General features: G+C 48.3%; 55 protein-coding genes, 1 tRNA gene and 1 other RNA gene. 26 read left to right on the top strand and 31 right to left on the bottom strand.

The window, feature by feature from the left end:
• Positions 1-84 precede the first annotated feature (84 nt).
• Entirely contained in the window at positions 85-1,575 is a 1,491-nt protein-coding gene (locus tag QM529_02775; protein MDI9313587.1) for a hypothetical protein, read from the top strand.
• 27 nt (positions 1,576-1,602) lie between these two features.
• Positions 1,603-2,673, top strand: coding sequence for an RluA family pseudouridine synthase (locus QM529_02770; protein ID MDI9313586.1), 1,071 nt, complete (start codon positions 1,603-1,605; stop codon positions 2,671-2,673).
• Between the two features lie 3 nt (positions 2,674-2,676).
• Here QM529_02770 and QM529_02765 read toward each other — a convergent pair whose 3' ends face one another.
• The 4 genes from QM529_02765 to QM529_02750 all read right to left on the bottom strand — a co-directional run bounded on the left by QM529_02765 (position 2,677) and on the right by QM529_02750 (position 7,366).
• Positions 2,677-3,090, bottom strand: coding sequence for an SRPBCC domain-containing protein (locus tag QM529_02765; GenBank protein MDI9313585.1), 414 nt, complete (start codon positions 3,088-3,090; stop codon positions 2,677-2,679).
• Positions 3,091-3,099: 9 nt separating this feature from the next.
• A complete protein-coding gene (gene coaD / locus QM529_02760; GenBank protein MDI9313584.1) occupies positions 3,100-3,594 on the bottom strand; it encodes a pantetheine-phosphate adenylyltransferase in 495 nt (164 codons plus the stop codon).
• Positions 3,595-3,611: 17 nt separating this feature from the next.
• Entirely contained in the window at positions 3,612-6,452 is a 2,841-nt protein-coding gene (gene gyrA, locus QM529_02755; protein ID MDI9313583.1) for a DNA gyrase subunit A, read from the bottom strand.
• 176 nt (positions 6,453-6,628) lie between these two features.
• The gene (locus QM529_02750; GenBank protein MDI9313582.1) at positions 6,629-7,366 is read right to left on the bottom strand and encodes an alpha/beta hydrolase; all 738 of its coding nucleotides are present in this window, start codon (positions 7,364-7,366) and stop codon (positions 6,629-6,631) included.
• Between the two features lie 219 nt (positions 7,367-7,585).
• Here QM529_02750 and cysE point away from each other — a divergent pair, with 219 nt between their 5' ends.
• The 3 genes from cysE to QM529_02735 all read left to right on the top strand — a co-directional run bounded on the left by cysE (position 7,586) and on the right by QM529_02735 (position 9,404).
• Positions 7,586-8,299, top strand: a complete 714-nt coding sequence (cysE, locus tag QM529_02745; GenBank protein ID MDI9313581.1) for a serine O-acetyltransferase — start codon at positions 7,586-7,588, stop codon at positions 8,297-8,299.
• Positions 8,300-8,457: 158 nt separating this feature from the next.
• The gene (locus tag QM529_02740; GenBank protein ID MDI9313580.1) at positions 8,458-8,991 is read left to right on the top strand and encodes a Panacea domain-containing protein; all 534 of its coding nucleotides are present in this window, start codon (positions 8,458-8,460) and stop codon (positions 8,989-8,991) included.
• Positions 8,991-9,404, top strand: a complete 414-nt coding sequence (locus QM529_02735; GenBank protein ID MDI9313579.1) for a hypothetical protein — start codon at positions 8,991-8,993, stop codon at positions 9,402-9,404. The genes QM529_02740 and QM529_02735 overlap by 1 nt, the downstream gene beginning before the upstream one ends.
• Positions 9,405-9,411: 7 nt before the next feature.
• On the opposite strand, the gene QM529_02730 is transcribed toward QM529_02735, so the two are convergent.
• Together QM529_02730 and ubiG are read right to left on the bottom strand one after the other, a co-directional pair.
• Entirely contained in the window at positions 9,412-11,772 is a 2,361-nt protein-coding gene (locus QM529_02730; protein MDI9313578.1) for a hypothetical protein, read from the bottom strand.
• A gap of 62 nt (positions 11,773-11,834) precedes the next feature.
• Positions 11,835-12,674 carry a bifunctional 2-polyprenyl-6-hydroxyphenol methylase/3-demethylubiquinol 3-O-methyltransferase UbiG gene (ubiG, locus tag QM529_02725; protein ID MDI9313577.1) on the bottom strand — a complete coding sequence of 280 codons (840 nt, stop codon included), beginning with the start codon at positions 12,672-12,674 and terminating at the stop codon, positions 11,835-11,837.
• A 211-nt stretch (positions 12,675-12,885) separates the two neighbouring features.
• Here ubiG and QM529_02720 point away from each other — a divergent pair, with 211 nt between their 5' ends.
• The 4 genes from QM529_02720 (at position 12,886) to rnpB (ending at position 15,961) form a co-directional block, all read left to right on the top strand.
• On the top strand, positions 12,886-14,190 hold the full coding sequence (locus QM529_02720) for an aspartate kinase (protein ID MDI9313576.1): 1,305 nt from the start codon (positions 12,886-12,888) through the stop codon (positions 14,188-14,190).
• A gap of 120 nt (positions 14,191-14,310) precedes the next feature.
• Complete coding sequence (locus QM529_02715) at positions 14,311-14,808, top strand: DUF2497 domain-containing protein (protein ID MDI9313575.1); 498 nt, start codon at positions 14,311-14,313, stop codon at positions 14,806-14,808.
• Positions 14,809-14,869: 61 nt separating this feature from the next.
• Positions 14,870-15,532: an N-acetylmuramoyl-L-alanine amidase gene (locus QM529_02710; protein MDI9313574.1), complete on the top strand. Its 663-nt coding sequence runs from the start codon at positions 14,870-14,872 to the stop codon at positions 15,530-15,532.
• Positions 15,533-15,582: 50 nt separating this feature from the next.
• Positions 15,583-15,961, top strand: an RNA gene (rnpB, locus tag QM529_02705) — RNase P RNA component class A.
• Positions 15,962-16,261: 300 nt separating this feature from the next.
• Here the strand turns inward: rnpB and QM529_02700 are convergent.
• Positions 16,262-17,152, bottom strand: a complete 891-nt coding sequence (locus tag QM529_02700; GenBank protein MDI9313573.1) for an NAD(P)-dependent oxidoreductase — start codon at positions 17,150-17,152, stop codon at positions 16,262-16,264.
• Positions 17,153-17,195: 43 nt separating this feature from the next.
• Here QM529_02700 and QM529_02695 point away from each other — a divergent pair, with 43 nt between their 5' ends.
• On the top strand, positions 17,196-19,865 hold the full coding sequence (locus QM529_02695; GenBank protein MDI9313572.1) for a valine--tRNA ligase: 2,670 nt from the start codon (positions 17,196-17,198) through the stop codon (positions 19,863-19,865).
• Between the two features lie 47 nt (positions 19,866-19,912).
• Entirely contained in the window at positions 19,913-20,890 is a 978-nt protein-coding gene (locus QM529_02690; GenBank protein MDI9313571.1) for a tyrosine recombinase, read from the top strand.
• A gap of 15 nt (positions 20,891-20,905) precedes the next feature.
• Here QM529_02690 and msrB read toward each other — a convergent pair whose 3' ends face one another.
• From msrB to QM529_02675, 3 genes are read right to left on the bottom strand one after another with little or no spacing between them, the layout of a single operon-like run.
• On the bottom strand, positions 20,906-22,372 hold the full coding sequence (gene msrB / locus QM529_02685; GenBank protein MDI9313570.1) for a peptide-methionine (R)-S-oxide reductase MsrB: 1,467 nt from the start codon (positions 22,370-22,372) through the stop codon (positions 20,906-20,908).
• Positions 22,365-23,690: a glycosyltransferase N-terminal domain-containing protein gene (locus QM529_02680; GenBank protein MDI9313569.1), complete on the bottom strand. Its 1,326-nt coding sequence runs from the start codon at positions 23,688-23,690 to the stop codon at positions 22,365-22,367. Before QM529_02680 ends, msrB begins: the two co-directional genes overlap by 8 nt.
• Before the next feature lie 25 nt (positions 23,691-23,715).
• The gene (locus tag QM529_02675) at positions 23,716-25,476 is read right to left on the bottom strand and encodes an ABC transporter ATP-binding protein (GenBank protein MDI9313568.1); all 1,761 of its coding nucleotides are present in this window, start codon (positions 25,474-25,476) and stop codon (positions 23,716-23,718) included.
• A gap of 114 nt (positions 25,477-25,590) precedes the next feature.
• Between QM529_02675 and QM529_02670 the strand changes: the two genes are divergently transcribed.
• Positions 25,591-26,160 carry a TIGR00645 family protein gene (locus tag QM529_02670; protein ID MDI9313567.1) on the top strand — a complete coding sequence of 190 codons (570 nt, stop codon included), beginning with the start codon at positions 25,591-25,593 and terminating at the stop codon, positions 26,158-26,160.
• Positions 26,161-26,173: 13 nt separating this feature from the next.
• Here QM529_02670 and pdxH read toward each other — a convergent pair whose 3' ends face one another.
• On the bottom strand, positions 26,174-26,827 hold the full coding sequence (pdxH, locus tag QM529_02665) for a pyridoxamine 5'-phosphate oxidase (GenBank protein ID MDI9313566.1): 654 nt from the start codon (positions 26,825-26,827) through the stop codon (positions 26,174-26,176).
• Between the two features lie 105 nt (positions 26,828-26,932).
• On the opposite strand from pdxH, the gene fabI reads away from it, so the two are divergent.
• On the top strand, positions 26,933-27,769 hold the full coding sequence (gene fabI / locus QM529_02660; GenBank protein MDI9313565.1) for an enoyl-ACP reductase FabI: 837 nt from the start codon (positions 26,933-26,935) through the stop codon (positions 27,767-27,769).
• 57 nt (positions 27,770-27,826) lie between these two features.
• Here the strand turns inward: fabI and QM529_02655 are convergent, their stop codons facing one another.
• On the bottom strand, positions 27,827-28,435 hold the full coding sequence (locus tag QM529_02655; protein MDI9313564.1) for a DNA polymerase III subunit chi: 609 nt from the start codon (positions 28,433-28,435) through the stop codon (positions 27,827-27,829).
• Entirely contained in the window at positions 28,410-29,735 is a 1,326-nt protein-coding gene (purD, locus tag QM529_02650) for a phosphoribosylamine--glycine ligase (GenBank protein MDI9313563.1), read from the bottom strand. Before purD ends, QM529_02655 begins: the two co-directional genes overlap by 26 nt.
• 245 nt (positions 29,736-29,980) lie before the next feature.
• On the opposite strand from purD, the gene QM529_02645 reads away from it, so the two are divergent.
• The gene (locus QM529_02645; GenBank protein MDI9313562.1) at positions 29,981-30,139 is read left to right on the top strand and encodes a hypothetical protein; all 159 of its coding nucleotides are present in this window, start codon (positions 29,981-29,983) and stop codon (positions 30,137-30,139) included.
• Between the two features lie 99 nt (positions 30,140-30,238).
• On the opposite strand, the gene recN is transcribed toward QM529_02645, so the two are convergent.
• The 7 genes from recN to QM529_02610 form a co-directional block, all read right to left on the bottom strand.
• Positions 30,239-31,897 carry a DNA repair protein RecN gene (gene recN, locus QM529_02640; protein MDI9313561.1) on the bottom strand — a complete coding sequence of 553 codons (1,659 nt, stop codon included), beginning with the start codon at positions 31,895-31,897 and terminating at the stop codon, positions 30,239-30,241.
• 138 nt (positions 31,898-32,035) lie between these two features.
• A complete protein-coding gene (locus QM529_02635; protein ID MDI9313560.1) occupies positions 32,036-32,923 on the bottom strand; it encodes an outer membrane protein assembly factor BamD in 888 nt (295 codons plus the stop codon).
• 3 nt (positions 32,924-32,926) lie between these two features.
• Positions 32,927-34,540, bottom strand: a complete 1,614-nt coding sequence (locus QM529_02630) for a Do family serine endopeptidase (GenBank protein MDI9313559.1) — start codon at positions 34,538-34,540, stop codon at positions 32,927-32,929.
• On the bottom strand, positions 34,537-35,553 hold the full coding sequence (locus QM529_02625; GenBank protein ID MDI9313558.1) for an ABC transporter ATP-binding protein: 1,017 nt from the start codon (positions 35,551-35,553) through the stop codon (positions 34,537-34,539). Before QM529_02625 ends, QM529_02630 begins: the two co-directional genes overlap by 4 nt.
• Before the next feature lie 59 nt (positions 35,554-35,612).
• Positions 35,613-35,699, bottom strand: a tRNA-Leu gene (locus QM529_02620).
• 124 nt (positions 35,700-35,823) lie between these two features.
• Entirely contained in the window at positions 35,824-36,528 is a 705-nt protein-coding gene (locus QM529_02615) for an ABC transporter ATP-binding protein (GenBank protein MDI9313557.1), read from the bottom strand.
• Positions 36,529-36,544: 16 nt separating this feature from the next.
• Positions 36,545-37,861, bottom strand: coding sequence for an ABC transporter permease (locus tag QM529_02610; protein ID MDI9313556.1), 1,317 nt, complete (start codon positions 37,859-37,861; stop codon positions 36,545-36,547).
• Positions 37,862-38,029: 168 nt separating this feature from the next.
• Between QM529_02610 and cbiB the strand changes: the two genes are divergently transcribed.
• Genes cbiB through rsmD form a run of 3 tightly spaced genes read left to right on the top strand, consistent with a single transcriptional unit; the run spans position 38,030 to position 40,417 of the window.
• Positions 38,030-39,067, top strand: a complete 1,038-nt coding sequence (cbiB, locus tag QM529_02605; protein MDI9313555.1) for an adenosylcobinamide-phosphate synthase CbiB — start codon at positions 38,030-38,032, stop codon at positions 39,065-39,067.
• Positions 39,064-39,822: a pseudouridine synthase gene (locus QM529_02600; GenBank protein MDI9313554.1), complete on the top strand. Its 759-nt coding sequence runs from the start codon at positions 39,064-39,066 to the stop codon at positions 39,820-39,822. The genes cbiB and QM529_02600 overlap by 4 nt, the downstream gene beginning before the upstream one ends.
• 16 nt (positions 39,823-39,838) lie before the next feature.
• Positions 39,839-40,417, top strand: coding sequence for a 16S rRNA (guanine(966)-N(2))-methyltransferase RsmD (gene rsmD, locus QM529_02595; GenBank protein MDI9313553.1), 579 nt, complete (start codon positions 39,839-39,841; stop codon positions 40,415-40,417).
• A 12-nt stretch (positions 40,418-40,429) separates the two neighbouring features.
• Here the strand turns inward: rsmD and QM529_02590 are convergent, their stop codons facing one another.
• The gene (locus tag QM529_02590) at positions 40,430-41,155 is read right to left on the bottom strand and encodes a hypothetical protein (protein ID MDI9313552.1); all 726 of its coding nucleotides are present in this window, start codon (positions 41,153-41,155) and stop codon (positions 40,430-40,432) included.
• 42 nt (positions 41,156-41,197) lie between these two features.
• Positions 41,198-42,673: a betaine-aldehyde dehydrogenase gene (gene betB, locus QM529_02585; protein ID MDI9313551.1), complete on the bottom strand. Its 1,476-nt coding sequence runs from the start codon at positions 42,671-42,673 to the stop codon at positions 41,198-41,200.
• Positions 42,674-42,820: 147 nt separating this feature from the next.
• Here betB and QM529_02580 point away from each other — a divergent pair, with 147 nt between their 5' ends.
• Together QM529_02580 and aroB are read left to right on the top strand one after the other, a co-directional pair.
• Entirely contained in the window at positions 42,821-43,423 is a 603-nt protein-coding gene (locus tag QM529_02580) for a shikimate kinase (GenBank protein ID MDI9313550.1), read from the top strand.
• Between the two features lie 54 nt (positions 43,424-43,477).
• Positions 43,478-44,632, top strand: a complete 1,155-nt coding sequence (aroB, locus tag QM529_02575; protein ID MDI9313549.1) for a 3-dehydroquinate synthase — start codon at positions 43,478-43,480, stop codon at positions 44,630-44,632.
• A gap of 42 nt (positions 44,633-44,674) precedes the next feature.
• On the opposite strand, the gene QM529_02570 is transcribed toward aroB, so the two are convergent.
• On the bottom strand, positions 44,675-45,403 hold the full coding sequence (locus QM529_02570; GenBank protein MDI9313548.1) for a recombination protein O N-terminal domain-containing protein: 729 nt from the start codon (positions 45,401-45,403) through the stop codon (positions 44,675-44,677).
• Between the two features lie 312 nt (positions 45,404-45,715).
• Here QM529_02570 and QM529_02565 point away from each other — a divergent pair, with 312 nt between their 5' ends.
• From QM529_02565 to QM529_02555, 3 genes are all read left to right on the top strand, one after another.
• A complete protein-coding gene (locus tag QM529_02565) occupies positions 45,716-47,020 on the top strand; it encodes a CNNM domain-containing protein (protein MDI9313547.1) in 1,305 nt (434 codons plus the stop codon).
• An 84-nt stretch (positions 47,021-47,104) separates the two neighbouring features.
• On the top strand, positions 47,105-47,713 hold the full coding sequence (locus QM529_02560; GenBank protein ID MDI9313546.1) for a DUF2889 domain-containing protein: 609 nt from the start codon (positions 47,105-47,107) through the stop codon (positions 47,711-47,713).
• The gene (locus tag QM529_02555; protein ID MDI9313545.1) at positions 47,665-48,306 is read left to right on the top strand and encodes a dihydrofolate reductase; all 642 of its coding nucleotides are present in this window, start codon (positions 47,665-47,667) and stop codon (positions 48,304-48,306) included. The genes QM529_02560 and QM529_02555 overlap by 49 nt, the downstream gene beginning before the upstream one ends.
• Before the next feature lie 32 nt (positions 48,307-48,338).
• Here QM529_02555 and QM529_02550 read toward each other — a convergent pair whose 3' ends face one another.
• From QM529_02550 to QM529_02530, 5 genes are read right to left on the bottom strand one after another with little or no spacing between them, the layout of a single operon-like run.
• The gene (locus tag QM529_02550) at positions 48,339-49,013 is read right to left on the bottom strand and encodes a VTT domain-containing protein (protein ID MDI9313544.1); all 675 of its coding nucleotides are present in this window, start codon (positions 49,011-49,013) and stop codon (positions 48,339-48,341) included.
• On the bottom strand, positions 49,013-49,720 hold the full coding sequence (locus tag QM529_02545) for an ATP-binding cassette domain-containing protein (GenBank protein MDI9313543.1): 708 nt from the start codon (positions 49,718-49,720) through the stop codon (positions 49,013-49,015). Before QM529_02545 ends, QM529_02550 begins: the two co-directional genes overlap by 1 nt.
• On the bottom strand, positions 49,704-50,360 hold the full coding sequence (locus QM529_02540) for an ABC transporter permease (protein ID MDI9313542.1): 657 nt from the start codon (positions 50,358-50,360) through the stop codon (positions 49,704-49,706). The genes QM529_02545 and QM529_02540 overlap by 17 nt, the downstream gene beginning before the upstream one ends.
• Before the next feature lie 54 nt (positions 50,361-50,414).
• The gene (locus QM529_02535) at positions 50,415-51,182 is read right to left on the bottom strand and encodes a YaaA family protein (protein MDI9313541.1); all 768 of its coding nucleotides are present in this window, start codon (positions 51,180-51,182) and stop codon (positions 50,415-50,417) included.
• Positions 51,183-51,184: 2 nt separating this feature from the next.
• Positions 51,185-52,261, bottom strand: coding sequence for a M23 family metallopeptidase (locus QM529_02530; GenBank protein ID MDI9313540.1), 1,077 nt, complete (start codon positions 52,259-52,261; stop codon positions 51,185-51,187).
• A gap of 156 nt (positions 52,262-52,417) precedes the next feature.
• Between QM529_02530 and QM529_02525 the strand changes: the two genes are divergently transcribed.
• Positions 52,418-52,648, top strand: coding sequence for a hypothetical protein (locus tag QM529_02525; GenBank protein MDI9313539.1), 231 nt, complete (start codon positions 52,418-52,420; stop codon positions 52,646-52,648).
• Between the two features lie 201 nt (positions 52,649-52,849).
• Positions 52,850-53,080 (top strand): hypothetical protein, encoded by a 231-nt coding sequence (locus QM529_02520; GenBank protein ID MDI9313538.1) that lies wholly within the window; start codon positions 52,850-52,852, stop codon positions 53,078-53,080.
• 31 nt (positions 53,081-53,111) lie between these two features.
• Here QM529_02520 and xseA read toward each other — a convergent pair whose 3' ends face one another.
• Positions 53,112-54,497 (bottom strand): exodeoxyribonuclease VII large subunit, encoded by a 1,386-nt coding sequence (gene xseA / locus QM529_02515; GenBank protein MDI9313537.1) that lies wholly within the window; start codon positions 54,495-54,497, stop codon positions 53,112-53,114.
• A gap of 123 nt (positions 54,498-54,620) precedes the next feature.
• Between xseA and QM529_02510 the strand changes: the two genes are divergently transcribed.
• The gene (locus tag QM529_02510; protein ID MDI9313536.1) at positions 54,621-55,430 is read left to right on the top strand and encodes a hypothetical protein; all 810 of its coding nucleotides are present in this window, start codon (positions 54,621-54,623) and stop codon (positions 55,428-55,430) included.
• A 5-nt stretch (positions 55,431-55,435) separates the two neighbouring features.
• Positions 55,436-56,272: a site-specific DNA-methyltransferase gene (locus QM529_02505; GenBank protein MDI9313535.1), complete on the top strand. Its 837-nt coding sequence runs from the start codon at positions 55,436-55,438 to the stop codon at positions 56,270-56,272.
• Positions 56,273-56,274: 2 nt separating this feature from the next.
• On the opposite strand, the gene QM529_02500 is transcribed toward QM529_02505, so the two are convergent.
• Together QM529_02500 and QM529_02495 are read right to left on the bottom strand one after the other, a co-directional pair.
• Positions 56,275-56,520: a hypothetical protein gene (locus QM529_02500; GenBank protein MDI9313534.1), complete on the bottom strand. Its 246-nt coding sequence runs from the start codon at positions 56,518-56,520 to the stop codon at positions 56,275-56,277.
• A gap of 192 nt (positions 56,521-56,712) precedes the next feature.
• On the bottom strand, positions 56,713-56,862 hold the full coding sequence (locus QM529_02495) for a hypothetical protein (protein MDI9313533.1): 150 nt from the start codon (positions 56,860-56,862) through the stop codon (positions 56,713-56,715).
• Positions 56,863-57,073: the final 211 nt, after the last annotated feature.

Here is a 57,073-nt window from a genome sequence, read left to right as displayed (position 1 = left end):
GATAAGCAAACTTGACCCGAAAATCAAGTGCCGTGGCCTGGAACCGGTATTGCTACTATTAGTGAATCTCTTTATATTATAAAAATGCAAAATTTTAACGCCTTAGAATCTTATGAGGGCAAGGGAGAGTTCTGGTTCCCCGACAAGGAAGATAAAAAGTTTTTTGGGTTGCTAAAATATAACCCTGAAAAAGGTATTAGATTTGAGTTAATACAACCAACGCATATAAAAGAATTGTATGATAAAATTCATAACAATCAAAAATCCAATCATTTTAGTAGAACATCTGCTTATGTCAGCCAAAATGAAAATACATTTCAATTTAATATTGATGTGATGTTCGGTACGCTTTTTACTTTTGGCAATACATCTTTTATGGACGGACTAAAGATTACGCTCGTATCTATTAAAAATATTGTTTATCTTTTTAATGAATATATTTTTTGTGATGCGATTTTATTTGGGGGACATATTGATAAAGAACAATCCTTTCAGAAATGCCAATTTAATCTTGCTTATTTAGATAAGGCGTTTTTAGACGCGCCCCATAAAACACACTATCTAGAGAAACAAATTTTTTCTATAAACTCAAATGGTTTTAAAATTGAGCTTTTAAGAGGTTTTGGCAAAGTCAAATCTTATTCTAAAATTAATTTAAAGCAAGAGTTTGTGGGAAAAGAAGAATTTAAGGATGAATTAGCAAATGCGATTATACCAATTTTAGACAAACATAATGAATTCCGCCTTGATATTATGCAAGAAGAACATTGCTATTTATTTCTAGAAAAGGAAACCGCGACATTCGATGAATACAAAGAATTAATATTTAACTTGCGGAGTTTTTTTACTTTTTTAATTTTAAAAATATCTAGGCCTATAGAAATTATTCTACATAATGACAAAGAAAAATACTCTGTTATTTTTAATATCACAAATTCTAAAAATATAATTAATGATATAAAAAAAGGAGAAATAAGACAGCATAATTACTTTTTAGATAATAAACATATGAAAGAAAACTTTCAGAAAATTTTTAGTCAATGGGTGGATTTTTATGAACAAGATTATAATCTTGTTATAAAGGTTTTATATAATCATATAAGCAATTATTATATTGAGGGTGGTAGCATTTACAAATGTTACCAAGAGATAGTTTTATTTTTTGCCGCAATTGAGCAGTGGGAAAAATCGAACTGGGAAAAATCGAAGGGTGATGATAAAAATATCCCGAATATATTTTTTAGCAAAATACTTAAAAGGGATGATGATTTAACAAAAGAATTTATTAATATTTTAAATAATTTACAGGATTTTAATAATATTTCTGAAGATAAAAAATTAGAAAACATTGGACGCTATATTAAAGAAGTTAGAAATTTATTTTCTCATTACAGCCCAAACAGTTCTAAAAGTCGAGCGCAATATAAAAAAAATAAGAATATAATTAGCGAGAAAGATATTAGCAATTTAGTCGAAATTATATTTATTGCCTTTATTAGGACAATGTATAAAAGTTGGGGCTTGCCTGAAGATGTTATAAAACATGTAGATCCCATAATAATCTATGGCAGATAAAAATAGCAACTATGCTATAAGGGTTTCATGCCCGATACCAAACCAGACAATGCCGCCAGCAAGGTTGCCGTTACCAAAAACTACGTGGTGGAAAAATTGCCGCCCAGCCAAAAACGGCTCGATAAGTTTTTGGTCGGCGTGGCCGTGACCGACCCCGACATGGCCGGCGTCAGCCGCAACCAGATTCAAGGGTGGATTAAAAACGGCGCGACATTGTTGAACGACGCGCCGGCGCGCGACCCCGACCAAAAAATTAAGGCCGGCGATAGAATCACCCTGGTGGTGCCGCCGCCGCGCCAATTGGATTTAACGCCCGAGGCAATGGATTTCGATATTATTTTTGAAGACAAAGATATTTTGGTGTTGAACAAACCGGCCGGCCTGACCGTGCACCCCAGCATCGGCAATTGGACCGGCACGCTGGTGCATGGCTTGCTCCACCATTGCGGCAAACACCTGTCTGGCATCAACGGCGTCATGCGCCCGGGCATTGTGCACCGGTTGGATAAGGACACATCTGGCCTGATGGTGATTGCCAAAAACGACATGGCGCACCAATCATTAACGCGCGATTTCACGGCGCGGAATATTCGGCGGCGTTACATCGCCCTGGCCTGGGGGCGGGTGGCATTGCCGGCGACGGCGGGCAACATCGGCATTGTCAACCAACCGCTGGGGCGCAATAAAAATAATCGATTGCAGATGACAATTGTGCCGGTGGAAAAGGGCGGCCGCGTTGCCGAAACCCACTACAGGATTTTAGCGCAGGACGACGATGTTTCATTATTGGAATGCCGGTTGATGACCGGACGCACCCACCAAATTCGCGCGCACATGGCTTACCTGAAACACCCGCTGGTCGGCGACGCGATATATGGCGGGCGGGCGCGGCAACCCAGCAAACAAACCACCGGCGCAACGGCGATGGGGTTGATGGGCTTTCCGCGCCAATGTTTACATGCCTTTGAATTGGGTTTCACCCACCCGCGCGGTGGCAAGGAATTGCATTTTTTAAAATCCCCACCGCCCGACATGATGGAGTTGTTCGACCTGTTGGGCTTTGCCGATACAATAACAACGATTATAAAAAATAATTGAGGATTACAAACCCTCGGCGACTGATTTTAATTTTAGCAAGGCCTCGCCCCACATTTTATTCATCATGTCGTAATAATCTTCCAAACAATCCAGCTCAAGCATGAATTCGGTTTGCTGGTCGGTAATTTTTTTGAAACTATAGTTTTCATACGCGCCCGCCCATTCGTCATGGCGGATAGAAATAAATTCATTGGGCTTGCATTCGGCGATGGTGCTTTTTAGCGCATAACTCGGTTCGTTGTTGTTATCTTGCTCAGAAAAAAATTTTATAGTCGCGCCTTTAACAAAATCCCCCTCAAAACTGCTCCCCTCTTTAAAAGCACTTGCCCATTTGTTATAATTTGATTTTACCACCACGGCTTGCCATACGTTGTTGCATGGCGCATTAATTATTATTTTTTGTATTATTTTTTTCATTTTTAAAAACTACTTCTGCAACTTTTTCTTAATCATGTCGGCGATGGTTTGGCCGACGAATGGCGCAATATTGCCGCCCAAGGATGCAACCTGTTTGACCAATTGCGATGAAATAAAATGGTGGCCCTCGCCCGCCATTAAAAAAATGGTTTCGATGTTTTTATCCAACCGCGCGTTCATTTCGGCCAATTGAAATTCATATTCAAAATCGCTGATGGCGCGCAGGCCGCGAATAATAACGCCGGCACCCTCGCGTTTCATGAAATCTATCAACAACCCATCGACCGGTTGCACGGTTATTTTTTTTACCACCGCTGGGTCTAATTTTTTTAACGATGCCTCGACCATTGCCACCCGTTCGGCCAATGAAAACATCGTGGCCTTACCGCTGTGGCCGGCGACGCCGACGATTAAATTGTCGCACAGGTTGGTGGCGCGCGACAAAACATTCAGATGCCCCAGGGTGATGGGGTCGAACGTCCCGGGGTAAACCGCTTTTTTCATCTTGCTGTTGGCTTGGTTTATTCGGTTGGCTTCGCGCTGGGTTGGTTGTCGCCCTTATCGTCGCTGTCGTTTTCAATTTCTTCTTCGCCAATATAACTAATATGGGCGACCGAGGCAATTTTTTGTTCGCTGTCCAGGCTAGCTAATTTCACGCCCTTGGCGTTGCGCGACACGCGGCGGATTGATTTGGTGTGGATACGGATGGTTTGCCCGCCGTCGGTAACAATCATCACCTCGTCATCTTTCGGGCTGATAAGGAAGGCGTCGATAATTTTACTGCCGCTATCCATGTTGCTGATACCCTTGCCGCCGCGGTTGGTGGTGCGGTAATCATATGACGAACATAATTGGCCAAACCCCGCCTCGTTGATGGTCAGGACAAATTGTTCCTCGGCCGCCATTTTGCTGAATAATGTTTTATCGAATTCTGCCACCTTGGCCTTGTCGCGGGTTGCATCCTCCGACCCAGACGCGGCGTAATCCTTGTCCTTTAATCGCGCCTTGGCATTGGCAACCGCCAAGTAACCATCGCGTTTTTCGGAATCTTCTTCGCCGCGATTCATAATATCCATCGCCACCACGCGGTCGCCGCTTGCTAATTTGATAGCCGTTACGCCGTTGGACGCACGGCCAGAAAAAACCCGCACGCCCTTTTCATCGCCGTCTTCGCTCTGCCGCGAAATCGGGAAGCGAATGGCCGATGATTGTTCGGTGGCGAGGAAAATATCTTGCTCGGCCGAGGCTATCAACACGCCAACCAAACTATCGCCGTCGTCCAATTTCATTGCGACCTTGCCGGCCTTGCGCTCGTCGGCAAAATCCGACAGCAGGTTGCGCCGCGCATAACCCGACGCCGTGGCAAACACCATGAATTTATCTTCCCAATCCTTGCTGTCGGTTGGCAGGGCGAGCACCGTGGTGATGCGTTCGCGCGCCGCCAACGGCAAGATATTGACCAAGGACTTGCCCTTGCTGGCCATCGAACTCTCGGGGATTTCGTAGACTTTTAATTTGTAGCACCGACCGCTCGACGAAAAAAACAGCATGTCGGTGTGGGTGTCGGCGACAAAAACCTTCCACACGAAATCATCTTCCTTAGTCGTCATGCCCATTTTGCCCTTGCCGCCGCGTTTTTGCGTGCGATAGGAATCGAGCGGCACGCGCTTGATGTAACCGCCGTAGGTAACGCTGACCATCATGTCTTCCTTCTCAATCAGGTCGGTTATTTCCACATCCTCTTGCTTGGCGACGATGGCGGTGCGGCGCGGCGTGGCGAAGGCCGCCAGCGATTCTTCAAACTCCTTGACCATTACGGCACGGCGCGCGGCTTCATCGGCCAATAGTTTTTCATAGGCGTTGATGTTATCCGACAATTCCTTCATCTCGTTGCCCAATTTGTCTTTTTCCAGCGCGGTGAGGCGTTGCAGGCGCAGGTCAAGAATAGCGCGCGCCTGCTCGTCGCTCAATTTGTATTTTGTGCCGGCGAGGTTCTTATCGGCCTTGTCTATCAATTTTAAAAATGGCACCACGGCGTCGGCCGACCATTGCTTGGTTGTCATTTTTACCCGCGCTTCCTCGGCGTCCTTCGATGATTTTATCATCGCAATCATTTCATCGATATTGTCGGTGGCGATGATAAGGCCGGCAACGATATGCGCCCGCGCCCGCGCCTTGCCCAGCAAAAACCGGCTACGCCGTTGGATAACCTCATCACGGAATTCGACAAACCGATGCAGGACGCGCGGCACTGGCAACATTTCGGGCAGGCCATTGTTCAGCGATAACATGTTGACGCCAAAACTGGTTTCGAGCGGCGAAAATTTATACAGCTGTTGCAATATGACCTGCGCCGTGGCGTCCTTTCTAATTTCCAATACGACGCGCACGCCAGTGCGGTCAGATTCATCGCGGATGTCGCTGACCCCTTCGATGACCTTATTCTGCACCAGCTCGGCCATTTTTTCTATCATCGTTGCCTTGTTGACTTGGTATGGCACCTCGGTGATGACAATCATCTCGCGGTCCTTGCCGAATGTTTCAATCGTGGCGCGGCCGCGCATTTTAATCGAACCGCGACCGGTGGCAAATGATTGGTCGATGCCCTCGCGCCCCATAATCAAACCGCCGGTTGGGAAATCGGGGCCCGGGACAATTTTTTTAATTTCATCGTCAGAAAGTTGCGGATTATTGACCAGCGCGATAAGGGCACGCAACAGCTCGCCCAAATTATGCGGCGGGATATTGGTCGCCATGCCCACCGCGATGCCCGACGCGCCATTGGCCAGCAGGTTCGGAATCCGCGCCGGCAAAACAAACGGTTCGGGCATTGAATCGTCGTAATTGGTGCCGAAATCGACCGTGTCGCTGTCGATATCGGTCAGCAATGTTTCGGCCGACTTGGCGAGCCGTGCCTCGGTATAGCGCATCGCCGCCGGTGGGTCACCATCGAGCGAGCCGAAGTTCCCCTGGCCGGCGATAAGCGGCAGGCGGAGTGAGAAATCCTGCGCCATGCGCACCATCGAATCATAAATCGATTGGTCGCCGTGCGGGTGGTATTTACCCATGACCTCCCCCACGATACGCGCCGATTTGCGAAATGGTTTTGACCAATCGTAACCATTTTCATTCATGGCGTAAAGAATACGGCGGTGCACCGGTTTTAAACCATCGCGCACATCGGGCAGGGCGCGGGCGACAATCACGCTCATAGCATATTCCATGTAGCTTTTTTTCATTTCATCGCCCAGGGCGATGGGCGAAATCCCCTGCACCATGCCGCCGCCCATGCCGACCGAGGGGATAATATCCTTGCCGTCGGCAGTTTTGCCTTTGTTGCTGTCGTTTTCTTTTTTGCTCATGTTATATTTTTTATCCATCGCGGTGTTTACGGCGATTCTTGCCAAAACACAACCGCGCGCTTTTTTTGCACTAGGTCAGTTGGTTATAATGTTTGGCTGGTTGGTAATGGCCGATGCGCATGGTTGTTAACATGCCAGGGGAGGGGGATAGCGACGCCGTAGAAAGCCTGACAATATTAATCGTCATCGTCATTATCGCTGGTTTCTTTATGGAGTTGTTCGTAATAATCGTCCTCGTTATCCATCACATCGGGCGGTGGGGCAAAAACCTCCTCGATGGCGTTTTCTTGGGCGATATATTGGTTGCTGAGGCGTTGCAAGGCCGCCATGTTGTTGCTGAAAAAATGGTCGGCGCGTTTCACCAATTCATATTGAATGTTGATACCCTTTTGGCTTTGTAATTTGCTGACCAGTTTTTCTTGGTCTTGGTAGGGGACGATGCTATCGGCCGAGCCCTGCAAAATTAAACCCGAGGTCGGGCAGGGGGCAAGGAACGAAAAATCATAAAGATTGACCGGTGGCGCGACCGCGATAAAACGAAAAATTTCGGGGCGGCGCATCAAAAGCTGGAGCGCGATCCACGCGCCAAACGAAAAACCGGCTATCCAAAAACGGCGACTTTGGGTGTGGTGCTGTTGCATCCAATCCAGCACCGCGGCGGCGTCGGTCAATTCGCCCTCGCCCTTGGCAAAGGTGCCCTCGGACTTGCCGACACCACGAAAATTAAAACGCAACACATGGAAGCCTTGCTTAACAAAACAATGGAAAAGGTTAAAAATAACCTTGTTGTTCATGGTGCCGCCCTGTTCGGGGTTGGGGTGAAACAACACGGCGCAGGGCGAGTCAAGTTTCAAACCCGGCATATAGCGACCTTCCAATCGGCCCTCCGGCCCATAAATCACAACTTCTAACATGGTGGGATAACCTTTCTTCCTTGCGTTACAGATTTTTGTTATAGAATAGCCATATTTTTTTGGCAAGGTTTTTTATAGCTTTTGGCATTTACGGCTTAATCAACCATAAGGCGTTGAGAATCGCAGGCGATTGTTACTATTGCTTTCAATCGGTAATAAAGCTACAGGATGAATCGAGGATTTGTAACGAAATCAATAATATAAAAGGATGGTGCGGCGATGAAAAAATCACGTAGCGCAGAAAAAAAACCGCGTAAAAAATTTCTTTGGTGGCTGTTCCAAGAGGTCGATAGTATTATCGCCCGCGACCCGGCGGCGCGCGGCCGGTTGGAGGTTATCTTGCTGTTCCACAATTACCATGCGGTGAAGATGCACCGCTTGAACCACCTGTTGTGGCGTTGCCATTTAAAATTTTTGCCAAAATTAATTGTGCTGTTTGTCCGTATTTGGAGTGGGATTGAAATCCACCCGGCGGCAAAAATTGGCAAAAGGTTTTTTATCGACCACGGCATGGGGGTGGTGATTGGTGAAACCGCGATAATTGGCGATGATGTAACCTTGTATCACGATGTTACACTCGGCGGGGTATCACCGTCGGTTAATGCCGAAACCCAACGCAACCAAAAACGCCACCCGACGCTGGGCGATAATGTTATCGTCGGTTCGGGGGCGCAGATTTTGGGGCCAATTACGGTGGGCCAGGGCGCGCGGGTTGGTGCCAACGCGGTGGTGGTGCGCGACGTGCCGCCATATACCACGGTGGTGGGCATTCCGGCCAAGGTGGTGGAAAAATTATCGGATAAAGGGGCGCAGAAAGATTCCTTCTCCGCCTATGGCACGCCGAGCACAACCGCGGCCGGCGCCGACCCATTGTTGCAAGAAATAAAACTATTGCAAAAACGCATCGCCGAGTTAGAAGGCAAAATAAAATAAATTATTTTACGAATGAAAAAATTGCTGGCTGTCATAATATAAAATATACAGCTATTAACAAAAATTGTGTTTTTTCGGATTTTTATTGTTTTTTTAGACGAATTTGTCTATAAAAAGATATAATATATCTATATTTAACTATTATATAGAACAAAAAAATGAACGAATATAAAAGATTTATCCTTAATAATATAATTTGTTATATTGCAAAAGAGTATAAGGCTCAACATAACGAGCATATTACTTCAATGAAATTATATAAATTATTAGCTCTTTATGATTTTCAACATCTTAGAGAGGTTGGCGTTCCTGCGCTTGATATTGGCGATTATTATGCCCTGCAAAATGGCCCCGTTCCATCGTCTTTATATGATGAAATAAAAGTTAATAATGGAACAAATCAATATAAAGTTATTAGCGGTTATAAAGATTCAAAATTGATAGAAAATATAGGCGAGCCTGACATGGATTATATTTCAAAAAGCCAGCAAAAAATTATTGATAACTGGCTGTTCTTGCTTCAAAAGAAAGCTACCGAAAGCTACATAGAAGTAGCTCACGAAGAAATTAAAGCATGGTCTAAAGCATGGAAAAATCGAGGTGCGGCGGTGAAGCGCGCTCAAATGAAATATATTGATGAGTTTGAAAAGGATGTTCCAGAGAATTATTACGCTTATTTAGAAACAAGATAATGCTCGTTGGTGAAATTATAAAGCCTAGCGAGCTGGATATGCGCTTGGTTTCGCCACCGTCCAGCGGATATGCTCGATGGTTTATTTTTGTTGGCATTTTAGAAAAATTTAACAAAGGGTTGTTGATAACCACTACAACCCAAGTCGATAAGCATCAACACTTTGAACCAGAATGTATATTATTTAATCAAGGCGATTTTGGTTTTGCGGAACGTTGTTGTGTAAATTCTAAACAAATTTTTGTTTCTGATATTGATAAAATCAAGCTATGGGAAAAAAAAGGTCAAATTAAAGATAATAATATTTTAATTAATATACATAAGAAAATACAAAATCCTGCACATCAAAACATAATACCTGCGCATAGAACAGCTATAAAATTAACTTACCAAAAACAAGGAATCATTTTCTAAAATTATTTTACGCCACCAATTCCAACACCCAATTGATGATGGTCTCGCCCGGCGTGGTTTGGCCGGACAGCATAATCACCTGGCAGGGTTCCTCCATAAAGTCATTTAAGAACACCCCCTTGGTCAGGGACAATGTTGCACCGCGCGATACCAACCGGCCACCCGGTTTGTCGGGCGATTGCAAAAAAACCTCCTGCAGGGATTCTATTTTATCTTTTAAATTATCATCGGGGTTGTCGTGGGGGATGAGCGGTTCGATAATGCCGCCGCCATGCGGCCGCAGGTCGTTTTTTTTCATCGGCCGTTGCCAATGTTGCTCCAATTCGTGGATGAGCGAATCGCTCCGCCCGAAAGCCTTAATCGATGGCGACAGCGGCAACAACAGCATAAAATCAATGCCGCCCGGGGCGATAATTTTTTCTTGTGCTTTTAAATAAATCTGCGGCTTTTTTTCGCCGCCATAGGATGAGTCAGCGTCGCGGTTATGGCGCGGCATAAAAAGTTGTCGCTCGATGCTGATGGTGCGGTTGCCGTGGCGGCGCGGCAGGTTGAGAATTTTTTTGCTATACAACATATCGCCGGCCGGTAATAAAAATTTCTGACAGCGGATGTAACGCCATGCCCCGGGATTTAACGGGTTTATTGGATTTGTAAGATTGCGCAAGGTCATGCGGCGCGGCAATAGATAGCTGGCCGACGCGGTGGTTCGTTGCAACGTTGGCCGAGCCGTTGGTTGGCCAGTTGCTTGCGACGTTGGTTGGGCAAGGGGACTGCCGCCCAATTGTAAGCTGTTGTCGATGTAATAATGAGACGGGCGGGGTTTTCGCAAAATGTTTTTTGCCAGATTGCTCGTCCAATTTTTTGCGCCAATTTTTGGCAGGAGGGCAAGCAGAGCTGATAATCTTTTTTTGTGTGGCTCGGGCGACAGCCAAACACCCGATTCGATGAAGGATTTTTTTTTGAAGATAACATCGAACGTCATCATCAAGTGATTGCTGATATTGCTGGCCAAGGCTTGCTTTCCCCCTATGATGGTCGGCAGGGCAAAGGCCGATTTCTGCCACGGCAAAATATAAGATGATGGCGATGGCGGGGTTGTAAAAAACCCGAGAAAATATGTTATCAGGTTGAGCGGGTTGTGGGTTATTTCTTTTTTATGCTTGATGGCGTTGGCGCCGGCCAGCGAAAGAATAAAGCGGTTATCCTTTAATGTCAGGGGGTGGATGGTTTTATCATTGTTCGTTTTATCGCGCGGTGGTGAATTGGGTGCACCGGCCTTTGATTTTTTTATTTTTATGGTTTTTATCGATTTTAATTGGCCGTCAATTTTTTCCAAAACCTCGCCATACACCGGGTAATGGTCATAAAGCCGCGTTTGATTTTTTTCATCGATAGCAGTTAATAATTCCTGCCGCCAATCGTCGATGGTGTCTTGGACAATTTGTTCGGGCACCTCGCCCGTGTCGTTGATTAACCAATGGGTCAGGCTGGCCAAATTGACCAGGGTTAAAAATGGCGACGGCAGGGGCAGGCATAATTGGCGCGGCAGGGTTTGCAATTCCAGCAGGTGATAATGGATGCGTTTTTTTTGCAACCAGAATGAGCCCGGCAAGCGATGCGGCAATAGGTTTTTTATTTTCTGCGGTGATAATTTCCGGCCATGCGATGCGGCGAGTGATTCCTCGATACGGTCGTAATTATCAAGGTTGGTGAGGGCGAGCTGTTGGTGGAGCGCGGTTAAGTGATAAATCTGATGGGCGCGGCCAAACAATAAATATTGGTGCGGCATGGCAATGCGTTGTTGGACGACGCGGCGCAATTGTTCAATCGCTTGGCGTCGCCATTGCGTTACCGCGGCGCGCGGTTTGGCATCGATAATCGATTTCGGGTCGATGGCGGTGAAGGCGCGAATGATAAGCCCGGCCATCATGATGATTAAGAATTTGTTGACAGCCGGGTGCGGCGTCAACCATCGCGTGATAAGCGATTCTTGAAAGGGCAGAAGGTGATATTTTTTTTTATTATTGCGGCTGGTTGCTTTGTCTTGGGTTATTGGCGGCAAGGGAAAACGTTGCGGCAGGGCGACCAATTGTTGCGGCGCAAGGTAGGGCAGGTGCGATAGGCTAAGGGTTAAAAAATCATAAAAAGACGGCAAGGGAAATTGCGCGCCGTTATCGGGCGCGGCGGTTTTTTTTATAAATTTATCCAGCACATCACCCGCGAACAGGTTATCCAGCGGCGCGTCGAACAAATTATCGGGCGTCAGAACCACCCGTTCCAGCTGTTCAAACAACGTATCACTGCCCAAAAACACCGCCGGCGCGATAGCCAACAAAATAGCTGTGTTGGGTTGGATGGTTTGTTTCATCGCGACCACCGGTTAATGTTATATGATTTGTTTGCTGGCAAGCCTGTTGCTATTTATTTTTTTTAGAGCGTGGCGGTTAAAAAATAATTAACCTTGAGGTTATGTTTGGCAAGCTTCGCGGTTTTCAGCAACGGATTGTAAACCAAGCCAGTGGCGTCGCGGGGCTTCAGGCCGGCAGAGCGGCAAAAACCACTCAGCTCCTCCGGCCGAACAAATTGTTCATATTGGTGCGTGCCGCGCGGCAACAGATTCAACACATATTCTGCGCCGATGATAGCCAATAAAAAAGATTGCGGGTTGCGGTTGATGGTCGAAAAAATAACCAGGCCGTTTGGCTTAACCAATTTTTTTAATGTCGCGACAAAATCGGCGGGGTGCGCCACATGTTCGATAACCTCCATCGCCAGCACCAGGTCAAAGGCGGCAATGTTTTTTTTATCCTGCAATAGATCCTCGGGGCTGGCCTGCGAAAATGTTAATCGGTCGTTTAATTTATGTTTTTCTTGGTGGGCGCGGGCAACGCCGATGGTGGTTTCCTCGGCGTCGATGGCGGTAATATCGCCGCCCAAGTTGTTTAATGCTACTGCCAATAATCCACCGCCGCAACCAACATCCAGAATTTTTTTGCCCGACAGCGAATGGTTGGCGGCGGGGTTGGGTTTGTCGCCGGCCTTATCGTTTTGTGCGCTTAATTGCTCCTGATGTTGCCGCCATTGCGCCAAGATGTAATCGACACGCACCGGGTTTAATTCGTGAAGCGGGCGAAAGGCACCATTGGGGTCCCACCATTGGTCGGCCATTTTTTGGAATTTATTCATCTCATCCTGCCGCCGGCTGTTGCCGTGATTGGCCGACTCGTTACCTTGTTCGGCGGTGGTGCGATTTTTTGCTTCTTTTGTCATCTGTTCGCTCATCTGTCTTCCTAAGTATTTTCTAATGGTTAGCCCCCCATTGTTGCAACAATTCGCTTGAATAATCAAGAGAGAGTGGCTAGAAATGCCACGCGCCTTGTGCTTGATTATTTTATCGTCCATTGCATTGCGCGATGGGATGAAAGCGTTGTAATTTTGTTATAATTCCGTCCTGATATCGCAACTATATTTATAAATAAAAATGGTAAAAGAACGCCCCCGCAAAAACAGCCTGGTGATGAAATTCGGTGGCACCTCGGTCGCCGGGGTCGACCGCATGAGGGCATCGGCCAAAATTATCAAGCATTTTTATCAAGCGGGCGCGGCGGAAGGTTACGGCATTTGCGTCGTCGTCTCGGCCATGGCGGGGGAGACAAACCGCTTGGTTGCGTTGGTCAATAGCGCGGATGAAGATAACAAGAACCTGCATATCACCGCCGAATATGATGCGGTGTTGGCCAGCGGTGAGAATGTTAGCGCGGGGTTGATGGCGATTATCCTGAACGCCATGGGGGTGCCGGCGCGTTCGTGGCAAGGATTTCAAATCGCCGTCAAAACAAACGACAACCATGGCATGGCGCGCATCACTGACATTGATGTGACAGCGATAAAAAAATCGATGGCAAAGGGCGAGGTGGCGGTGGTCACCGGTTTCCAGGGGGCGAATGACATTGGCCGCATCACCACGCTGGGCCGTGGCGGTTCCGACACATCGGCGGTGGCGATGGCGGTGGCGTTGCAAGCCATAAGGTGCGATATTTACACCGACGTCGATGGTGTTTACCGCGCCGACCCGCGGTTGGTGGCAAATGCAAAAAAATTGGACAATGTCGCCTACGAGGAAATGCTCGAAATGGCGTCGCTTGGGTCAAAGGTTTTGCATGCGCGTTCGGTGGAATTGGCGATGAAATTTAAAATGCCTTTACAAGTTTTGTCGAGTTTTGTAGAACCAGGCGATAAAAACAACGGCACGATGGTGCTGGATGAAAAAAATTTGGCACGCGATAACATGAATAAAAAAATCGAAGAAAAAATTATCACCGCGGTGGCGTTGGATGATAAGGAAGCCAAGATAACGCTTTATAAGCTTAAAAATAAGCCCGGCGTTTCAGCGGCGATTTTTGGTCGCTTGGCCGAGGCCAATATCAACGTCGATATGATTATTCAATCGGGGTCGCACCATGAAAAGGAAGATGATTTTGCCGATATTACCTTTACCCTGCCGCGCCAAGATTTAAAGCGTGGTTTGGATGTATTGCAAAAAAATAAGGCGATGATTGGTTACGACGATATTTTGTTCGATGATAAGGTGGCGAAGGTTTCGGTCATCGGCGTGGGCATGCGGTCATCGCCCGGCGTTGCCAAAACCATGTTTGATACCCTGGCGGATGAAAAAATCAACCTTGATGCTATCTCGACCAGCGAAATCAAAATCAGCGTCCTGGTGCGGGAGGAAGACGCCAAGCGCGCGGTGCAAAAACTCCACGCGGCTTTTAAGCTGGGGTAGGCCGTTATTTTTCCGCTTGCCAAAGGCTATATTTTTGCTTATAATGGACAAGTATTGCGAGAATAGAACGAAATAAAAACACCCATCACGTTAAAAAATGGCCAAAGGAGCCAAGCGAATATGACCGATATTAAAAACCAAGCCCCCCAGTATTTCCGGCGAGAAGAAAATTACATCGGCGACGACAAACCAATTATCTTGGTTGACGGGCCGGGCAACGAAATGGATTCGGTGATTGATATTTCTGACCGCATGCCACAACCGCGGGCGACCGATAACGACGCCGATAACTGCGTTAAGGAAATCATCACCGCCACACGTGCCTCAGGTCAAAATTATGACCAAGATTTAATCGGCGACGAATGGTTGAATGGTTCAAATATCGTCAGCGACAGGGCGCGCGCCGTGTCGGAGGATGCCATCAACCAAGTGCGCCAAGCCATTCAAGACCGCCGTTTGGGCAATGGGGTTGTTGGCGTGGCAATGGGTCGCGGCGGTGTTACCATTGAACAAATTGTGCGCGAATCGGTGCGGCCATATTTAAAAACGTGGGTTGACCATAATTTGGAAACCATCGTTAAGGAAGTCATGCGGCGCGAATTGGCGCGTTTGGGTTAATACCCCCATCGATGCTCGCCGATAATTATCGGTCATTATTTTTGCATTTTTATTTTGATAGATGATTAATTTTATCGACGCGCCATCACCAAATTGGCGCGCGCGCGCAGGCGAACATAACAAGGGCGAAGATAGCGCAGACGCAACGCCGCGCTTCATTGTTATTCATTACACCGATACAAAAAATTTGGCTGAAACCTTTGGCATTTTGCAAGACCCACAAAAAAAAGTAAGCAGTCACGTGGTGATAGATAGCGATGGGAAAATCTATCGCCTGGTTGCCGATGACAAAACCGCCTGGCACGCCGGCTTAAGTTACTGGCGCGGCACGCGCAACCTGAACCCCCATTCGCTGGGGGTGGAATTGCAACATGGCGGTGTGCGTTACCCTGACAAAAATGGCAAGCTTGCCGATTACCCGATTGCGCAAATCGAATCCCTGATGGCCTTGCTCCACCATTGGCGTGGCAAGTTTTCCGTGCCGCCGGAAAACATCGTCGGCCACAGCGACATTGCGCCCGACCGCAAAATTGACCCGGGGGCAACATTTCCGTGGCAACGGCTGGTGGTGGAAAATTTGGCGCAGGACATGGCACCACACCGCAATATTTTAACCATGGCGGATGATAAAGCGCGCGACCAATTATTGGCCATGGGGTATGACCCAATGGTCGACACCGCGACATTAAAAAAAGCCTTTGGCTTGCGGTTTACAAATCGCTAAAAAAAAATTGACCTTGTAAAAAAACGGCGGTTGGCATAATGTCGGGGCAGAATCGTGGTCCGGCGATTGCAGAAAAATTCGTTGGTAACAATATTTTTTTTTGAGGAAAGTCGGGGCTTTATTTTTGGAATCCATTCCGCCTAACCGGCGGCGGCGTTGTTGGCGACGACAATGTTAGTGAAAGTGTCACAGAAAATAACCGCCATGCAAATGGTAAGGGTGAAAAGGTGGGGTAAGAGCCCACCGCTTCGTTAGTAATAACGGGGGCAAAGACAAACCAAATGGCAAGCAAGATCAAATAGGGTCATCGTTATAACCCCCGTTCCGAAAGGGTTGATGGCCGGGTTGATCGCAAGATGATGGTGGCAACGCCATCACCAGATGAATAATCGCCTAATACAGAACCCCGCTTATGGGCCACGATTCTATCCCGTCGGCGCGCTGAAGCACGCCGACAGGCATTACGGCATCGCACTATCCCCCGTCGTTTTTTACTCCGCCGTTCGGACTCTCTCTACCCGTCATTCTCGAAGCCCGCGCCGCTCGCCCCTCTACCCGTCATTCTCGAAATCGTTGCGAGCGATATTGCGTTCAGCAATATCGCAAACCATTCGCAACGATTATCGGCCGCGCTCAAGTAGCGAAGCGGTAGGGCGAATTTAATGCCCTCAAGTAGCGAAGCGGTAGGGCAAATTTATTGGCGGAGTGATTTTTTTATCCAATAAATTGCTATTTGAGCCGCGTGATGAGCGCGCTGGTGTCGAATGTTTCGCCACCCGATGATTTTATTTCTTCGTAAAATTGTTCGACCTGTTTGGTTATGGGTAATTCGATGTTTAAATTTTTTGCCTCGGCCAAACATATCAACAAATCCTTGACCATCCATTTGACCTGGAAACCAAAATCAAATTTGCGTTCTAACATGGTGGCACCGCGGTTTTCCATTTGCCAACTTTGCGCCGCGCCACCGCTGATGACCTTTAACACCTTGGTCATGTCGATGCCGGATTGTTCGCCCAAAAAAATCGCTTCCGATAACCCCTGCAACAAACCGGCGATGGCGATTTGATTTACCATCTTGGCCAATTGCCCCGCGCCGCTGTCGCCGATGCGTTCGATAATTTTGCCGTAACAGGCCATGACCGGTTGGGCGCGGTTGAAAACATCTTCATCGCCGCCGACCATGATGCTCAATATCCCCTTTTCAGCGCCGGCTTGGCCGCCGGAAACTGGTGCGTCTAAAAAAAATAAATTTTTGGTTTTGGCGGTGGCATAGAGATCCTTCGCCAAACTGGCCGAGGCCGTGGTGTGGTCGACGAACAACGCGCCCGATTTCATGGCGGGGAAGGCGACCTGGGTTATTGCCCGCACCGACGAATCATTGCCGAGACAGGCGAGGACGATGTCGGCGTTTTTTACCGCCGATGCGACGTCCGTCGCGATGGTGATGGTGCAGTTGCTGACCTCGGCGGCGACGCTCTTAGCCAAATTATTAGCCTTGTCAGGGGTGCGGTTGTAAATGTTCAGGGCGGTGATGCCGGCGGCATTGCCCTTAACCGCGACATGGCGCGCCATGTTGCCACCCATAATGCCCAAACCCAAAAATGCAACCGTCGTCATAATGATTGCCTAGCAAAATAAAAGTTGCTAGACAATACCACATATGGACAAAAAAATTTTAGACAAGAATTTTGATTTCGCCAACGCCGAGCAAAAAATATACGCCGCGTGGGAGGGGGCGGGTGCGTTCCGCGCGCAAAACCCGTTGAAAAAATTGAGCGATGCCAAACCATATACGGTGATGATTCCGCCGCCGAATATTACCGGGTCGTTGCACATGGGTCATGCCTTGAACAACACATTGCAGGACATAATGGTGCGGTATCACCGGTTAAAGAATTTTGAAACCCATTGGCAACCCGGCACCGACCATGCGTCTATCGCGACGCAACAGGTCGTCGAAAAAAAATTGGCATTGGAACAAACCGACCGCCATAAATTGGGGCGCGAAAAATTTTTGCAACGGGTCTGGGCGTGGAAGGAAGAATCCGGCGGCATGATAACCCAACAATTGCGCCGCCTGGGCGCCAGCCCCGATTGGCAAAGCGAGCGTTTCACGATGGACGCCGGCTTGTCAAAGGCGGTGACCAAGGCCTTCGTGCAACTTTATAACGACGGGTTAATTTACAAGGCAAAGCGCATGGTCAATTGGGACCCAAAAATGGAAACCGCCATTTCAGATTTGGAGGTTGTGCCGACACCGGTGCGTGGCAAATTATATTACATTCGTTACCCGTTGGTTGGCGGCGGCGACGACATCACCATCGCCACCACGCGCCCCGAAACATTGTTGGGCGACACGGCGGTGGCGGTGCACCCCGACGACGAACGTTACCAAAAATTTATCGGCAAGCATATCAAGCAACCGATAACTGGGCGCGAATTAATTATCATCGCCGATGAAATGGTCGACCGCACAGCCGGGTCGGGCGCGTTGAAGGTTACGCCGTCATCTGACCCGAATGATTTTAAGCTATATCAAAAACACAAACTTGGCATCATTGAGATTTTTGATAAAACCGGTCATTTGCTGGCCAGCGATGATATTCCCGAAAAATATCGCGGCATGGAACGTTTTGCCGCGCGCAAAGAAATGGTGAAGGATTTGGGCGACGCGTTGGTAAAGGTCGAGGATATAACCCACACCGTGCCCTATGGCGACCGCGGTGGTGTGCCGGTGGAATATCTGTTGACCGAGCAATGGTTTTTGAGGGCCGATGTTTTGGCCGGGCCGGCACTCGATGTGGTGAAATCGGGTAAGGTAAAATTCATCCCCGAGACGTGGGAAAATGATTATTATCGGTGGTTGGAAAATATCGAGCCATGGTGCATTTCGCGGCAACTTTGGTGGGGGCACCGCATTCCGGCCTATTACGCCGATGACGGAAAAATTTTTGTCGCGGCGGATTTGGCAAGTGCTGAGGATTTGGCGGCGGCGCATTACGGAAAAAAAACTAAGCTGACGCAGGACAATGACGTGCTGGATACGTGGTTTTCAGCTGGCCTGTGGCCGTTTTCGACATTGGGTTGGCCCGACGAAACGCCGATGTTAAAAAAACATTACCCGACCAATTTGCTGGTTACTGGTTTTGATATTATTTTTTTCTGGGTGGCGCGCATGGTGATGATGGGTTTGTATTTCATGAAAGAGATTCCGTTCGACACGGTTTACGTGCATGCCCTGGTGCGCGACGAGAAAGGGCAAAAAATGTCGAAATCAAAAGGCAATGTCATCGACCCGTTGGATTTGATAAATGAATTTGGTGCCGACGCGGTGCGGTTTTCATTGACCGCCTTGTCATCGCCCGGGCGCGATATTAAATTATCGATGGAGCGTGTGCGTGGCTATCGCAACTTCGTTACCAAATTGTGGAATGGCGCGCGGTTTTGCGGCCTGCTGTTGGGTGATGAAATTGGCGCGGTAAAGGTTGGTGATGAAGCACCGACGACGAATAACCCCATCAATGGTTGGATGGTAGCGGAATTGGCGCGCGCGATAAAACAATGCGAGCAACATCTCGCCGATTATCGGTTTGATTATTACGCCAATGAATTGCATCATTTGGTGTGGCATGAATTTTGTGATTGGTATTTGGAAATGGTCAAGCCGATATTGCAAGACAAGCAACGTGCCGATTACCAAGAAACCGCCGACACATTATTATTTGTTCTGCGGCAGATTTTGATTGCGATGCATGCGACGATGCCATTTGTTAGCGAAGAAATCTATCAGCATTTTTTTGCCAGTGGCGATAAAGATTTTTTATGCAATCAAGTTTGGCCGGTGTGGCAGAATAAATATGACCATGGTTCGGCGCATGATTATGTTGGGCGGTTTAAAGAATTGGTTGAACGGGCGCGGTCGCTTCGCACCACGTTGCAGTTGGATGAAAAAATTATTTTGCCGGTGACGGTGGGCGGACAAGATAGTTGGGCCGATTCGATTATCGCCCTGGCGGGTTTGAGAAGGGTTAGTTTGGAAGAAATTAAAAAACCAGAAAATAAAAACATCATTGCTATACCGGTGCAGGGCGCAACCTTTAGCATGGGCTTGCCCAATGATTTGGACATGGCCAAGATGGAAAATTTGTTGGATAAAAAATTGGCGCAATTGGATAAGGATGTTGCGGTTACTAAACAAAAAACCGATAACGCCGAATTTATGAAACGCGCCAAGGAAGAAATAAAAAAAGAATTGCTCGACCGCTTGGTAATTTTACAGGGCGAGCAAAAATTGCTGAACGACGCAAAGCAAGTATTGTTGCGGCTTTAGCCATGACATCGCACCCCGCTGGAAAGGTTTTTGCATGATAGGAAACCATGGCGCAAACCCTTAATCAAAAAATTATTGCCAGCGACCTGCCGCCGCTGGATAAAGAATGGTTGGTGTATTTTTTGGAAACCTATTCGGCCGAACGGGGCTTGGCGGCCTTGAGCCTTGCCGCCTACCGCGATGACCTTCTGCAATTTTTATTTTACCTTCAGCGAAAAAAAATAACCCCGGGTAAGGTAGGGGTTCGCGACGCCAGCGATTATTTGCTCCATTTGGTGTCGGCGGAAAATATCGGCAAGAGCAGTCAGGCGCGAAAATTATCGGCACTGCGACAATTTTATAATTTTTTGTGGCGCGAAAAATATATCGCCGATAATCCATTTGCCGAAATTGAAAATCCAAAAATTCCACGCGCCCTGCCCAAAACCATGTCGGTCGATGATGCGGCAAAATTATTGGCGACGATAGATAATTTAGAAAAAAAAGAACAGGCGCGGTTAAAGGCGATGGTCGAATTGCTTTACGCCGCCGGCCTGCGCGTTTCGGAAATGTTGGCATTGCCGGTTGCCGCCATCGACCTGGAAAAAAAAATTATCCGCGTCATGGGCAAGGGGGCAAAGGAGCGATTCGTTATCATCAATTCATCGGCGGTGACGGCGGTTGATGATTACCTCGCGGTGCGCGAATTTTTTTTGCCGCGCGGCGATAAAAATAAAGAATCGGCATTTTTGTTTCCATCGTCCGGCGGGCGCGGCGCGGTCAGCGAATCGGGTCATGTAACGCGGCAACGATTTTCGCAACTGCTAAAAGACTTGGCGCGCGCCGCAAACCTCGACGAAAAAAATATCAGCCCCCATGTGTTGCGCCATGCCTTCGCCTGTCATCTGTTGGCGGGCGGCACCGACGTGCGGTCGTTGCAATTGTTATTGGGCCACAGCCACATCGCCACCACCGAAATTTACACCCATTTGGATTTGGCGCAAAAGAAAAAACTAGTGTTGGAAAAACACCCGCTCGCCAAATAAAAAAATCCGCAAGGATTATTTTTTCTTAAAATCAAGCGACGCCGAATTGATGCAGTAACGCAAACCGGTTGGTTCCGGCCCGTCGGGGAAGACATGGCCAAGGTGTGCGTCGCAGGCGTTGCACAAAACCTCGGTGCGTTTCATAAAAAATCCATTATCGGCTTCCTCGGCCACCATTTTGTCCTTCGCCGGTTTGGTAAAACTGGGCCAACCGGTGCCGGAATCGAATTTGTCGCTGGCCGAAAAAAGCTCGGCACCACAGCAACGGCAATGATAGACCCCCTTTTCATGGTGGTCATTATATTTGCCGGTGAAGGCACGCTCGGTCCCTTTTTCGCGGGTGATGTGATACACATCCGCTGGTAAGATTTTTTTCCAATCTTTTTCTATTTTTTTCATATTATTATTATACAACTTCCTTTTAATAAAATCAATTAAAGTTGGGTCGCCGTCGATGCTGAGCGGCATGGTCAATATATTTTTTGCAACATCGGGCGATAGGCGCACGAAATCTTTTTGCGTGGTAATCAATTGCGCGTGATGTTTTGTTGCTAAATTTTCTAAGTTTTTTATATCGCGGTCAGAAAATTGGTAGTGGTCGATAAATTTTTTGCTCGCCACCACCTTGCCGCCAAGTTTTTTGACGCCGTTGAAAAATGCCCCGGGCCGGGCGATGCCGGCGAAGGGGACAAGCCGCGTCCCTTTACTGAACGGCGCGCGGTAATTTTTTTTTAATAAAAAAATTGGTGCTGACATATTGGCAATAGAGGTTGGCAAATTGTTGGCGGCGGTAAATTTATCACGCAACCACAACCAAGCGTCTGGCCGGCGCGTGCGGCGATTGACAACCAAGGGCAATAGTTGGCGGAGCGGCCCGAGCGGCAGGGGCAGGCCGTTGCCCAAGCCAAAATCAGCCTGGCAGGTGAGGAGGGTGATGGTCGGGCGGAAGCTATAATCCTCGAACCCATCGTCGGCGATGATGAGTTCGTATTTTTTTTGTTGCCGCAGTTTTTCAATCAAGCGCAAACCGGCGCGACGATTTTTGCACAACACGACGTCGCTGGCGCCGGAGCTGGGCGTTGTAAACCTATTGCCAAGCGCGTGGAGTTGCGCCTCATCCATCGCGCCGGCAAGTTTTTTATTTTTTTCGATTAAGACGGCGGGTGACGGCCATCGCCAAGCGGCCTTATAATTTTTGACCAATGTGACCGACCGTGGAAAATAGCGATGGAGCATCGCCACCACCGGCGTTTTTCCACCACCACCGACCACGATATTGCCGACCAACAAAATCGGCAGGTCGGTTACCGGTTGACGAAAAACTATTGTCTGAAAAATTTTCCGCAACAGCCGCAAGATTTGCCATAAAACAGCGAGCGGCCAAAGCAAAAAACACCACAGTGGCAATACCGACCAGAATAAAATTTTTTGGCCGGCGGATAGGTTTTTCGGGTGATGCCACCATAGCAACATGTCAATCATCCCTCAGCGCGCGGCTTACCATGGGTGCAATAATATTGTTGATGGTGGCGATGTTGTCGCGCTGGTTGCCCTGCCATTTTTTGGTGCGGCTGACAAATTGCTGTTGTTCGGCCGATGATAATTTTTTGAACCAAATAATTTTTTTATAAATGGCGTCAAGCCCGTCGACCATGAAGGTAATGCGTCGCCCGTCGGTATCGGTGTAAATATCAACCGCGTTGCCGACATGCGGGCCGTGCAATAGGCAACAACCCTGGTCAAGGGCTTCCTTCGGGTTATGGCCGCCGCGCCGCGCCCACGAACCACCGAGCAACACCAAGGGGCAGAGGTGATAAAGACTGGCCAAATGACCAAAGGAGGAGACGAGCAGAAAATCGCGCGACGTCAACCCAACCGCCGCGGCACGCAAATGAAAAGATTTTTGCCAAACGGCGCGTGTCGGGTGGCGCGGCACGATGATGGCAAAAAAATATTTTTTTAATTCTGGAAATTTTTTATAAAGGTCGAGTAGCATTTTTTCCTCCCCAGGGTGCAGGCAGGAAAATAACAAAGGTTGTTTGTCGGCCGGAATCGCCTGTTTATAAAATGCCACCAAGTTTTTTTTCGGGGTGTCGGCGGTTTTAAATAATTTTAAATTGCCGTGATAAAAAATATTTTTGTCGGACAGACGCGACAAATAATTTTGCGCGGTCGATGATTGCGCCCAGATGGCGTCGAGGTTGCGAAAGATAACCCGCCCCCATGTCCAGCGCATGATGAAGTTGAAGAAAAAAAAACTTTTCTTACTCATCCGGCCATTTAACAAGACAGCTGGCACGCGGTTGACCGCCAACCACAGGGCGCGGCGCGGCAAGAAATCAGATTCGGCCAAGAAAAAAAACCTTGGTCGTAACCCACGCCATTTATTTTTTAATAACCACAAATTATCAAACGGGCTTAAGGTCAGATAAAAATTATTTTTTGGCAGGGCGTCGCGCAAGAAACTTGCCAGGGCGAGCCGCGCCGATGGCGATTGGCAGGTGATGATAAAAAAAATATCGCCGTGATTTTTTTCTAGGTTGCTGATGATGGGCAACACCGAGCGGGTTTCACCCAACGATGGGGCATGAAGCCAGATGATTTTACGCGTGCCAATGGCGCGCAACAATGTGCGATGGTGTGGCCAAAAACCGAAACGTTCTTTTATCATTGCCGTGCCCTCGGCGCGCAATAGCCAGCGCGTCAGGCCAACCACCAACCACACCAGCAATAAAAAAACATCGACCACCAAACATAGATTGTAGTAGAACAATAATAACGGCTGGTATTTTTTTTTCATTTACGCCTCACTCTTATTTTTTTATTTATTCGCCAACCAATTGTTCGCGCGCCAATTCGGCGTAAAGCCCGTTGCGCTTCATCAATTCATCGTGGGTGCCTTGCTCGTGGATTTGCCCCTTATCAAGCACCAAGATGATGTCGGCTTTTTTCACCGTGGCCAGGCGGTGCGCAATGATAAGGGCGGTGCGGTTGCGCAACAATTCTTCCCACGTTTTTTGTAACGATTTTTCGGTTTTGGCGTCGAGCGCGGAGGTGACCTCGTCCAACAAAATAATCGGCGCGTCGCGTAAAAAAGCGCGCGCCAGCGAGACCCGTTGTTTTTGCCCACCCGACAGGGCGTTGCCCAATTCACCGGCGCGGGTGCGAAACCCGTGGGGCAGGTGGTTGATAAAATTGACAGCCTCGGCCCGGGTGGCGGCTTTTTTTATTGCGGCTTCATCGGCTGATAAATCACCCACCCAGATATTATCGTGGATGCTGACATCGAACAGGCCTTGTTCTTGGCTGACCAGCGCGATTTTTTTGCGCAACGATTCGAGCGAACAATTTTTTATATCTTGGCCATCGATTAAAATCCTGCCACCGCTTAATTGGTAAAGCCGCGGGATAAGATTCATCAGGGTTGATTTACCCGCGCCCGACGCGCCAACCAGGGCAACGGTTTTGCCGCCCGGCACGGTCAAGGAAAAATTTTTAAAAATTTCGCGCCCATCGGGGTAGGCAAAACTTATTTTGTCGAAAACGATGGTGCCATTGTTGATGACCAATTCTTTGCCGGCGGTTACTTTGGGGCGTTTGGCCTCTTCCTGCACCAGTTCAAAAATCCGCTCCAACGCCGGTGCGGCGTCGTTGATATTGGCGGTAACGCCGGCCAGGGCGCGAATCGGCGCGAAGGCCAGCATGAGGGTGAAGAGGTAGCCGGTAAATTGCCCTTGGGTCATCAAGCCGCGAGAGATGCTGTAGCCCGCCATCGCCAGTGTCATAAAATAAATAATGCCCAAGATGATATTCATCGACGGATTCGACCAGGCCTTCATCAGGTTGGATTTTTTTGCGGTGCGGCTGTTGTCGGCGAAGGATTGATTGACGCGCGCCCTTTGCCATTCCTCCAACCCGTAGGCGCGCACGTGTTTTGCGCCCTTTAAACTATCGTCCAACACGGCGACCATTTCGCCCGATTGCAATTGTTGGCGGTGCGATAATTCGCGAATCCGCCGGCCGAGGATTCTGACCGGTAGGGCGAACAAGGGAAACAAAATGACAATCGCCAGGGTCATCAACCAATTGTAGGTGAAAAGCAAACCAATCAGAAAAACAAAGGTCGGGAAGTCTTTGCCCACATTGACCAACAGGTTGCCCAGGTTGCCGATGACGATATTAACATCGTTGGTGAAGCGCGATATTTCTTTCGATGTGCCCTCGCTGGTTAGGAGCTCGAGCGGGCGCGTTTGCAGGGCAGAAAAAATTTCGCGGCGGAGCGATTCGATGACATTGGTGCTGATACGTTGCAACAAGACCGTTTGCCCCAGCAGGGCGAAGCCACGCAATGTCGAGGTGAGAAAAAATCCGCCACCCAACCAGAAAAGATAAGTCAGGTCATGTTGTTCGGCCATCGTCAGCCCCTTATCAATCGCCGGTTCAACCAATTTGGCGATGGCGGCGGTCGACAGGGCGGTGATGACCATCAGCAAGATAATCAACGGGTAATGCCAGCGATAATGAAAAAGATAACCGCGCCAAAGTTTTTTTAAAAGGATGATATCTTTTTTAAGAGGGCTCTTCATATTTTTTTAAGGCACTAACTTGTTATTTTTTATAGGCGCGTTTTACTGGACGCGCAATGTTTTTTTTGATAAACTGCATCCTTTCACACCATCATATTATAAGGAGGTTTTAACATGAAAAAAGCAAGCAAACCAACAAAAACCCGGCGGCCACAGCCATGGCGCAATATCGAAAAAAAAATGGAATATTTGATATTTTTTAGTCGATGGTTTCAAATGCCAATTTATATGGGGTTGGTCGCCGCGTTGTTTTTCTATGCGCTTCATTTTTTGAAAGAGTTATGGCATTTGTTCCAAGTCGGGTTTAACAGTGACTCGAGCGAGCTTGGGATAATGTTGATTATTTTAAACATGGTCGATGCGGTGCTGATATCGAATTTGCTGGTTATTGTTATTATCGGCGGGTGGGATACATTTGTTTCGCGGTTGGATTTGGAAAATGAAAAAGACCAACCCGATTGGTTGTCGCATGTTAGCGCATGGGTGTTAAAAACCAAATTGGCAACGGCAATTGTCAGCATTACCGCGGTTCATTTATTGACCAGTTTTATCAACGTCGATGAAATCGATGACCGATTATTGATATGGCAAATTATCATTCACATCGTGTTGTTGGTATCGGCGATTGCTATCGCCTTGATTGCCCGTTCCGCCCTTGCTGGCGAAAAGGGAAAACATAATTAATTTTATGTTATTTTTACGGAAACAAAATCTCACTGCGGAAACCATCGCCCTGTTTTATAAAAACCAATCGGTCATGCAGGCGATTGGGCTGGTCTTGCCAAAATTCAAATCGTTCGGGGGTCAGGCTATAACCCAGCCAATAATCAGGGCGGGGGATTTTGCCGCCGCCCAGCAAATCGGCAAATTGTTTTTTGTATTTGGCAAGGTTGTTTTTTAAATCATCGGGCGTCGCCATCGGCCGTGATTGCGCCGACGCCCAGGCACCAATTTGGCTATCAACCGGTCGCGAATGAAAATAATCATCGGCTTCTTGGGTGCTGACCATGGTGATATGGCCTTCTATCCTTATCTGTTGGCGCAAGGATTTCCAATGGAACAGCAGGGCGGCGCGCGGGTTATCGCGCAGGGCATTGCCCTTATCGCTCTGGCTGTTGGTGTAAAAGACAAAACCTTCTTTTGAAAAATCTTTCAGCAACACCATGCGACTGCTGATGCGACCGGCGCGGTCAACGGTGCTTAGGGCCATGGCATTCGGGTCGTTGGGTTCGGTTGTTTTGGCGACGGCGAACCAGGCGGCAAAAATATCAAACGGGTTTTTGTCACCCAATGATATAATCGGCTGGGATGCAAGGGGTTGCGCGTTTATAGTTTGCGGGCCGTTATTCATATAATTACCATAGCCAATCGCGGCTTGAAAAACAATTTTTTTACCTCTATAACTACTTTATACTAAAAAAAACTATATTATAAATTTCTTTATTGGGAGTATCACATGACAGACAAAAACACCGCCGGATTAATGGCCGGTAAAAAAGGCTTAATCCTTGGCGTCGCCAACGATAAATCGATCGCTTGGGGCATTGCCAGCGCGTTGCACAATGCGGGGGCGACCTTGGGCTTCACCTACCAGGGGGAGGTGTTGGAAAAACGCGTTCGCCCGCTGGCCGAATCGATTGGTTCGACATTTTTGGAACCATGTGATGTCACCAACGACGCCGATATCGACAAGCTGTTTACCAAAGTGAAAGAAAAATTTGGCACGATAGATTTTTTGGTGCATGCCATTGCCTTTTCCGACAAAAACGAATTGACCGGCGAATACCTCGCCACCAGCCGCAAAAACTTCCTCAGCAGTTTGGATATTTCTTGCTATTCATTCACCGCCCTGGCGCAACGGGCTGATAAAATCATGCCGAACGGTGGGTCATTGGTTACCTTGACCTATTACGGGGCCGAACGCGTCATGCCGCATTACAATGTGATGGGTGTGGCCAAGGCCGCGCTGGAGGCGTCGGTTAAATATTTGGCGATGGATATGGGCAAGCGCAATATTCGCGTTAACGCCATTTCGGCCGGGCCGATAAAAACCCTGGCCGCGTCGGGGATTGGCGATTTTCGTTTTATGTTAAAATGGAACGAAATCAACAGCCCGCTGAAACGCAATGTAACTATCGACGATGTCGGCAACACCGGCCTTTATCTATTGTCCGATTTATCATCGGGCGTCAGTGGCGAGGTGGTTCACGTCGACGCCGGTTACCACATTACCGGCATGGCCCAGGACATGGAAAAAACCGCCGAATTGTTAAAGGAATTTAACAAGGGGTAGAGGGGTTAAGCAAGCGGTAGCCGCCTGCGATAGCCCATAAAAAATTATTACGCGAAATTATTGCCCGCTAGTCTGGGCTTGGTTTTGACTTTGAGCTTGCCAGCCGCCCTTTGCCGTTTGTTGCCATTGGGTCAGGGTAAAGTTTTTGGCATCATTGCTAACCATGGCAAAAATTTTTGCCATGATTGATTCGTGGTGATTGTCATGTTGCGAAAATAAAAACAGCCATTGTTCGATACCATGGTTGAGCTGGGGCTCGGTTTTTAAAATAGTGGTGATGTCGCCGGATTGGTTTGGCATAAAAAAAATCGCCGAGGCTTGGTTGTGATTTTTGAAGCCGACTTTTTCTTCGCCGTTGCTAGCGATGCTATCAAGCGGCATAATCAAAACCGGTTGCGTGCGGTCGGTTTCGTCATGATGAATAATATCATGCGGCAAGAATTCGTCCTGGCTATAGTCCCATAAAATATCATCGATTTTTTTTGCTGATGGCGCGTCGTCAACCATCACCATGGCGCGTTTGTCGCGCGCCAGGTGTTTTTGCAACATCGCCGCCAAACCATGGTCGCGCGCCGCCGGTTGAAAAAGATAAAAACTAAGGGGGATGGTCGCCATGGTGATAGGGTCAAATACGGGTGAATTATTTTTGTTTTTTTCTTGCGCCAATATCAGACCGATAAAAACTGCGGGGAAAGTTTATGGTTTTTATTGCGCCGTAAATTTTTGCCCGCGCCGCCGGTATATCATCGGCGGTCGCAACCAACGTCAAGACGCGGCCGCCGCTCGCGATTAATTTTCCATCGCTGTTAAGGGCGGTGCCGGCGTGGAGTAGGCGACAACCATCGGGTAATGACGTCGGCAAGGTAATTTCTTGGCCTTTCTGTGGTTGCTCGGGGTAACCCTCGGCCGCCATCACCACCGCCAGGGCGGTTTGCGGTTGGCCCTGTTGGTTGTGCCAATGTTTGATGGAAAAATCCTCCAGCGCGTGCTTCTGCGCCGACATCATTGCTATCAACAAATCGGTTTGCATGGTTTCTAACACCACGGCGGCCTCCGGGTCGCCCAATCGGATGTTTATTTCCAACAACGTGGCGTGGTTGTTCTCGACCATCAGGCCGAAAAACAACACCCCAACATATGGCGCGCCGATGGAATTCATGCCGGCGATGGTCGGGGCAACAATGTCGCGTTCGATTTGCGCTTGCAACGCGGCGTTCAATATTGGGCTGGGGGTGAAGGCGCCCATCCCGCCGGTGTTGGGCCCTTGGTCATTATCGAACGCCTGTTTGTGGTCTTCGGCCGTTCCCATGAAAACGCCGTTGGTGCCGTCGCTCAAGACGAAATAGGATAATTCTTGGCCGGTCAAAAATTCCTCGATGATAATTTCATCCCCCGCAGGCCCGAATTTTTTTTGCACCAATATGGCGTCGATGGTGGCGGCGGCGGCGGCGAGCGTTTCGGCAATCACCACCCCCTTGCCGGCGGCCAGGCCGTCGGTTTTTATCACGATGGGTTTGTGTGTTTCATCCCATAATTTTTTTGCAAATTGGTTGGCGGCGGTGGCATCGGTAAAATGTTCGTAACGCGCGGTGGGTATGTTGTTGCGTTGCGCCAGATCCTTCATCATGATTTTTGACCCCTCCAACGCCGCGGCGGCACGGCTGGGGCCCAGGCAGGCAATGCCCGCCGCCGTCATGGCATCGTATAGGCCCAGGGTCAGGGGATCCTCCGGTCCGCAAACAACGAATGATATTTTTGTCTCGACCGCGAAGGCCACCAAATCGGCAATGTCGTTGGCGGAAATGGCGATGATGTTGGTTGGTGCCGCACCCGAGTGGTCGCGGTTCAGGGTGGCGATGCCGGGGTTGCCGGGCGCGACCCATAATTCGTCGCATAGGGGGGATAGGGCGATGACGCGCGCCATGGCATGTTCGCGCGCGCCAGAACCAATAAGTAAAATTTTCATGGGGTTGGTCATTTGCTGGTTATAGACCTGTTTTTATCAAACTATTGCGGTAAATGACAGAAATTTTAATTTATAAAATAACTTGTTTACATTGAGCGAATCATGTTACAGCAATGCCGAACGTTGAGGGAGGGTTTTGATTTTTAACGCATGTTGTTTATGAAAAAAAATAATATGTTTGGCAAGAAAATTGCAGAAATCTAGTCTCAATAACAACTTTTTAGTAACATGAAAGGAAAATTATCATGGCTAAATCAATCATGTCCAGTCTTATGTCTATGACTGGCGCGAAGAAAAAACCGATGAAGAAAAAATCTTCAACCGGCGCGAAGAAGAAACCGATGAAAAAAACGGCTTCTAAGAAGAAAACAACTTCTAAGAAGAAGACTTCTAAACGTCGTTAGTTTTTTCTAAAAACGATATTAAAATCCCCCGCTTGATATTATCAACGGGGGATTTTTTTTGGCCAAAAAATTATCGGGCAAAAAATTATCGGCCGTGTGTTATCGGCCGAGCAATTGTTTGGCTTGGGCTTCGGCCTCCTTGGTGATGCTTTCGGCCGACAGCATGCGGGCAATTTCCATGACTCGTTCCTCGGGGTTTAGTTTTTTTACCGACGAGGTGGTTTTGCCTTTGTTTATTATTTTTTCAACACGGAAATGGTGCTTGCCGATGGCCGCCACCTGCGGCGAATGGGTGATGACAAAACATTGTTGTTGCGTGCTCAATTTTAATAATAATTTTCCAACCGCGTCGGCGGTTGCGCCGCCGACCCCGCTATCGACCTCGTCAAACACCAGGCAATCGACGCCGGCACCAATCGCCTGTTCGATAGCCAATAAAAACCGCGCCAATTCCCCGCCCGAGGCAATTTTGTGAAGTAAATCTTTATTCTGCCCCGGGTTGGTTTGGCAAAGAAATTGAATTTTCTCGACACCTTTGTTCGACGGGTTATCAAGCGGCAAGAAATCGATGTGAAAACTGGCGTGGGGCAATTTCAAATCGGGCAAGACCGCCATGACATGGTCGGTTAAATCGATAGCGGATTTTTTGCGCGACGCGGTCAGGGTTTCGGCGGTGGCATAATATTTTTTTTCAGCAATTTTTATATCGGCCATGATATTTTCTAATTTTTTTGCTTGCTGGTTACTGCCCTCCAATTGGCTATTAATTTCTTCCAAATAATTTCCCAAATCCTCGACCGGCCGGCGGTATTTTCGACCGATGTCTTTCAGCGCGAACAGCCTATCCTCAATCTCCGGCAACGACCAATCGGGGCTGGCGACATCGTTCAATTCTTTTTCCAATAAATCCTGCGCGGTTTGCAAATGGGTCAGGCCGCTGTCCATCGCATCCGCCGCCGCACTCAGGTTTTTTTTATCGCCCGCCATGCGCGACAATAATTTTGATACCTTCAACCCCTCGGCCATGATGCCGTTGCGGTCGTTAAAATAGCCGATGATTTCCTGCAAGGCGGCGATGGTTTTTTCGGCCGATTGCAGGGCGCGGCGTTTTTCTTCTAATTCTTTTACCTCATCGGGGTTGATGTTCAATGCCTCCAATTCTTTTTTTGCGTTGCGCAGGTATTCGCGGTCGGCGATTGATTTTTTTATTTCATTTTCCAAGGTGGTTTTTTCGCCCAGCAAATCTTGCCAATGTTTATAATCGCCGGCCAGCGCGTCGAGAATTTTTTTATGTTTGCCGTAATCATCCAGCAAATCGCGGTGGCTTTCGACCCGCGTCAGGCGGTGGCTTTGCCCCTGCGCCTCAATCTCGACCAATTCGGCGGCCAATTGTTGCAACACCGTGATGCCGACCAGCGTGTCATTTATCCAACATTTGCTTTTGCCATCTTTTTTCAGGGTTCGGCGGATGGTAAGGTTCTTGCTTTTTTCATCCAGCGGGAATTCATGGGTTTCGGCCAGGTTTTTCAGGTTGGGCGAAATGATGTTAAATGAAAATTCGGCGGTTACGTTGCATGAATCCTTGCCAGCCTGGATAATACGGCTTTCGATTTTTTCCCCCAGCACCATCATAATGGCCTGCAACAAAATGGATTTGCCGGCACCGGTTTCGCCGGTCAAAACATTCAGGCCAGATTGAAAATCGATATCAACCTGGTCGATGATGACTAAGTTTTGAATGGTAAGGGTTCTAAGCATTGTTTATCGGATGGTTATATTGCCGATAGTTATACTGATTCTTGCGGTGGCTTCAATCCCCAATTTTGCTTTTTTCTTATCGGTAATTGGTGGCAATTTTGGGGCAAGATTTGAATCGCCGCCCACCCGCGCCTTATTTTACTGCGCGCCTGGCGTTTGGCTGTTGGACGGCTTGGTGGGTAAGGTGCTGGGTGGGGTGATAATTTTTTTATTTGGTTTGGTTTTGTCCAATGGCTTGTCGGGGCGAGTCGCCGGTGGGGTGGCTTTTTTATTTTTCATCACCAGGTCGTAACTATAACGATACCAGGGCGAGGCCGGGTAATTTTTGCCCAACAGGGCGGCGTAACGTTGCGCCTCGTCCTTTACCCCCGCCATGGTGTAGATTTCGACCAGCCGCGCCAAGGCCTCGGGCACCGCGCTGGTTTGGCCATAACTATCGATAACGGTTTTAAATCGGTTGATGGCCGCGGTGCTTTCGCCGCGATTTAAATAAAACCGACCGACGTTCATTTCCTTGGCGGCCAATTGGTCAAGCAGAAGGCCGCGCTTGCTGGCGGCATCCTTGGCATAGATGGTGTTGGGGAAACTGGTAATTAGTTGGTTGAAGCTCTTTAGCGATTCCTCGGTTAGCGATTGGTCGCGGCGCGCGTCTTCTATCTGCTCAAAATAGGACATGCCGCGCAGGTAAAGGGCGTAGGACGATAAGTTGTCGCTGGGGTAAAGGCTTAAAAAAACATCGACCAAGGCACCAGCATTGACCTGGTCTTGCGCTTGGTAATAACTATAGGCCGCCATGATGTAAGAATTCTTTACCGCCTTGGAATAGGGGAAATTATAAGGGATGGTTTCAAAGGTTTTGGCGGCCTGGACAAAATTGCCGTCGCGATAAAGGCCGATGCCGAGGTTGTAGGTATCCTCCGCCGTGCCGCCGTTGAGTGGTGGCGTGTCGTTGGCGCAGGCCGGCAAAAACGCCAACAGCATCAATAACAATAGGGTGCGGGGTAGGGAGAATATTTTTTTAAGCATGATTTAATTTTGGGTTGGGTCAATTTTTACCAGGGCAAAACCACTGCCCGGGACAAAAATAAACATTGGGAAGGGTTTCTTGCTGAGGATAAGTTTTTTTAATTGCGCGGCGGCCAATTCGGCATTGCTGGCGGTTTGGCCATCGATTGATAAAATCAGCGTGCCAATCATGACATCGTTGGCGATGCTATCGCCCTTGTTTTTATTGGCATCGTTGGTGAAGGCCGAGATAAGCACGCCGGGTAAATCGCTGGAGAGGTATAAGATGGCACGATCTTGGTCGGTAATATTTCTGATGGCAAAGCCGAGGTTGTCGATGACTATACCGCCGCCCTGAATCTTTTTAAATACCGTCATGGCACTTTTGTTGATATCATCGTCGCTACGGTTGAGCAGTGATAGCACAATATTTTTGGTGACAATTTGCTTGTTTCGCCAAATGGTCAGGTTGACCGCCTTGCCGCTTTTTTCGCTGGCGACAATTCGTGGCAGGTTTTGCGATTTTTTTACCTCTTGGTTATCGATTTTTAAAATGATGTCGCCGATTTTAAGCCCAGCGGTGGCGGCCGGGCTTTTATCGACAACGCCGACAATCAACGCGCCGCGCGGGCTGTTGGTTAGGCCAAATTGCTGTGCCATGTCCTCGTCGACCTCTTGCAGGGCGACCCCCAGCCAACTGCGGCGTGGACTGCCGTAACGTTTTATTTGCTCGATAACATCGATAGCTTGGTTGGCGGGAATGGCAAAACCGATGCCGATGTTGCCGCCGGTTTCGGAATAGATAATGCTGTTGATGCCAACCACCTCGCCCTTGATATTAAACAGCGGGCCGCCCGAATTGCCACGGTTGATGGCGGCATCGGTTTGGATAAAATCGTCATATTGGCCGGCGCCGATATTGCGCCCCAGCGCCGACACAATGCCGACCGATACCGACCCGCCCAGGCCGATAGGGTTACCGATGGCGATAACCCAATTGCCAACCCGCAATTTGTCAGAATTACCAAATGTCACATGGGGCAGGTTGGTGCCGTTAATTTTTAGCAAGGCAACATCGGTGCGGTCATCTCGGCCGATAACCTTAGCAACATAGCTCCGGTCGTTCGACAGGGTAACACGAACCTCGCTGGCGTTTTGGATAACATGGTTATTGGTGACGACCAGACCATCCTTCGATATTAAAAACCCCGAGCCAATGCCGGCGATGGTGCGTTTTTGCGGTTTGCCACCTTTCTTGTCATAATTGTCGGGCGGGGTGTAGCCAAAATGTTTAAACAACTCTTGCAATTCGGGGGGGACGCCGGCATCGCCAGACTTGATGACCTCGGTTTGCAGGCTTCTGATATTAACCACCGCGGGTGATAATTTTGCCACCAAATCGGCGAAGCCCTCATCGTTGGGGATGCGATTGCTCCCCACATAGCCCGATGTTTTGGCCAGTTGGGTCTTGTTGCTGGGGGAGGTCGCGGGGGTTGCGGTTTGCCCTATCGCGGGTTGTGCAAAAAAATCAGCAGAAAAAAAAATCCCAGCTAGATAAAAAAAACCAACCAGCATCAGGCTTATCAGGCATCGCTGGCCAGCGTTGCGGCGCGGGGAAGTGGTTTTTTGTTGCGTCATGCTTGCGGTTGGTCGGGGGATGATGGCGGTGGAACCTTCCTGGTTAATTGCAGGAAGATATCCTCCAAATCTGATTCTTGGCTGGTGATGTCTTTTATCACAACCTGTTGTTGGTTCTTGATAATATCAACAATTTCGCCCGCCGAATGGTCGCTCGGTTTATAGGAAACCTTGAGCAGGAAACCATCATCGGTCGCGGTTTGTTGGCAAGAAAATTGTTGTAAAATAGCGGCCTCGGCCGGTAAGGGCGCGGACAAAACAAATTGCAGGCTTTTTGCATCGAGTTTTTTTAACAAGATGTCTTTTTTCTCATGCACCAATAATTTCCCCTTATCGATGATGGCAATGTCGTCGCATAATTCTTCGGCTTCCTCCAAATAATGAGTGGTGAGCAGAATCGTCACGCCGTTTTTATTCAGGGCGCGCACATTATCCCACAATTGGCGGCGCAGGTCGATATCGACGCCGGCGGTTGGTTCGTCCAACACCAAAATTGGTGGGTTGTGGACCATCGCCTTGGCCACCAGCAATCGGCGGCGCATGCCACCCGATAAATTCCGTGCGTAGGTTTTGGCCTTATCCTTGAGCCCCACCATGTCCAAAATTTCCATGGTGTGGCGGTCTTTTTTCTTAATGCCATAGAGGCCAGCTTGCAATTCCAACAATTCGTCGGGCACAAAAAATGGGTCGATGTTTAATTCTTGCGGCACAATGCCGATGGCGGCGCGGGCGTTGCGCGCGTCCTTATCAATATCGATGCCCCATATTTTAACCGACCCCGAGGTTTTCATTGTCAGCCCGCCCAAGATATTGATAAGGGTCGATTTCCCCGCGCCGTTCGGGCCGAGGAGCGCGGAAATACTGCCGCGTTTTATTTTCAGCGAAACATTATCCAGCGCAGTGACCTCGGGCGCGCCCTTGCGCTTTTTATAGGATTTGCAAAGCCCGCTGATGTCGATGGCATTTTCGGGCCCCTGTTGGCTGTCGATAACGGGAAAAAATACGTCGGTCATGTTAGTTTTTTTAGCTTAGGGTTTAAATGTTGTTGCTGGTTGGATGATATTGTCCATTATGGTGCCCAGAAGAAGACTCGAACTTCCACGATGTTGCCACCACAAGTACCTGAAACTTGCGCGTCTACCAATTCCGCCATCTGGGCTTGATAACTTATTTCCATATCATATTCAAGTGGCATAATAAAGCGACAATTGCGATGGAAATGAGGTTTTGCGGGGGCAACCTTGGCCTAAAGCGCAGCGGCTTTTTGGGCGATAATTTTTTGCTTAATTGCCGCCGAGCAATTTTTTATCCTTAATCAATAATTGTTTTTTAAGCTGTTTGGCGCGTTGCCAATCATGGGTCGCAATGATAGCGGCCATGTTGCGGCTGGCGATTTCCTTCAGCAGGATATTAAAAACCTTGTCGGCGTTTTCGGGGTCGAGGTTACCGGTTGGCTCGTCAGCCAACAACAATGTTGGTTCATGCACCAACGCCCGCGCCAGGGCGACGCGTTGCCGTTCACCGCCCGATAATTGCGCCGGGTAATGGCGCAATCGCGCGCCCAGCCCAACCCGTTGCAACAGGGCGGTGGCGCGGTCGGTGGCAAATCTTCTTTTTTTCTTCAGCACCAGCAACGGCATTGCGACATTTTCCAGCGCGGTCAATTCATCAATCAAATAATGATGTTGAAACACAAAACCGATGGTGTGGCCGCGCCAATTGTTTTTGGCCGCTTCGTTAAAATTGCTGGTGTTTTTACCATGCAACAAAATCGCACCGCTTTGCACATTGGCCATCAGCCCCAGCAGGTTAAGCAGGGTCGTTTTCCCCGCGCCCGACGCGCCGAGCAACGCCACCGCGTCGCCGGCCTTTAATTTTAGGTTGAGGTTTTTGAACAGCGAAATTTTTTCACCGCCGAGCGAGAACTCGTGGTTTAAATTTTTTACCTCTAGGATGGTTGGGGCTGACATTTTTTTATTCTGGCTCATTTATTATTTTTTTCCATTATTCGTGACGCAAAATATCGGCGGGTGGTAATCGGCTGGCGTTGATGGCCGGCCACAGGGCGGCGAGGATAGAAATCATCAGGGCCAAACAATTGATAAGAATCACATCCGAGACAATAATTTTTGACGGCAATTGGGTGAGGTAGTAAACCTCCGGGCTGAAAATTGGCGTGCCGCTTAATTTTTGTATAAATTGGCGGATGGCCTCGGCGTGGCTGGCGATTAACACACCGAATAACGTGCCAAGGCACGTGCCGATAATGCCGAGCGATGAGCCGGCGATGAGGAATATCGTCATCACCAGCCAACGACTGCCACCGGTCGCGCGGACGATGGCGATGGTCGATTTTTTTTCCTTCACCAACATCGATTGGCCGGAGACGACGTTAAAGGCCGCAACCATAATTATCATCGTCAAGATTAAAAACATCACGTTGCTTTCGACCTTCAGGCTCGACACCAATTGCGCGTTGTTGCTTTGCCAATCGAGCGCGACCTCGTTATCGGCAAGTTTTGGTTTTAGCATTTTTAAAAATTCTTTGCTTTCGCCGGGTTTTTGAATCATGATTTCCAGCTTTTGCACCTGGCCATCGCCCTGGCGCATGAAACCGCTGGCAATTTTCGGCGGCATGAAAACAATGTTGCGGTCGTAATCATTCATGCCGATATGGAAAATGCCGATGACTTTATATTCTTTGGGATTTGGCAGGAGACCAACCTTCGATTCGGTTAGGTAAGGCGGCACCAGCGTTATTTTATCGCCGATTTCGATATTGTAGGCATTGGCCAGGCCGGCACCGATGACAACGCCGTCCCCTCGGTCAAAACTTCTCCACGGCAGGCTGTCCGGCGTGAGCGAATCACGGAACACCGAGCGTTTGACAATATCTTGACCGCTTAAACTGCGAATCAGTAATGCCGAGGCCGTTTGGTCGCGAATCAACACCGCCTGGGATTCATTAACCGCGCTGACCGATATTATACCGGGCAGGGCGGTGAAGGCGTTGCCCGCGGTGTTATCAAGCAAGTCGCCATGTTTTTCATAAATCTGCACATGCGATGAAATACCCAATATCCGGTCGATGAGTTCGATGCGAAAACCATTCATAATCGACATGACGACAATTAATGCGCCAACCCCCAGCATGATGCCGAGCATCGAAAACCACGAGGTCAAAGAAATAATACCGCGCTTGCTGTGCCCGCCGCGCAACAGGCGAAAGGCCATGTAAAATGCAAACCCCATGAATGACGCGGCAGTGCCAAGCCGTAAGGCGCGGGGTATTTTTTTAAAAAAAGCGATGATTTTTTGCATGCAGGATTGTTGGCGTTATTGGCTTTTACATTGGCTTTTCTATGGGCTTTTCCATGGCGCGGTTTGTCAAAATAATCTATAGCAATAAATCACTGGGTTTTCTATCAAAACCGCTCAAAAATCTTGATGGAAAACCGCTGGAATCCGCGCTTAAAAAATACTTGTCTTATGTTGTCTTCCTTGCCTTTTTTTCATTTGCCGCCGCTATTTTTGGTGGGTGGTATGGCGGGGTTGGTGGTGGTCATTGGTAGTGGTTTGGAATTGCTATTGGCCATGGTTTATTGGTGGGCGGGCACGCACCGTATGTTGGCCAAGTTTTTTTTACACCCGGTGATGGTGATTGGTTGGTGGTTGCTGTTGTTGGAAAAAATACTTTATCGCGCCGCGCCAGCCAAAATAAAAAACAACCATGGTAATCCTAGGCGCGCTAACCTGCGGCAATTTATGGCGGGGGTTGTTTATATTATCCTGGCCATTGCGCCGGCGGTTGGTTTATGTTTTATCACCCTGCCGGCGGTGGTGGAGGTTATCATGGTTGCATTCATGCTGGCGGGGGGCAGTTTATTCATCCATGTTGCGGCGGTGGCGCGGGGTTTAGAAAAAAACCTTACCGCTGGCCAAGCTCAAGTGCAAAAAATTGTCAGCCGCGATGCAAAAAAGTTAGACCGCGCCGGCGTCGCCCGTGCCGCGTTGGAATCGCTGTCCGAAAATTTTTCTGACGGCGTGGTCGCGCCGATGTTTTTTTATTTTTTATTCGGCCTGCCCGGCATGATGCTATATAAAATTGTCAACACCGCCGACAGCATGGTTGGTTACGCCAACCAGCAATATTTTTATTTTGGTAAGGCGTCTGCGCGGTTGGACGATGTGTTAAATTTTTTGCCGGCGCGCTTGGCGGCGTTTTTTTATTTGTGCGCCGGTTTATTATTTGCGCCGTGGCGGTTTTTTAAAACCATCGGCATCATCATCGGCCACGCCCCCAACCATTCATCACCCAACAGCGGCTGGCCGGAGGCCGCCTTGGCCGGCCTGATGGCGATAACCCTGGGTGGGCGGCGCGTTTACCCGGGCGGCATTGTGAAAACCACCACCATCGGGCTGGGCCGCGCCAATTTGGGCGCGCGCGATATTTGGCGTGGGTTAATTTTAACCGCCATTGCCTTTTTGCTGTTGTTATCGGCCTTGGTGCTTTATGGTGTGGCATGAGCGAAGAATCAATTATTAAAAAAGAGCGCATCGCCAAAAAATTATCGCGGCATGGTGTGGCGTCGCGCCGCATGGCCGAGGAAATGATATTGCAGGGGCGCATTGCCGTTAACGGCGCGGTGCTGACCACGCCGGCATTTTTGGTGGGCGATGGCGATGAGATAATGGTCGATGGCACGCCGTTGGTGGCGAAACAGCCGGTGCAATTTTACCTGCTTCATAAACCGCGCGGCATGATAACCAGCATGAGCGACGACCGCGGACGCGCCTGCATCGCCGATATTTTGCCGGCCGATAAAAAAAACCTGAAGGCCATCGGCCGGTTGGATTACAATAGCGAGGGGTTGTTGTTGCTGACCAACGATGGCGAGGTTAAACGCCAATGGGAGCACCCGTCGAGCGAAATTATGCGCGGTTACCGCGTGCGGGTGTTTGGCCAACCCGACCCGGCCGAATTGGAAAAACTGGCTGGTGGCATAACGATAGATGATTTTCATTATCGTGGCATCAAGGCAAAAATTGAGGATAAGGAAAAAATAAATTGTTGGCTTTACATGGAATTGCTGGAGGGGAAAAACCGCGAGATAAGACGCATCATGGAATATCTAGGTCACCCGGTGTCGCGGTTGATTCGCGTGCGTTACGGCAGTTTCATACTCGGCAACATGCCGCCCGGCGTCCTGCGCCCCGCGACGGATGAAGAAACCAGCGCGGCGATAAAAACAATGCCGCTACCGACGACGATGACAACTTGACGCGAGGAAAAAAAACATGGCGGTGAAGATTCTTTCCGGCAATTTTAAGGGACGGACGTTGCAGACGCCCGAGGGGCTGGGCACGCGGCCGACCGGCGTGTTGGCGCGAAAAATGATGTTCGACATGTTGCTGACCGATAAAAAATGGGGTCGCGATTTATCGGGTGCGCGGGTGATTGATATTTGCGCCGGCGCGGGGTTGCTGGGGTTGGAGGCCATGAGCCGTGGTGCCGAAAAAATATTATTGATAGAACACCAGCCCGATGCGGTGGCGGCGATAAAAGAAAATATTGCGCGGTTGCGCGTCGAAAATGGCGCGACCATTGTGCCGCAAAAACTCCCCGGTGCTTTTGGTTTTATCCCCAGCGAATTCATGCCGAGCGAGGTTATTTTTGCCGACCCGCCATATGACCGCGATGATTTATTGGCGGCGATTATAAATGGCGTGGCGGAAAAAAAACTATTGGCGCAAAATGGATTTTTTATTATTCAAACCAAACCGAAGATAGATTTATCTTGCCCGCCAGAATTTAAAATTATTGATGACCGCCGGCGCGGCAATGCCCATGTTTGGTTTTTGCAATGGTCTAAATAAGGTAATTATTTTTTACCGCACCAATTTTATAAATGCTTGGGTTTGGTTAATTTCGGCGATGGTGGCGTTTTTTTTGGCCTGCGCCACGGCGTCGATGCCCCATTTTTTCGCTTGGTATTCTTGCTCGGCAAAGGCGTAGGCGAATAACGTCTCCGCCGGAACATCACGCTGTAGCGTAAACATGGCGATGAGCGGTGATTGCAACAACCCCGACAAATAAAACACCGCACCGGCCAGCCAATCATTCCACGCGGCAATATTTTTTTGAACCTTATCGCTAATGGTTGGCGACAGGGGCGGTGGTTGCAAATCATAAACAATCGGTAGGGCGGTGCCAAAATATTGTGCCGCCCAATGCCACAATGGTTGCCAGGTCGATGTTAAATAGGCCATTAATTCTTGGTGGTTATCATCGACAAATAAAATTGTGTCGTGGCGCAACGACGATAAAAACGCGAAATCATGGTCGGCGCGTTTGGCCATAACATTATCGATGATGGTCATGGCAAGGGGCGCAAAAAATCGCTTGGCTATCGGCAATGTTTCATATTCGCGGGCAACATGGTCGGCCAAGGTTTTTTGCGGCAAAACCAACCAATGGCCGCGCGGTGTGATAATTTTTTTCTCAGTTATTTTTTTCTCGGCGTTTTTTTTATCGCTGGTTATTTTTTCGATAAGCCCATAACCGCCAGTTACCTCGTCTTGGCGCAATAAAAATTCGCGGGTGATGTTGGTCATCAATGGTTATAAAAAAACTTACCAGAAAAATTACAAAGAAAATTAATATGGCGCGCTCGCCACGCCCATTTCAACATAAACCGATTTGATTTGCGTGTAACTTTCCAACACGGCCTTGGCATTTTCGCGGCCCAGGCCGGATTCCTTGTAACCGCCGAACGGCATTTCAATCGGCGTGATGTTAAAATTATTTATCCAAATGGTGCCAGTTTCCAACTTGGCGGCGACGCGGTGGCCCTGCTGTAAATTATTGGTGAATATGCCGCCCGACAGCCCCATCGTGCTATGGTTGGCGCGGGCGATGACTTCTTCTTCGCTATCAAATGGCAAGACCGACATCACCGGGCCAAAAATTTCCTCGACACAAATTGTCATGTCGTCGGTGCAATCGTAAAACACCGTCGGGGCAATGAATAAACCCTTTGGGAAATTCTTCACCACCGCCGGTTTGCCGCCGGTTAATAACGCCGCCCCACCCTTGATACCGACATCGATATAACGCAAAATACTATCATATTGCGTTTGGCTGACCACCGGCCCCAAATGGGTTTTGGGGTTCAATGGGTCGCCCAGGATAATTTTTTCGGCGCGGGTTTTTAAGCTGGCCAAGAATTCTTTATAAACCCCGCGTTGCACAAACACCCGCGTGCCGTTGGAACAAATTTGCCCCGACGAATAAAAATTTCCCAAAATCGCACCCGACACCGCGGCGTCGATATTCGCGCTGTCAAAAACTATCAGCGGTGATTTACCGCCAAGCTCCAATGTAACTTTTTTTAATGTCTCCGACGCGGCGGCCATGACCTTCTTCCCCGTTGCGACCGAACCGGTTAGCGAAACCTTGGCAATTTTTTCATGGCGCACCAATTTGTCGGCGATAGCGCCATTGCCCTGCAACACTTGGAACACGCCATCGGGCAGGCCGGCTTTTTTATAAATCTCCGCCAATTTTAGCGCGCTCAAGGGTGTGACCGACGCCGGTTTGAATATCATCACATTGCCGGTCGCCAAACATGGTGCCGATTTCCAACAGGCAATTTGTATCGGGTAATTCCACGCCCCAAGGCCTAGGCAAATGCCCAAGGGTTCGCGGCGGGTGTAGGCAAAATTATCGCCCAGCGGAATATAATCGGACGTTTGCCCTTGAATAATCCCGCCAAAATAATCCAAGCAATCCGCGCCGGATAAAGCATCGGCGACGATGGTTTCGGCGATTGCCTTACCGGTATCAAGCGTTTCGATGCGCGCCAATTCGTCGTTGTTCTCCCTTATTAATTCGGCGGCGCGGCGTAAAATTTTGCCACGGGTAGAAGCAGGGGTGTTGGCCCAAATGGCAAAGGCCTTTTCCCCGGCGGCAATGGCGGCGTTGATAACCGCGTCGTCAGCGTTATAAAGGGTGGCAATTTTTTCCAAGGTCGTCGGGTAAAGCGAATCGAACGCGCCGCTTTTATCGGTGCTTTCCATATAATCACCATTGACGAAGTGACTTTTTGGTGGTTGCAGGTTGTGGTTGGTCATGTAATTCTTTCGGGCAATAATTATTTTATAGATTGTTTCTGCTTATTCTTGCTTATGGCTGATTTTATGATTGAAAACCCATCGAAAATCAAGCAAAAAGAAAAGGCAAAAATTATATAAAAAGGCTAGGGGGAAAAAAATTAAAAAATGTTGGCGGCTAAAAAAAATACTTATCGTTTGAAATCATCGGTATTCCTGGTCGGGATGATGGGTTCGGGCAAAAGCAAGGTCGGCAAATTGCTGGCCGAGGCTATCGGTGTTGATTTTATCGACACCGATGAGGTGATTATTGCGATGGAGGGGAAATCCATCACCGATATTTTTACCGACCCCGCCCTGGGCCAGGATTATTTTCGCAAAAAAGAATTGTCGGTGATGAAAAAAATCCTTAGCACCACGGCAAATAAAAAAAACAACAACAAAATTATCGCCGGCGGTGGCGGGTCGTTTATCAACCCCGCCATCCGAAAATTATTGCGCGAACAGCAGGTGGTTACGATTTATATCGACGCGCCGGTTTGGGCATTGTGGATGCGGGTGCGCCACGGCAAGGACCGCCCATTGCTAAAGGACAAAAACCCCAGAAAGAAATTGCGTGAAATTTATAACGCACGTCGCGCGACATACATGACGGCGGATATTATTTTGCCCTTTGGCCCGCTGGGCGGCGGTTCAAAAAAAAAGAATATGTCGCGGTTGTTGTCTATCCTTATCAAACATGGTATAGCTGAAGCTGTAAAAGGCGAATAAGCCTTCAAAATTTTTTACCCAACAACGCAACGCTTCAACCCCGTCTCACCGCATTTGTCCTACTCTTTAAACAAACCAATTACCATTCCGCTGAGATTCGGGACTCATGCCTACCATGTCGTTGTCGGCCATGGCTTGCTGGCCAATTTGGTTGATTACATCGACCGCGAAAAAATAAAAGGCGCGACCTTGCCGCTGGTTATCGATGTCGGCTTAACCAATCATTACGGCGAAAAAATTAAAGACGATATCGCCAATAATTTTCCCGACAAAACAATTGTTCAATTGCTGGTCACCGCGGGGGAGGCAAGCAAGTCGCTCCTCCGTTATGCCGATTTAAGCGAAAAACTATTGGCCTGCGGCTTGGAACGGCAATCGTGGTTGCTGGCGGTCGGCGGCGGCGTGGTGGGGGATTTGGCGGGGTTTTGCGCCGCGACATTATTACGCGGCATCAATTTTATTCAGGTGCCGACGACGTTGCTCGCCATGGTCGATAGCTCGGTCGGTGGCAAAACCGGCATCAATTCCAACATGGGCAAAAATTTAATCGGCGCGTTTCACCAACCAAGCTTGGTGCTGGCCGATATCGATTTTTTAAAAACCTTGCCGCAGGCCGAGGTCAGTGCCGGCATCGCCGAAATTATAAAATACGGCGCGATTATGAGCGAGGATTTTTTTCAATGGCTGGAGGTTAACATGGAAAAACTGGTCGCGCTCGACCCCGCAACCGTCAGCCACGCGATAGAACAATCGGTCAAGATGAAGGCCGAGGTCGTGATGCAGGATGAGAAAGAAAGTTCACGCCGTATGCTCCTGAATTTTGGTCATACATTTGCCCACGCGATAGAGGCCGAATATCAATACAAACGCCTGTGGGAAGATGGCGTCCTGCATGGCCAGGCGGTGGCGGTCGGCATGATGCTGGCGGCGCGTTTTTCGGAATCGCTGGGCAAGACAAATGACAAGACAAACAACATCAGCGCACGGTTAGAAAAATTATTACAACGCGCCAAATTGCCAACCAAATTGTCAGATTTGCCAGCCTATGAATGGTCGGTTGATGCGATGCTGGCCCACATGCAACATGACAAAAAAGTCAGCAACCAGCAATTGGTTTTCATCTTGTTAAAATCGCTGGGCGAGGCGACGATAGATAAAACAATCCCCTTGCCGGCGGTGCAGGATTTTTTATCCAGCGTGATAAAATAAATAGCAAAATAACCAATTGGTAAAATAAAATCTGTTGCGCCGCTACGCCGCGACCTTGCCCGCCAATTGTTGGCGTATGGTTGGCAGGCCGTTTTTTTTCACGCTGATAAAAAGCCGTTCCAAAAAATATCCCGACAGGGCCAGGGCCTGCGCCTTGCAACTATCGCTCGCCGCCAATTGCGGGTCGAGCAAAAATGGCGGCAGGGGGAGGAAGGGCTCGCCCCGCGATTGTGCCGCCGCCAAATTGTCGCCGCGGTTTTGGTTTAACAACACAACCTCCTGCCCATGGTGCAGGCTGAAACCATAACCCAAATGGGCGAGCAGTTGATATTCAAACCGACAATAGGCCGATAGGTAATCATCGGGGTCGTCGACCACATTGTTGCGACCGCTGAAGGCGCGAAGCAACGCAACGGCCTCGTCATAAAGTTGCGGCATGGGCATACGCTCGGGCAATAAACTGGCGAGCAGGGCCAGGGCAGATTCAAAAGCCTGTAATTTTTTTGCCGAAAAAGAAAGGGCATAGCCACCAAATGGCGCGAGCAATTCGGTGCGCCATTCGCCCAGGTGATCCTCCAACCGCGCGTGCCACGTGGCGCGCAACAAATTGCCGCGTTGAAATTGCTGGCGGGTTGCCTTGTTCTTGGTGTAGCGGTGAATGCCGGTGTAAAGCCCATGGTCGCGGGTGAAGATAAACAGCCGTAGCGACTGCTCGTGAAAAATAACCGCACGGGTGATAAACCCTTCATCTTGCCATTGCATGGTTTGCATTATAACACCGATTCACCGGTTAATAAATTGTTGCAACAAATTATTGCCATGAATTTGCGCGGCATGAATCATTTCTTAAGATTGCATTTATGCTTGATTTTCGATAATTTTTCCCTTATAATCATCCTACATCGGTTGCAACTTATCATTTATAAATACCGAATTTTTTATACCTATTATGCCTGATTCCGTTCCTGAGCAGAGACGATTTATCGTTTCCCATTATTTTTCTATCGCTATTTTTAATCCCGCGCCATTATTCAGCCGGCGGCAAACCATAACCCAGATTCGGCAAGGGGATGGGACAGGCGCATGACGCAGGTTTTTATTACCTATTTGCCGCAAATTTTATTGCTCGGGGTATTGTTAATATTGGCGGCATTTTTTTCGGCGGCGGAAACGGCCATATCGGCGGCGTCCTTGCCGCGCATGGTGTCTATCGCGCGCGATAAAAAATCACCGGCGGCAAAATTGGCGGTTGGTATATTAGAAAATAAAGAACGGCTTATTACCGTGATGTTGCTTTGTAACAACCTGCTGAATATTTTTTTGGCATCTTATTTTACCTATTTCATGACATCGATGTTCGGCGTCCGGGGGTTGGCGATTGCCGCCAGCGCGATGGGGGCGGTGATGGTCATATTTACCGAGATCATTCCCAAAAACATCGCGGTCTACATGGCAAACAAAATTGTCTTGTCCTTGGCTTACCCCCTGGTGGTGGTTAGTTATATAACCCGACCATTAACATGGTTGATAGAGGGCATGAACCGTGCGGTGATATGGTTGTTCCGTTTAAAAAAAGACCATGCCGGCGAACGCGATGACGAATTGCGCGGCGTGATAGAAATGCAGGAAGAAAGCGATGCAGTCGAAAAACATGAAAAATTGATGTTGCAATCGATTCTCGATTTGGCCGACAATGCGTTGGATAGTGCCATGACCTATCGCAACTCGGTCGAGATGATATCCACCGCCTGGCCGTTAAAAAAAATGCTGGCGGCGATTAGCCAATCACGTTACGGCCATTTGCCATTGTATCAAGACGACCCGGATAAAATCATCGGCGTTTTTCACACCAAGGAGGTGTTGAAAAAAAACCTGTGGCAAAATGGTTTGACCAAAAAACAATTGATTAAATTGGCCGACAAACCATGGTTCGTGCCGATTTCAACCACCCTGGCGCATCAGTTGCAGGCATTTCGCAAGGTCGGCAATCATTTCGCAATTGTCATAGACGAATATGGTGTTTTTAAGGGCGTGGTAACGTTGGAGGATATTTTGAGCGAAATTGTCGGTGATATCGAAAACATCGGCCAACCCAAAAAAGAAATGATGCAGACGGACGACGGGTCGGTGGTCGCCATGGGCACCGTCACGGTGCGCAACCTTAACCGTGAATATGGTTGGGATTTGCCGGAGGAAGGGGTCAACACCATCGCCGGCCTGTTACTGCGCGAGGCAAAAATTGTCCCCGAGGTTGGGGTCGGCATCACCGCCTTTGGCTTTCACTTCGTTGTGTTGGCGTTGGAAAAACAACAGATTAAAAAAATAAAAATAAAAAAAATAAAAATAAAAAAGACCAAGCGAAAAATTGGCGGGCTGTTGGTAAGGTAGCCCTTGCCCTAGCGGTGCACAGGTTTAGCGCAGGTTTGCTTGGCCGCGTAATTTATGATACGATGCGTCGATAGGGAAAAAATCATGACAGAAAAAAACAACGCAACAGCCGACAATATCATGCCCGCGGTTACCACGCGGCGCGAGTTATATCACACCCGCCGGATAGAGGCCGCCGGTTTTAAACGCGACGATGGGTTGTGGGATATTGAGGCCTGGCTAAAAGACACCAAGGGTTATGATTTTGACAATTTTGACCGCGGCACCATAAAATCGGGCGACCCATTGCATGAAATGCGCCTGCGCCTAACGCTGGATGATACCATGACGATTAAATCGGCGCATGCGGTTACCAATGCCTCGCCCTATCGCATTTGCAATAAAATCACCCCCAATTATTTTGAAAAATTGGTCGGGGTGCAAATTGCCGCCGGTTTTTCGCGCAAGGTAAAAGAATTATTTCACGGCGTTGCCGGTTGCACGCACCTGACCGACATGTTGCCGATAATGGCGACGGTGGCATATCAAACCATTGTTACGGCGCGGTTGCGCGACAGCAATAATACGAAGGGGTTGTCGCGGCTGGTAAACAGCTGTTACGGCTTTGACGAAAACCAACCGGTGGTCAAACATTACCAAGAAGAATGGGGAAAATCGGACGCGCGGCAAGAAGCATCGCCGGCAAAAAAATAATGACCGAAGCCTTTGGTTCGCCATTTGTCTCGTTGGTATTTGCCTTTGCCCAGCATGATGGAAAAAAAATTATTGGTGATGGTAATTGCCTGCCGTGGGACCATTTGCCTGAGGATATGCAAAATTTTAAAAAATTGACGATGGCACCACGGGTTATGAGCAATATCGCCACCCCCGCCATCATCATGGGGCGAAAAACATGGGACAGCCTGCCGCGGAAACCATTGCCCCACAGAAAAAATATTATCATCAGCCGGCAAAAAAACTTAAATCCACCCGACGGCGCGGCCGTGTTTGATGATATGGGGGCGGCCTTGCAGGCTTGCGACCACCAGGCAAGCGTTATCGGCGGCGCGGAAACTATTGACCTAGCCTATCGATTTGCCAATGTTATTTTTGCCAGCGAATTGCTGGGCGAGCATATTTTATCGCGCAATCCGCAGTCGCCATGTTATCTTACGCTTGATTATGAAAAAGACTTTACCGAGGTCGAGCGGGTGGAGTTTCTCAATGCCAGCATTCCCTTCATCGTGCGCGAATATCATCGCCATGGTTATAATGCAGAAGCCAATTTGAAAAAGCTACTGGCCTAATAAAAAAATATTTGCAAAAAATATTTGCAAAATTATTTTCTGCGGATTTTTTTTACCACCACCGGCAACAACGCCAGCAAGCCCAAACCGGTGAAGGCCAGCAATATATTGGGCGATACCAAACCCGACAGCGACGAGATGCTCCCCAATTGCGTGCCGATGTTGGCGTAGATGAAACTGGCCGGCGCAATACCAACCAAGGTGGTGATAAAAAACACCAGGGTTGAGACATTAAAAAATGCCGGCACAATATTCACCAAGAAAAAAGGAAAGGCCGGAATCAGCCGCAAAAACAACATGCCCGACCATTGGTTGGCCTCAATCTCCGACGCGATGTTGTTATAAATGCCCTTTGATTTTTTGGCCTTTTGCCGCAACGATTCGCCCAAGGACGTCTTGGCGACCCAAAAAATAATCGTCGCGCCGATGGTTGCGCCCAGCACGGTCAGCGACCCGCCCAGCCACGTGCCAAAGAAAAAACCCGATGATAATGTCAGCAAACTGGCAATCGGCAGGCTTAAGGCGACAACCAAGGCGTATAATAACAAAAACCCAACAGTGGCCAATAAAAAATTACCATCGATAAAATTGTTGATGGTTTCTTTTTGCGCCTGCAACAATTGCAACGACAAACCATAATGGTTGATAAGGTAAAAGCCAATAAGCGAGGCCAACACCAGCACCGCCAAGGGTAGAATTTTTTTCATTAGAAAAGCAAATTACCAGACAAGAACTTTTTTTGCAATTCGTTTTTTGGCTGTGTAAAGAAATCGCGGTTGCGTTGGCAAACGACAATTTTGCCATTGTGCATCAGGGCAATATCGTCGGCCAGGCGTTTTGCCTGGTTCAAATCGTGGCTGACAAAAATAACCTTTATCCCATTTGCCAATTCGTGGCGCGTCAAGTTTTCAAATTGTGCGGTCGATTCATGGTCAAGGTGCGCGGTCGGTTCATCCATCAACAACAATTGCGGCCGGGTGATAAGGGCGCGCGCCATGGCAAGACGTTGTTGTTGCCCACCCGACAAGGCGTTGGCTTGGTTGTTGCGTAGCGCGGTCAGGTTGTAATCAATGAGCAATTGTTCGGCGCGTTCGCGCTCGGCCGGCGTCAGGCCGTGCCCCAACATCCGTTGCCAAGAATTGCTTAAGGGAAAAACCAGATTTTGCCACACGGTGCGTTTTAAAAAAACCGGACGCTGGAAAACAAAACTGACATGCCGTGCGCGCGGCGCGACATGAACGGTGCCGGTGCGTGGTTTGATAAGCCCATCCAATATATTTAGCAGAACGGTTTTGCCCGCGCCATTTGGCCCCAGCAAAAACAGGCAGTCCTTGACCGGCAGGGTGGCATTCAGGTCGTTAAAAATAACTTGACCGCCTAGCTCCAATGACAGGTGTTTAATTTCTAATCGCATCTTGTAATAAAAAAACCACGGTGTTGATGATAAGCGAGATAGCCAGCAATATCGCACCCAGTGCAAGGGCGAGGGCAAAATTCCCCTGGCTGATTTGCAACGAAATATCGGTGGTGAGGAGCCGCGTTTGGCCACTGATGTTGCCGCCGACGATCATCACCGCGCCAATGGCCGACAGGGCGCGGGCAAAACCATTGGCCAGCATGGTGAGGATTTGAATCCGCCCCTCGTAAATAATCGTCATGGCCGAAAGCCATTTGCTTTTTTTTAACGATTTAAACAACGGGCGGTAACGGTCGTAAACTTGGTTTATCTGTTGCTGGCTGGTGAATATCACGAATGGCAAAACCAGCAACCCCTGGGCAATGACCATGCCGGTTGGGGTGAAAAGCAAATCGAGCCCGCCGAGCGGCCCGACTTGCGACAATAACAAAAACACCAACAAACCAACCACCACCGAGGGGAAGGCGAGGAAACTGCTGACCGCCAGCAGGGTTAGTTTTTTCAGGCGGAAACTATTCATGCCGATGAGCAAGCCAAAGGGAAAGCCAAGCACGAAGGCAAAAAATATACTATAAAAGGCAACCCAAAAACTTAAATAGACAACGTGATAAAATTCGGGGTCGGAAAGAAAGCTCATGATTACTTTTATTACATTGCGCGAAGTCTGTCAAATCGGCCGGCTATAGACGTATTATTTCACAAAACAAAAAACCGCGTCGGTCGAAGCGTTTGCTGAAAATTCATAACCCGCGACCGGCGTGTTTTTGATAACATCGGGGGTGATGCGCGCGCCGCGCGCCATTTTTTTTATCAAGGCCGATGCCATCTGGCCACGAAAATTTTTTATCACCATGCCGGGGCTTTGTAATTTGTTCTGCTTTGCCATTTTAAAATCAATCGTCAAAAACGGCGCGTTTAATTTTTTTTGGTCAATGACAGACGCATATTCGTTCGACGCGCAATTAACAATGAGCTCACGCTCGGTTTGCAAAACATCGGTGATGTGTGCCCGCCAAAATTCATAAAGGTTTTTGTGGCCGTCAAGTGCTAGCTCGATTCCCATTTCCATGCGGTAAGGTTGAATAATATCAAACGGCCGCAACAAACCATAAAGCCCCGAAAGAATGAACAGATGTTGACTGGCGATTTTTTCTTCCGTCGCGCTCCATTGCTCGGGCTTCAACCCTTGGAACGTATCGCCGGCAAAGGTCAAGGCCGCCGGCGTGCCGATGGTGTTGTCTTTTTTAAAATTCAAAAATCTTGCAAAATTTTCCTCGACCAATTTATCGGAAATATCCATTGCGTCGCGCAAGAATTTTTTTAATTCGGCAGGTTTTTTTTGTTGCAACAAATCGACAATAGCCATCGCCGATGAAAAAAACATCGGGCTGGTTAAGGGTTGCGCTGTCGATTTTTTTGGCGATTGTAATTTTTTGGCGGGCGACAGGATAATAAGCATGATTAGTTTTTTGCGACCTTTTGATTTTTTGGTAAAAACTGCGCGTTAAATTTTTTTCTATACCAATTGACCTGCCAATGCAAGTGCGGGCCGGTGGTGCGGCCGGTGTTGCCCGATGTCGCGACCAATTGGCCTTGCTTCACGACATCGCCCTCCTTAACCTTAAAACTATCGAGGTGCATGAAAACCGATTGCACGCCGATGCCATGGTCGATAACCATGGTGTTGCCCGACAGAAAAAATTTCTGCGCCAATATTATTTTACCGCTTTGTGGCGCGCGCACCGGCGTGCCAATTTTTAACGCCAGGTCGACGCCGTAATGGGGGTTGCGCGCTTCGCCATTCAGCACGCGTTGACTGCCGAAAATGCCGCTGATTTCCCCCTCGGCCGGCCAAATAAATTGCGCCAGCGGCGAAAAATTTGTCTCATCGCTGGTTTTGCGTAGGGCAACCACCATCTCGTTTTGTTTTTTAATCAGGTCGATTTGTTCCGCGTCGGGGTTGACATATTTGTTCATGACGCCGTTGACATGTTGAATATCATAAACCGATTGTTTAATTTTAAATGTTTCGGTTATTTTTTTGCCATTGCTGAGGACGAAGGTTATTTGTTGGTCGGCTGGGTCTTCTCGGTCGAAGGCAATAAAAAATTCCCGCGCGTCGTTGGTGCTAGCATTGGCTGATTTGGCGGCCGATTTGGTGGCCGAATTAGAGGCAGGCTTGTCGCCCGCGCCGGTGGCGGGGTTGATGGGCGGCGACAGGGTAAGATGCCGGTCGCCATAAATAACGGCGACAATTTTTTCCCCCGGGTTATCGCGGCTGACATCGGGCAATTTGCCGATAAGGAATCCACCCTGTTGCAATTGGCCGCGCAGAAAAAAATCCGGCGGGGTGATGGCCTGGTCGGCAACCGATTTTATCCCCTTATCGGCGATGCTGTCGCTGTTATTGGGTGCGGCGGTGGGCGTTGCCTTGGTTTCTGCACCAGTTTGGGCATGGAGCGATGAGGGCTGGGTTATGACAAATATCGCAAAAATTATGGCACGGCCCATGCCCAACAATGGTAAAAAACACCTCATGATTTTTTTTTTACCCTTTTTCCATGTGCCGCGCAAGACATGGTTAAAAAAATAATAAAAATAATTACATTTGTCCTTGATGTGAACTGCAACCTCGCGATAAAATAACGTGACAAACCATAAACCTGTAACAACTTTATAAAGAGAAAAGAAAAAATGAAGAAAACACATTGCAAAGAAATGGGTGGCGTTTGCGACGCCCCCCTCAGCGCTAACTCCTTCAGCGAAATGGGCAAGGCGATGCATGCCCACCTTAAGGAAATGTGCGACAAGGGTGATGCCGCCCACATAGCGCTACGCGACAGCATGGACAACGTGACCGCCGAATACCGCGCCGAATTTTTGGCGGGTATCGAAAAACGCTTCAACGCCTTACCCGACGCCTAAGGGTTCGGGTTGGCTTTGCCCGGGCTTTATCTGGACTTTATCTGGGCTTTATTTGCTTTTTAATGTTGATGGTGACGGCGCGGGTAATCTCGCCGTCGGCAAATTCCAACGCGCAATAATTTTGTTGTTGCGCGATGGAAGCAACTTGCGATAGAATGAAGCAACAAACCAACCTAACTATTTTATGAAGAGGTAAAAATCATGAAAAAAGTAATGTGCAAAGAAATGGGCGGCGCGTGCGACACCGTTATCACCGGCAATTCATTCGCCGAAATCGGGCAAAACATGCGTGCCCATGTTATGGCAATGTGCAACAATGGCGATGCTGGGCATATAATTCTGCGCGAGCGTATGCAAAATGCGACCGATGAAGAACGCGCCAAATTCATGGTCGACGCCGAAAAACGTTTCAACGCCTTGCCCGACGCTTAATGTCGGCCGCTTGGCGTCCGCGCTTAAAGCCTCATTCGCTTTTTGATGTTGCTGGCGGCAAGTTAATTTCGCCGTCGGCAAATTCCAACGCGACCGATTGGTGCGGCGCAATGGCCGATTTGCGCGACACAATTTCCCCCTGTTGCCGCGCGATGCTGTAACCGCGTTGCAATGTTTTTTTATAAGACAGCGATTCCAATAACCGGCCAAGGGTTGCCATTTTTTCGCCGCGTTCGGCAAAAAAATATTTTTGCCATTGCCGCAAATCGTTGGTCGCAACATTTAACGCGGTGGTTTTTTGCGCAATGATATTGGCGGGGGATAAAATACGTGCCCGCCAATGGGCAAGGTTTTTTTCAAACTGGTTTATCATGCGTTGGCTGACGCGGGCGATTTGCGCTTGGCTGTCGCTTAATTGTTGCAAGACATCGGTCAATAAAAATGGCAGGGCGATTTCCGCCGCGGCGGTCGGGGTGGGGGCGCGCATGTCGGCCGCAAAATCGATAAGGGTGGTGTCGGTTTCATGGCCGATGGCCGAAATAGTGGGGATGGTGCTGGCCGCGACGGCACGCACCACGGCTTCCTCGTTGAACGTCCATAAATCCTCTAACGCGCCGCCACCACGCGCGATAATCAACACGTCGGGGCGGGGGAATTGTTCGTCGCCCGCCGACAATTGATTCATCGCGGCAATGGCGCGGCACACATCGGCCGGTGCGCCCTCGCCCTGGACCAACACGGGGTAAAGCAAAACGTGGCAGGGGAATCGCGCGGTAACGCGGTGGATGATGTCGCGTATCACCGCGCCGGTCGGCGATGTGATAACGCCGATGGTTTTGGGAAATGGCGGCAGGGGCTTTTTCCGCGCGGCGTCGAACAAACCCTCGGCCAATAGTTTTTGTTTGCGTTCGGCCAAAATTTGTAACAAATTGCCGGTGCCGGCCAATTCCAATCGGTCGATGAATAATTGGTAATTCGACCGCGCGGCGTAGGTGCTGATTTTTCCGGTGGCCACTACCATCATGCCCTCGACCGGTTTGAACGGCAAGTAAGAAAATTTATGTTTCAACAAAAAACAATTCAGCACCGATTTTTCTTTTTCATCGGGGTCTTTCAAATTAAAATACCCATGGCCAGACGGGGCTTGCTTAAAACTGGAAATTTCGCCCACCACCCGCACATGGTCGAATTGCTGTTCGATGGCCGATTTCAACCGCGCCGAAATAACCCCGACCGGTTCGGGCGAATCATTGGGGGCGGGGTTTGCGGCGGCGCGGGTGGCCGCCTTGTCTGATGCGTCATTCGTTGCGGCATGCGTTGCGTCATTCATTATTGTGGTTGAGCGCGGCGCGTCGGGCCCGGCGCGCGGCGTCGGCGCCATGATAGAAAACAAATCGGGCAGGGGTTGCTTAACCATGCCACAAATGTAGCATGATTCTTTATTTATTTCGCGCGGCAAACCACGCGCATGCAACTATCTCCTAAATTAAAACTTGTCGTATAAAAAGAATCACTTTAATTTAGAAAAAGGAGGGTAGTTATGATTAAGAAAAAATTAAGCAAAAAACAAATCATTGAGATATTATTTACTGATTGTAAAAAGAAAGGCGATTTTGTCTTTCATAACGATGATGTTAAAAAAATTTCTCAAGGAACATTTAGCAATCAATTTGACGTCACGAAAATAGATTCGTCAACTAAATTGCCACCTATTTTACGGGAGATGAATTATGGATTGATTCATCTAGGGGGCGGCTATCATCAATTCGTATATGGTATAAATAACTTATATCATACGTTTGAACTAACAAATGACCAAATCCAATGGCCATATCAAAAAAGTTTGTTAAATAATTACAATACAAGCGAAAGCAATCTGTTATCGGTTGCCAACAATCAAAGGATTTTGCACCATTTTGTTTTTGGTGAAAATTGCGATGTTAATCATCCCGATATTAAAAAAAGACCAAAGACTTATTTTCCGCATCGGACAAAATACCAAATGTCTTATTTAATAAATAACCAATTGGTTGAAACAAAAAAATCCTTACAGATGGAAATTGATTTAACCATTGAATATCAAGGGGTGGTCGCGGTGTTTGAAGCCAAAAATGGCACGCCGATAGACTTCTCTATTTATCAATTATTTAATCCTTGCTACTATTATCATCAAGCGAGGAAGGATGAGAAAGTAAATGGTTCGTTAAAAGAAATCTACGCAGTTTATCTTACGCGCAAAGACAAGCTTTCAAATATTCTCAACTTGTGGTGTTATCGTTTTAAAAATCCAGAAGACATGGGCTCAATAGAATTTATTAAATCAGCAAGCTATCATCTTATCCACGAATAACCATCATGCAAAATTTATCTTTTAACCGCGTTTTTAATGACGATGTAATTAAGGTTTTAAAAAGCCTGCCCGATGAATCGCTCGACTTGGTTTACGGCGACCCCGATTATAATGTTGGCATCAATTACCACGGCAGTGATTATACCAAAAAGTGGGATGAATATATTGAGTGGTATATCGAACTAACCCGCGAATCCCTGCGCGTGTTAAAACCAACCGGCAATTTATTTATGATGAATTACCCAAAGCAGAATGCCCACCTGCGCGTAAAATTTTTAGACGACAATGCCTACGACGTGCAAGATTATGTTTGGGTTTACAACACCAATGTTGGCCATACGCCGCGCCGCTTGACGACGGCGCATCGTTCTATCTTGCACGCCACCAAAAGCAAAAATAATAATTTTTACAAAGACGCAATTGCCGTCCCTTATCAAAACCCAAATGACAAAAGAATCCAACAAAGGATTCAAGATGGCCATTTGGGCCGCATGCCCTATTCATGGTTTTATTACGACCTTGTTAAAAATGTTTCAAAGGATAAAACATTTCACGCCTGCCAAATTCCCTTGCCCTTGGTTGAAATGCTTATAAAATCCTGCACCAAAGAACAGGATAAGGTTTTTATTTTGTTTGGCGGTAGCGGCTCCGAATTGGTGCTTTGCAAAAAATTATTACGACAATTTATTTCTTGTGAATTGAACGAAGAATATTACGAAATGATTCTTGACCGATTGGCCAATGACGGAAAAATTAAAGACGAATATAAATTGCCGTTACAACAACGCCAGCAACAATTAGACATGGATGAATATAAGCAAGAGGCGGGTTGGCTGATATAAACTTAATGGTCGCTATTAAGGTCTGCTAATTTATTTAACCTAGCTACATATCCATCGCTTCTATCGACGCGAACACAAACCTCGCGCTCAGGGTCAAAAGCAAAATCCAAACCTTCCTCGGTGATAAGGGTTATTGAGCCGTCTTTTTCTTTTACGGCTTTTTGTAAATAAAGGTCATAATCATATTCGTGGGGCTCAAGCAAAAACAAACTTGAATCGAGGCGATAATCATTTATTTTATCGCCCATTTCTAATAATTTTTTGGCAGAAATATACATGCCCAATTGTATTTTCTTTTTATACCATTGTCAAATTAAAAACTTCTTTAAAAAAAGAAAGGTGGCCAGCAGAATCGCTGGCCACCTTTTTCCTGAAACCCATTTCCTCAAACAATAACCTTAGTCGGATATTATTATGGGCTCAGAATGAATCGTAGAAGATTATTTATCTTCTTCTTTTCGTTTAGCCACTGCTACTACATCTTGAGATGATTCAAGATTTTTTGCATCTGCTGGCCGTTTTGCTAATGGATTGTATTTTATACAATGCACATAGCTTTTTTTAGGTTTGTTATAATTTGTAGTTAACATGTTTCTCACCTCCTTTCTCTATATAGTTTGTTAATAAAATGTCCCTTTAGTTTTTATTCTAGATTCTCATCTAAAATAAAAGTATAGTATTATGAAGTGATTCGCCATAGAATACAACATAAGCTCTAGTTTTTCTTTTTATCGCCTGCGTACCCCCCCCTTGCAACGCCGCGCCATTCGTGCTATTGAAAAAACATACCAATAAAGATGA

Source organism: Hydrotalea sp. (assembly GCA_030054115.1).
GTDB lineage: Bacteria > Pseudomonadota > Alphaproteobacteria > JASGCL01 > JASGCL01 > JASGCL01.
Note: the sequence above shows the minus strand (reverse complement) of the source record. Positions and strands in the feature narration are given on the sequence as shown.

Coding starts and splice junctions, on each gene's coding strand:
- QM529_02775 (MDI9313587.1), top strand. CDS start 85: ATGCAAAATTTTAACGCCTTAGAATCTTATGAGGGCAAGGGAGAGTTC.
- QM529_02770 (MDI9313586.1), top strand. CDS start 1,603: ATGCCCGATACCAAACCAGACAATGCCGCCAGCAAGGTTGCCGTTACC.
- QM529_02765 (MDI9313585.1), bottom strand. CDS start 3,090: ATGAAAAAAATAATACAAAAAATAATAATTAATGCGCCATGCAACAAC.
- coaD (MDI9313584.1), bottom strand. CDS start 3,594: ATGAAAAAAGCGGTTTACCCCGGGACGTTCGACCCCATCACCCTGGGG.
- gyrA (MDI9313583.1), bottom strand. CDS start 6,452: ATGAGCAAAAAAGAAAACGACAGCAACAAAGGCAAAACTGCCGACGGC.
- QM529_02750 (MDI9313582.1), bottom strand. CDS start 7,366: ATGTTAGAAGTTGTGATTTATGGGCCGGAGGGCCGATTGGAAGGTCGC.
- cysE (MDI9313581.1), top strand. CDS start 7,586: ATGAAAAAATCACGTAGCGCAGAAAAAAAACCGCGTAAAAAATTTCTT.
- QM529_02740 (MDI9313580.1), top strand. CDS start 8,458: ATGAACGAATATAAAAGATTTATCCTTAATAATATAATTTGTTATATT.
- QM529_02735 (MDI9313579.1), top strand. CDS start 8,991: ATGCTCGTTGGTGAAATTATAAAGCCTAGCGAGCTGGATATGCGCTTG.
- QM529_02730 (MDI9313578.1), bottom strand. CDS start 11,772: ATGAAACAAACCATCCAACCCAACACAGCTATTTTGTTGGCTATCGCG.
- ubiG (MDI9313577.1), bottom strand. CDS start 12,674: ATGACAAAAGAAGCAAAAAATCGCACCACCGCCGAACAAGGTAACGAG.
- QM529_02720 (MDI9313576.1), top strand. CDS start 12,886: ATGGTAAAAGAACGCCCCCGCAAAAACAGCCTGGTGATGAAATTCGGT.
- QM529_02715 (MDI9313575.1), top strand. CDS start 14,311: ATGACCGATATTAAAAACCAAGCCCCCCAGTATTTCCGGCGAGAAGAA.
- QM529_02710 (MDI9313574.1), top strand. CDS start 14,870: ATGATTAATTTTATCGACGCGCCATCACCAAATTGGCGCGCGCGCGCA.
- QM529_02700 (MDI9313573.1), bottom strand. CDS start 17,152: ATGACGACGGTTGCATTTTTGGGTTTGGGCATTATGGGTGGCAACATG.
- QM529_02695 (MDI9313572.1), top strand. CDS start 17,196: ATGGACAAAAAAATTTTAGACAAGAATTTTGATTTCGCCAACGCCGAG.
- QM529_02690 (MDI9313571.1), top strand. CDS start 19,913: ATGGCGCAAACCCTTAATCAAAAAATTATTGCCAGCGACCTGCCGCCG.
- msrB (MDI9313570.1), bottom strand. CDS start 22,372: ATGATTGACATGTTGCTATGGTGGCATCACCCGAAAAACCTATCCGCC.
- QM529_02680 (MDI9313569.1), bottom strand. CDS start 23,690: ATGAAAAAAAAATACCAGCCGTTATTATTGTTCTACTACAATCTATGT.
- QM529_02675 (MDI9313568.1), bottom strand. CDS start 25,476: ATGAAGAGCCCTCTTAAAAAAGATATCATCCTTTTAAAAAAACTTTGG.
- QM529_02670 (MDI9313567.1), top strand. CDS start 25,591: ATGAAAAAAGCAAGCAAACCAACAAAAACCCGGCGGCCACAGCCATGG.
- pdxH (MDI9313566.1), bottom strand. CDS start 26,827: ATGAATAACGGCCCGCAAACTATAAACGCGCAACCCCTTGCATCCCAG.
- fabI (MDI9313565.1), top strand. CDS start 26,933: ATGACAGACAAAAACACCGCCGGATTAATGGCCGGTAAAAAAGGCTTA.
- purD (MDI9313563.1), bottom strand. CDS start 29,735: ATGAAAATTTTACTTATTGGTTCTGGCGCGCGCGAACATGCCATGGCG.
- QM529_02645 (MDI9313562.1), top strand. CDS start 29,981: ATGGCTAAATCAATCATGTCCAGTCTTATGTCTATGACTGGCGCGAAG.
- recN (MDI9313561.1), bottom strand. CDS start 31,897: ATGCTTAGAACCCTTACCATTCAAAACTTAGTCATCATCGACCAGGTT.
- QM529_02635 (MDI9313560.1), bottom strand. CDS start 32,923: ATGCTTAAAAAAATATTCTCCCTACCCCGCACCCTATTGTTATTGATG.
- QM529_02630 (MDI9313559.1), bottom strand. CDS start 34,540: ATGACGCAACAAAAAACCACTTCCCCGCGCCGCAACGCTGGCCAGCGA.
- QM529_02625 (MDI9313558.1), bottom strand. CDS start 35,553: ATGACCGACGTATTTTTTCCCGTTATCGACAGCCAACAGGGGCCCGAA.
- QM529_02615 (MDI9313557.1), bottom strand. CDS start 36,528: ATGAGCCAGAATAAAAAAATGTCAGCCCCAACCATCCTAGAGGTAAAA.
- QM529_02610 (MDI9313556.1), bottom strand. CDS start 37,861: ATGCAAAAAATCATCGCTTTTTTTAAAAAAATACCCCGCGCCTTACGG.
- cbiB (MDI9313555.1), top strand. CDS start 38,030: ATGTTGTCTTCCTTGCCTTTTTTTCATTTGCCGCCGCTATTTTTGGTG.
- QM529_02600 (MDI9313554.1), top strand. CDS start 39,064: ATGAGCGAAGAATCAATTATTAAAAAAGAGCGCATCGCCAAAAAATTA.
- rsmD (MDI9313553.1), top strand. CDS start 39,839: ATGGCGGTGAAGATTCTTTCCGGCAATTTTAAGGGACGGACGTTGCAG.
- QM529_02590 (MDI9313552.1), bottom strand. CDS start 41,155: ATGACCAACATCACCCGCGAATTTTTATTGCGCCAAGACGAGGTAACT.
- betB (MDI9313551.1), bottom strand. CDS start 42,673: ATGACCAACCACAACCTGCAACCACCAAAAAGTCACTTCGTCAATGGT.
- QM529_02580 (MDI9313550.1), top strand. CDS start 42,821: ATGTTGGCGGCTAAAAAAAATACTTATCGTTTGAAATCATCGGTATTC.
- QM529_02570 (MDI9313548.1), bottom strand. CDS start 45,403: ATGCAAACCATGCAATGGCAAGATGAAGGGTTTATCACCCGTGCGGTT.
- QM529_02565 (MDI9313547.1), top strand. CDS start 45,716: ATGACGCAGGTTTTTATTACCTATTTGCCGCAAATTTTATTGCTCGGG.
- QM529_02560 (MDI9313546.1), top strand. CDS start 47,105: ATGACAGAAAAAAACAACGCAACAGCCGACAATATCATGCCCGCGGTT.
- QM529_02555 (MDI9313545.1), top strand. CDS start 47,665: ATGGGGAAAATCGGACGCGCGGCAAGAAGCATCGCCGGCAAAAAAATA.
- QM529_02550 (MDI9313544.1), bottom strand. CDS start 49,013: ATGAAAAAAATTCTACCCTTGGCGGTGCTGGTGTTGGCCTCGCTTATT.
- QM529_02545 (MDI9313543.1), bottom strand. CDS start 49,720: ATGCGATTAGAAATTAAACACCTGTCATTGGAGCTAGGCGGTCAAGTT.
- QM529_02540 (MDI9313542.1), bottom strand. CDS start 50,360: ATGAGCTTTCTTTCCGACCCCGAATTTTATCACGTTGTCTATTTAAGT.
- QM529_02535 (MDI9313541.1), bottom strand. CDS start 51,182: ATGCTTATTATCCTGTCGCCCGCCAAAAAATTACAATCGCCAAAAAAA.
- QM529_02530 (MDI9313540.1), bottom strand. CDS start 52,261: ATGAGGTGTTTTTTACCATTGTTGGGCATGGGCCGTGCCATAATTTTT.
- QM529_02525 (MDI9313539.1), top strand. CDS start 52,418: ATGAAGAAAACACATTGCAAAGAAATGGGTGGCGTTTGCGACGCCCCC.
- QM529_02520 (MDI9313538.1), top strand. CDS start 52,850: ATGAAAAAAGTAATGTGCAAAGAAATGGGCGGCGCGTGCGACACCGTT.
- xseA (MDI9313537.1), bottom strand. CDS start 54,497: ATGGTTAAGCAACCCCTGCCCGATTTGTTTTCTATCATGGCGCCGACG.
- QM529_02510 (MDI9313536.1), top strand. CDS start 54,621: ATGATTAAGAAAAAATTAAGCAAAAAACAAATCATTGAGATATTATTT.
- QM529_02505 (MDI9313535.1), top strand. CDS start 55,436: ATGCAAAATTTATCTTTTAACCGCGTTTTTAATGACGATGTAATTAAG.
- QM529_02500 (MDI9313534.1), bottom strand. CDS start 56,520: ATGGGCGATAAAATAAATGATTATCGCCTCGATTCAAGTTTGTTTTTG.
- QM529_02495 (MDI9313533.1), bottom strand. CDS start 56,862: ATGTTAACTACAAATTATAACAAACCTAAAAAAAGCTATGTGCATTGT.